This window comes from Gelidibacter gilvus, from assembly GCF_004115975.1.
Lineage (GTDB): Bacteria > Bacteroidota > Bacteroidia > Flavobacteriales > Flavobacteriaceae > Gelidibacter > Gelidibacter gilvus.
The window spans coordinates 807,401-865,071 of sequence record NZ_SDDZ01000001.1 but is presented as its reverse complement, the minus strand read 5'-3'; the positions used below and the strand labels follow the sequence as shown (position 1 = coordinate 865,071).

At 38.4% G+C, this 57,671-nt stretch carries 38 protein-coding genes and 1 tRNA gene (1 of these 39 cut by a window edge); 18 read left to right on the top strand and 21 right to left on the bottom strand.

Features of this window, described 5'->3' with window-relative positions; genetic code table 11:
* Nucleotides 1–1,958, bottom strand: partial view of an NADP-dependent malic enzyme gene (locus tag ESZ48_RS03620; RefSeq protein ID WP_129015923.1) — the 5' portion only. Its footprint begins 358 nt before the window's first position; only the first 1,958 of its 2,316 coding nucleotides appear in the window; it begins with the start codon at nt 1,956–1,958; its stop codon lies off the left edge, out of view.
* Between the two features lie 460 nt (nt 1,959–2,418).
* Here ESZ48_RS03620 and ESZ48_RS03615 point away from each other — a divergent pair, with 460 nt between their 5' ends.
* Nucleotides 2,419–4,197, top strand: a complete 1,779-nt coding sequence (locus tag ESZ48_RS03615; protein WP_223266348.1) for a BamA/TamA family outer membrane protein — start codon at nt 2,419–2,421, stop codon at nt 4,195–4,197.
* A gap of 116 nt (nt 4,198–4,313) precedes the next feature.
* Here ESZ48_RS03615 and queG read toward each other — a convergent pair whose 3' ends face one another.
* The 11 genes from queG to ESZ48_RS03560 all read right to left on the bottom strand — a co-directional run bounded on the left by queG (nt 4,314) and on the right by ESZ48_RS03560 (nt 19,849).
* Nucleotides 4,314–5,240 (bottom strand): tRNA epoxyqueuosine(34) reductase QueG, encoded by a 927-nt coding sequence (queG, locus tag ESZ48_RS03610; RefSeq protein ID WP_394345718.1) that lies wholly within the window; start codon nt 5,238–5,240, stop codon nt 4,314–4,316.
* The gene (locus ESZ48_RS03605) at nt 5,237–6,574 is read right to left on the bottom strand and encodes a cytochrome P450 (protein WP_129015922.1); all 1,338 of its coding nucleotides are present in this window, start codon (nt 6,572–6,574) and stop codon (nt 5,237–5,239) included. Before ESZ48_RS03605 ends, queG begins: the two co-directional genes overlap by 4 nt.
* 94 nt (nt 6,575–6,668) lie before the next feature.
* A complete protein-coding gene (gene ruvB, locus ESZ48_RS03600; RefSeq protein WP_129015921.1) occupies nt 6,669–7,694 on the bottom strand; it encodes a Holliday junction branch migration DNA helicase RuvB in 1,026 nt (341 codons plus the stop codon).
* 333 nt (nt 7,695–8,027) lie between these two features.
* Nucleotides 8,028–9,824 (bottom strand): cytochrome c oxidase subunit I, encoded by a 1,797-nt coding sequence (locus ESZ48_RS03595; RefSeq protein WP_129015920.1) that lies wholly within the window; start codon nt 9,822–9,824, stop codon nt 8,028–8,030.
* 34 nt (nt 9,825–9,858) lie between these two features.
* Nucleotides 9,859–10,929, bottom strand: a complete 1,071-nt coding sequence (locus ESZ48_RS03590) for a cytochrome c oxidase subunit II (protein WP_129015919.1) — start codon at nt 10,927–10,929, stop codon at nt 9,859–9,861.
* 25 nt (nt 10,930–10,954) lie between these two features.
* Nucleotides 10,955–12,298 (bottom strand): quinol:cytochrome C oxidoreductase, encoded by a 1,344-nt coding sequence (locus ESZ48_RS03585; RefSeq protein ID WP_129015918.1) that lies wholly within the window; start codon nt 12,296–12,298, stop codon nt 10,955–10,957.
* Between the two features lie 2 nt (nt 12,299–12,300).
* The gene (locus ESZ48_RS03580; RefSeq protein ID WP_129015917.1) at nt 12,301–12,882 is read right to left on the bottom strand and encodes a c-type cytochrome; all 582 of its coding nucleotides are present in this window, start codon (nt 12,880–12,882) and stop codon (nt 12,301–12,303) included.
* Between the two features lie 5 nt (nt 12,883–12,887).
* The gene (locus ESZ48_RS03575; RefSeq protein WP_129015916.1) at nt 12,888–13,421 is read right to left on the bottom strand and encodes a DUF3341 domain-containing protein; all 534 of its coding nucleotides are present in this window, start codon (nt 13,419–13,421) and stop codon (nt 12,888–12,890) included.
* A gap of 1 nt (nt 13,422) precedes the next feature.
* Nucleotides 13,423–15,174, bottom strand: coding sequence for an NrfD/PsrC family molybdoenzyme membrane anchor subunit (gene nrfD, locus ESZ48_RS03570; protein ID WP_129015915.1), 1,752 nt, complete (start codon nt 15,172–15,174; stop codon nt 13,423–13,425).
* 31 nt (nt 15,175–15,205) lie between these two features.
* Nucleotides 15,206–18,484 (bottom strand): TAT-variant-translocated molybdopterin oxidoreductase, encoded by a 3,279-nt coding sequence (locus ESZ48_RS03565; RefSeq protein ID WP_129015914.1) that lies wholly within the window; start codon nt 18,482–18,484, stop codon nt 15,206–15,208.
* 69 nt (nt 18,485–18,553) lie between these two features.
* A complete protein-coding gene (locus tag ESZ48_RS03560; RefSeq protein ID WP_129016065.1) occupies nt 18,554–19,849 on the bottom strand; it encodes a c-type cytochrome in 1,296 nt (431 codons plus the stop codon).
* Between the two features lie 294 nt (nt 19,850–20,143).
* On the opposite strand from ESZ48_RS03560, the gene ESZ48_RS03555 reads away from it, so the two are divergent.
* On the top strand, nt 20,144–20,527 hold the full coding sequence (locus ESZ48_RS03555; RefSeq protein WP_129015913.1) for an SPOR domain-containing protein: 384 nt from the start codon (nt 20,144–20,146) through the stop codon (nt 20,525–20,527).
* Nucleotides 20,528–20,619: 92 nt separating this feature from the next.
* On the opposite strand, the gene infB is transcribed toward ESZ48_RS03555, so the two are convergent.
* The 3 genes from infB to rimP are packed head-to-tail and all read right to left on the bottom strand — an operon-like array spanning nt 20,620 to nt 25,229.
* Nucleotides 20,620–23,457, bottom strand: coding sequence for a translation initiation factor IF-2 (infB, locus tag ESZ48_RS03550; protein ID WP_129015912.1), 2,838 nt, complete (start codon nt 23,455–23,457; stop codon nt 20,620–20,622).
* A 29-nt stretch (nt 23,458–23,486) separates the two neighbouring features.
* Entirely contained in the window at nt 23,487–24,719 is a 1,233-nt protein-coding gene (nusA, locus tag ESZ48_RS03545; RefSeq protein WP_129015911.1) for a transcription termination factor NusA, read from the bottom strand.
* Nucleotides 24,720–24,731: 12 nt separating this feature from the next.
* The gene (gene rimP / locus ESZ48_RS03540) at nt 24,732–25,229 is read right to left on the bottom strand and encodes a ribosome assembly cofactor RimP (protein WP_223266347.1); all 498 of its coding nucleotides are present in this window, start codon (nt 25,227–25,229) and stop codon (nt 24,732–24,734) included.
* 124 nt (nt 25,230–25,353) lie between these two features.
* Here rimP and ESZ48_RS03535 point away from each other — a divergent pair, with 124 nt between their 5' ends.
* Nucleotides 25,354–26,178 carry a universal stress protein gene (locus ESZ48_RS03535; protein ID WP_129015910.1) on the top strand — a complete coding sequence of 275 codons (825 nt, stop codon included), beginning with the start codon at nt 25,354–25,356 and terminating at the stop codon, nt 26,176–26,178.
* A 328-nt stretch (nt 26,179–26,506) separates the two neighbouring features.
* On the opposite strand, the gene ESZ48_RS03530 is transcribed toward ESZ48_RS03535, so the two are convergent.
* Nucleotides 26,507–26,579 (bottom strand) — tRNA-Gln (locus tag ESZ48_RS03530).
* Between the two features lie 473 nt (nt 26,580–27,052).
* On the opposite strand from ESZ48_RS03530, the gene ESZ48_RS03525 reads away from it, so the two are divergent.
* Together ESZ48_RS03525 and ESZ48_RS03520 are read left to right on the top strand one after the other, a co-directional pair.
* Complete coding sequence (locus tag ESZ48_RS03525) at nt 27,053–30,367, top strand: glycosyltransferase family 117 protein (RefSeq protein ID WP_129015909.1); 3,315 nt, start codon at nt 27,053–27,055, stop codon at nt 30,365–30,367.
* Nucleotides 30,368–30,373: 6 nt separating this feature from the next.
* Nucleotides 30,374–31,096, top strand: coding sequence for a polysaccharide deacetylase family protein (locus tag ESZ48_RS03520; protein ID WP_129015908.1), 723 nt, complete (start codon nt 30,374–30,376; stop codon nt 31,094–31,096).
* Between the two features lie 381 nt (nt 31,097–31,477).
* On the opposite strand, the gene ESZ48_RS03515 is transcribed toward ESZ48_RS03520, so the two are convergent.
* A complete protein-coding gene (locus ESZ48_RS03515) occupies nt 31,478–31,774 on the bottom strand; it encodes a thioredoxin family protein (RefSeq protein WP_129015907.1) in 297 nt (98 codons plus the stop codon).
* Nucleotides 31,775–31,876: 102 nt separating this feature from the next.
* The gene (locus ESZ48_RS03510) at nt 31,877–33,112 is read right to left on the bottom strand and encodes a metallophosphoesterase (RefSeq protein WP_129015906.1); all 1,236 of its coding nucleotides are present in this window, start codon (nt 33,110–33,112) and stop codon (nt 31,877–31,879) included.
* Nucleotides 33,113–33,227: 115 nt separating this feature from the next.
* Here ESZ48_RS03510 and ESZ48_RS03505 point away from each other — a divergent pair, with 115 nt between their 5' ends.
* Both ESZ48_RS03505 and ESZ48_RS03500 read left to right on the top strand, forming a co-directional pair.
* Complete coding sequence (locus ESZ48_RS03505) at nt 33,228–36,176, top strand: GH92 family glycosyl hydrolase (RefSeq protein WP_129015905.1); 2,949 nt, start codon at nt 33,228–33,230, stop codon at nt 36,174–36,176.
* Nucleotides 36,177–36,303: 127 nt separating this feature from the next.
* On the top strand, nt 36,304–37,614 hold the full coding sequence (locus tag ESZ48_RS03500; protein ID WP_129015904.1) for a sugar MFS transporter: 1,311 nt from the start codon (nt 36,304–36,306) through the stop codon (nt 37,612–37,614).
* A 123-nt stretch (nt 37,615–37,737) separates the two neighbouring features.
* On the opposite strand, the gene ESZ48_RS03495 is transcribed toward ESZ48_RS03500, so the two are convergent.
* Nucleotides 37,738–39,150 carry an aldehyde dehydrogenase family protein gene (locus tag ESZ48_RS03495; protein WP_129015903.1) on the bottom strand — a complete coding sequence of 471 codons (1,413 nt, stop codon included), beginning with the start codon at nt 39,148–39,150 and terminating at the stop codon, nt 37,738–37,740.
* Nucleotides 39,151–39,324: 174 nt separating this feature from the next.
* Between ESZ48_RS03495 and ESZ48_RS03490 the strand changes: the two genes are divergently transcribed.
* Nucleotides 39,325–39,594, top strand: coding sequence for a hypothetical protein (locus tag ESZ48_RS03490; protein ID WP_129015902.1), 270 nt, complete (start codon nt 39,325–39,327; stop codon nt 39,592–39,594).
* 72 nt (nt 39,595–39,666) lie between these two features.
* Here ESZ48_RS03490 and cphA read toward each other — a convergent pair whose 3' ends face one another.
* Nucleotides 39,667–42,324 carry a cyanophycin synthetase gene (gene cphA / locus ESZ48_RS03485; protein WP_129015901.1) on the bottom strand — a complete coding sequence of 886 codons (2,658 nt, stop codon included), beginning with the start codon at nt 42,322–42,324 and terminating at the stop codon, nt 39,667–39,669.
* 185 nt (nt 42,325–42,509) lie between these two features.
* On the opposite strand from cphA, the gene ESZ48_RS03480 reads away from it, so the two are divergent.
* Entirely contained in the window at nt 42,510–43,367 is an 858-nt protein-coding gene (locus tag ESZ48_RS03480) for a cyanophycinase (RefSeq protein ID WP_129015900.1), read from the top strand.
* 312 nt (nt 43,368–43,679) lie between these two features.
* Here ESZ48_RS03480 and ESZ48_RS03475 read toward each other — a convergent pair whose 3' ends face one another.
* Complete coding sequence (locus ESZ48_RS03475; protein WP_129015899.1) at nt 43,680–44,618, bottom strand: isoaspartyl peptidase/L-asparaginase family protein; 939 nt, start codon at nt 44,616–44,618, stop codon at nt 43,680–43,682.
* 273 nt (nt 44,619–44,891) lie between these two features.
* Between ESZ48_RS03475 and polA the strand changes: the two genes are divergently transcribed.
* The 9 genes from polA to tsf all read left to right on the top strand — a co-directional run bounded on the left by polA (nt 44,892) and on the right by tsf (nt 57,257).
* Nucleotides 44,892–47,771, top strand: coding sequence for a DNA polymerase I (polA, locus tag ESZ48_RS03470; protein WP_129015898.1), 2,880 nt, complete (start codon nt 44,892–44,894; stop codon nt 47,769–47,771).
* A 91-nt stretch (nt 47,772–47,862) separates the two neighbouring features.
* A complete protein-coding gene (locus tag ESZ48_RS03465) occupies nt 47,863–48,249 on the top strand; it encodes a (deoxy)nucleoside triphosphate pyrophosphohydrolase (protein WP_223266346.1) in 387 nt (128 codons plus the stop codon).
* Between the two features lie 84 nt (nt 48,250–48,333).
* Nucleotides 48,334–50,085, top strand: coding sequence for an McrB family protein (locus ESZ48_RS03460; RefSeq protein WP_223266345.1), 1,752 nt, complete (start codon nt 48,334–48,336; stop codon nt 50,083–50,085).
* A 3-nt stretch (nt 50,086–50,088) separates the two neighbouring features.
* Nucleotides 50,089–52,407, top strand: a complete 2,319-nt coding sequence (locus tag ESZ48_RS03455; protein WP_129015896.1) for a DUF2357 domain-containing protein — start codon at nt 50,089–50,091, stop codon at nt 52,405–52,407.
* A gap of 175 nt (nt 52,408–52,582) precedes the next feature.
* Nucleotides 52,583–53,791, top strand: a complete 1,209-nt coding sequence (locus ESZ48_RS03450) for a Bcr/CflA family multidrug efflux MFS transporter (protein WP_129015895.1) — start codon at nt 52,583–52,585, stop codon at nt 53,789–53,791.
* A 530-nt stretch (nt 53,792–54,321) separates the two neighbouring features.
* Entirely contained in the window at nt 54,322–54,777 is a 456-nt protein-coding gene (gene rplM, locus ESZ48_RS03445) for a 50S ribosomal protein L13 (protein ID WP_129015894.1), read from the top strand.
* Nucleotides 54,777–55,163, top strand: a complete 387-nt coding sequence (gene rpsI, locus ESZ48_RS03440) for a 30S ribosomal protein S9 (RefSeq protein ID WP_129015893.1) — start codon at nt 54,777–54,779, stop codon at nt 55,161–55,163. Before rplM ends, rpsI begins: the two co-directional genes overlap by 1 nt.
* Before the next feature lie 228 nt (nt 55,164–55,391).
* Nucleotides 55,392–56,201, top strand: coding sequence for a 30S ribosomal protein S2 (gene rpsB, locus ESZ48_RS03435; RefSeq protein ID WP_129015892.1), 810 nt, complete (start codon nt 55,392–55,394; stop codon nt 56,199–56,201).
* A 90-nt stretch (nt 56,202–56,291) separates the two neighbouring features.
* The gene (tsf, locus tag ESZ48_RS03430) at nt 56,292–57,257 is read left to right on the top strand and encodes a translation elongation factor Ts (protein ID WP_129015891.1); all 966 of its coding nucleotides are present in this window, start codon (nt 56,292–56,294) and stop codon (nt 57,255–57,257) included.
* Nucleotides 57,258–57,671: the final 414 nt, after the last annotated feature.

Here is a 57,671-nt window from a genome sequence, read left to right as displayed (position 1 = left end):
TGCAAAATTTTCACGGCGTCCCTAACTTTTGTTGCTTTCGGACTTGGAGAAGATCCGAAGTTAGCAAATGAGATCATAGCCATAACCGGCTCCATTCCAAACATTCTTACCGTTCTGGCGGTCATTTGTGCAATGGTAGCCAAATCTTCCGCCGGTGGATCAATATTGATTGAGGTATCACTCAAGAACATAGGCCCACGACGGGTCATCATAAGGTTTGTTGTAGCAATACGAGTGGCGCCTTTTGCCAAACCAATGAGTTCCAACATAGGTTTGACCACGGTTGGATAACTTCTTGAAAATCCAGAAATCAAAGCATCTGCATCGCCTTCATTAACCATCATTGCGGCAAAATAATTACGTTCTCTCAACAGCTTTTGAGCCGAATAAAGTGTGACCCCTTTGCGCTTGCGTTGTGACCAATATACTTCTGCATATCTATTGCGACGTATTTCTTCTTCATCGCTTTTAGGGTCGATGATTTCAACCTTGGCGTCAAATTCAATTTCAGCCATTAAACTCAGAATGGTTTCTCTTCTTCCCAACAAAATCGGAATGGCAATTCCTTCATCGTATGCGATCTGTGCGGCCTTTAAGACATCCAAATGATCTGCTTCTGCATAAACCACGCGTTTAGGGTCCATTTTTGCTCTATTGGTCAACAACCTGACAATTTTATTATCAGAGCCCAAACGTTCCCTTAAATGATCTCGGTATTTATTCCAATCCGTTATCGGCTCCTTGGCAACGCCACTATCCATTGCCGCTTGCGCTACAGCCGGAGGTACTTCTATAATTAAACGCGGATCAAAAGGTTTTGGAATTATATAATCCCTACCAAAGGTCAAACGGGTTTCGCCATAGGCAATATTCACTTGTTCGGGCACATTCTGTTTTGCCAAACTAGCAAGGGCTTCAACCGCAGCCATTTTCATGGCCTCGTTAATTTTAGTGGCCCTTACATCTAAAGCACCCCTAAAAATATATGGAAATCCAAGAACGTTATTCACTTGGTTAGGATGGTCAGAACGTCCTGTTGCCATAATGATATCCTTTCGTGTATCTATGGCCAATTGATATTCAATTTCAGGATCTGGATTGGCCATGGCAAAGACGATAGGATTGTCTGCCATCGACAATAACATTTCAGGAGATACAACATTTGATGTGGATAAACCAATGAACACATCGGCATCCTTCATGGCATCATCAAGGGTTTCGATCTCACGATGGGTTGCGAATTCTGCTTTTTCTGAAGTTAAATTTGTTCTGTTTTGTCTGATGACCCCTTTGCTGTCACACATTACAATATTTTCACGTTTCGCACCAAAAGCTTGGTACAAACGGGTACATGAAATAGCCGCTGCACCAGCACCACTGATGACAATTTGAGCCTCATCAATTTTTTTATCGGCAAGCTCCAAGGCATTCAATAATGCTGCCGCTGAAATGATTGCCGTACCATGTTGATCATCGTGCATTACGGGAATATCCAATTCTTCCTTCAAACGCCGCTCAATTTCAAAAGCTTCAGGTGCTTTGATATCTTCCAGATTAATCCCACCAAAAGTTGGTGAAATCATCTTAACTGTCTGGATAAATTCCTCGACATTTTCAGTACCAATCTCAATATCAAAAACATCAATGTCAGCAAAAATCTTAAAAAGTAGACCTTTACCCTCCATTACCGGTTTTGATGCTTCAGGACCAATATTTCCAAGGCCTAGAACGGCGGTACCATTGGTAATTACGGCCACTAAATTGCCTTTGGCTGTATATTTATAGACATTATTGACATCTCTGGCAATTTCTAAACAGGGTTCTGCAACACCTGGAGAATAGGCCAAAGACAAATCGCGTTGTGTTGCGTATTTTTTTGTAGGAACCACCTCTATTTTTCCTGGAGTTGGTTTTGCATGATATACTAATGCTTCTCTACGTTTGCTCTGTTTACTCATAAAAATTAAAATTTTTAGCTAAAGAACAAAGGTAACTGTTTTATGAGAAAAGAAATATGACATTAATTGGATTTGGTATAATTTTCTTTAGGTAACACGATTTTGGCTGAAGAACTAATTTTCAATGCGTGCCACTTAGACGATAGTTTGATTAATATATTTGAAAAACGAATGTATCCGTTCAAGAACTAAAGACAGCCACACGGGCGACTTTAGAAACAGCGAGATTAATTCCAGAATCATTTTAAACCTATGGCGATATCCAAAAAACATCCAATTTCAAAAACAGAATTTCACTAATAATTTATATTTTTAACCTCTTGAATTGGATTATATTTGTGATGTATTTTTTTGAACCCCACTTTTACTGATGCGCTTGAAAGTTTTATTTTTCATCCTTTTATTTCTCTTTTTCCATACTATGGTTGAGGCACAAGTACCCGTAACCAAGAAGGACTCTATGTACAAAAAGATAGAAGACTATTCAGAAAAAAGAAAGTTCACCAAAACGCTTCATAAATTAATTTTTAGATCTACTACAAAAAGACCGGTAAAATCTCCGCAAAACCGCCCGAAGCAAAATTTAGCACCCTTTGAAGGAAAAATCATCCGAAATATCACTGTTGAAAGTCATGATCCTTTTGGATTTTCATTTACAGACAGTACCCAAACCGCAAACAGTTGGATAGAAAAAACGGGGAATTTTGTTCATATAAAAACGAAAGCCTTCGCCATAAGAAACACCTTGCTCATTGAGGAAAACACTCCGTTAGACACGCTGTTATTAAACGAATCCGAACGTTTGATTAGGTCACAGAGTTATATAAGACGGGTTGAAGTCACGGCTAAAAATGTTGAAACCTCAAAAGATTCCATTGATCTTCATATCGAAGTCTTGGACTCTTGGAGTTTAATCCCATCGGCCAGCATTTCTACTTCAAAAACTAAGGTGAGGCTGAAAAACCGGAATTTCCTTGGGTTTGGACATGAGTTCAACAATAGTGTTACCAAAAGTTTGGAAGACGGCAACTATGGTTATGATATGAATTATAGAGTGCCCAACATTAATAACACATTTATTGAAACCAATTTGGCTTATAAAATTAATCTAGATGGCTATTATAGCAAAGTCTTAGATGTTGAACGTCCTTTCTATTCCCCATTTGCACGCTGGGCTGGAGGGGTTTATCTTGATGAACAATTTAGGGAGGAATATTTAGAAGATGCCCAAGGCGAATCTGATTTACAGAAATTTAAATATATGACCCAAGATTTTTGGGGTGGCCATGCTTTTAAAATATTTGATGGCCCTTCAGAAAAGGAACGAACCACTAATCTCATTAGCAGTTTGAGATATTTGCATGTAGGGTATAAAGAACGGCCAACTGCGGCCTATGACAGTATTGGATATTTTGCGAACGAATCGTTTTATTTAGGAAGCTTGGGTATTGCATCACGACAGTTCGTAAAGGACGATTATATTTTTAGGGATGGCACTATCGAAGATGTTCCAATTGGTACTGTATATGCTGTAACTGGAGGTTACCAAAGAAAAAACCAGCACAACCGCATGTATCTTGGAGCCAAAGCATCCCATGGAAATTATTTCAAATGGGGTTATTTGAGCACCAGTTTTGAAATCGGAACTTTTGTGGATCATAGCCATCTGGAACAAACAACACTTTCTTTACAGGCCAATTACTTTACAAAATTGATTTCTTTGGGCAACGATTGGAAAATGCGTCAGTTTGTAAAACCTCAGATTCTTATTGGCACAAACAGATTACCATCGGAAGGCGATCAGATTACTATAGACAAAGAGAATAAATTCAGAGGTGTTTATAACAACAAATTCGACCTAAAAAAAGGTGCTGGTATTCCGGGATTTGATAGTGATCTTATGGGGACTAAGAAATATGTGCTTTCCTTACAAACGCAGTTTTACTCCCCTTGGGAAGTGTTGGGATTTCGATTGAACCCCTATATTAACATTAATGCTGCTGCTTTGGGCAACGAAGATGAGTCCATTTTTAAGAGCAAGTTATACAGTTCTTTTGGCGCCGGTTTTATTATCAGAAATGATTATTTAGTGTTCAGTTCTTTTCAAGTGTCATTTTCTTTTTATCCACAGATTCCAGGGAAAGGGAATAATATTTTCAAAACGAATGCATATGAAACTAAAGATTTTGGATTTCAGGATTTTGATTTGGGGAAGCCGACGCCGGTTTGGTATAATTGAGGCAGTGGGATTAGGGATTAGGGATTAGGGATTAGGGGAAAAATCATCAGGTTTACTCAAAGAATTTAATGTTTTTTGTCTCAATTCTAAATTTCGACCACAAAAAATTAAGATTCCTACTTTCTCAGGAATTGGATATTCCGCGTCAAACCCTCGAACTTAGTCCGTTTCACCGGTGATTTTTTAAAGAGGTCCTTAAATACATCTTCAGTAATTTCTTCCCAATCTTTTTTGGTCATGGACAATAATTCTGGGTGCGGATTGAACAAGGGTTCGCTATGTGCTTTTGAAAAGCGATTCCACGGACACACATCCTGGCAGATATCGCAGCCAAACATCCAATCGTCAAATTGGCCTTTAAAATCGTTGGGGATTTTATCTTTTAATTCTATGGTAAAATACGAGATGCATTTGCTGCCATCAACCACGTAAGGTTCCGTAATGGCTTGGGTAGGACAGGCATCGATGCATTTTGTACAGGTGCCACAATGATCGGTTGTTGGTGAATCGTAGTCCAACTCCAAATCAATGATCAATTCCCCTACGAAATAAAATGAGCCCGTTTGTTGGGTCAATAACAAGGTGTGTTTGCCAACCCATCCCAATCCTGATTTAGCCGCCCACGCCTTATCCAAAACAGGTGCAGAATCGGTAAAGGCACGACCACTGACTTCGCCGATTTCTTCAGTGATAAAATTTAAAAGTTCTTTTAGCTTATCCTTGATTACAAAATGATAATCTGTACCGTAAGCGTACTTTGAGAGCTTATAGGTGTTTTCAATTTGAGTTTCCTCCGGATAATAATTCAGTAATAGGGAAATGACGGATTTTGAGCCTTCCACAAGTTTTGTTGGATCAAGACGCTTATCAAAATGATTTTCCATGTACTGCATTTCGCCATGCATGTTATTCTTTAACCACTTTTCGAGTCGCGGTGCTTCTTCTTCCAAAAACTGAGCTTTACTGATACCACAAGACATGAAACCGAGACGTTTGGCTTCAGTTTTTATGAGTTGGCTGTATTTGGATTTGTTGTTTATCACTTATTTCTGCTTTCAAATCTTAAAAAAGCGTTCTTAGGCTTTAACGCAATTAAAGGCGTGATCTCTATAGTGTCAAATTCGGCCGCTATGTTATAGTTTTTAACCAGTTCAGTGACGGCAATAATCATCTCAAACATAGCAAAATTATTCCCGATACATTTTCTTGGACCGGCGCCAAATGGGAAATATTGGGATGAGAATTTTCGTCCACCGTCTTCAAAACGATCAGGTAAAAATTCGTTTGCCCTTTCCCACAATTCTGGGTGACGGTGAATCTCATAAATAGAAAATAATAGGTTTGAACCTTTTTTAAAGATCAAATTATTAAACTCATCTTCTTCAATATTTACCCGATCAATAAAATATACAGGAGGATATAAACGCATCGCTTCTTCAATGACTTGCTGACAGATTTTCGATGAAGTCACCAAATGCATCAAGTCTTCAGATTCTTTGGTGATTTGGATATTTTCTTGGTAAATTTTCTCTTGCCATTCAGGATGCTTCGCCAAGAGTTGAAAAATAAAAGTTAAGGCATTGGAAGTCGTTTCATGTCCTGCGATAAACAGTATTAAGATTTCATCTATCAGCTGTTCTTCTTCCATAAAACTCCCGTCGTCATAGTGCGCTTCCAAAAGCATATCCAACAAATCGCCATGCTTTTCATCAGAATCGCGTCGCGTCTTTACAATGTTTTTAAGGATTTGTCGTGCTTCCCGAGTCAGTTCCAAATGTTTTTCTATGGTGCCACTTGCTTTAAACCACCAGCCTAAATAAGGTTGCCTAAGTTCTCTGACCAACATTTTCTGTGCAGCTTCCGTTATATATTGTAATCGGCTGATATCTTCAGCATCTGCCGCGCTACTGAACAAAGATTTAACGACGGTTTGAAAAGCGAGATCGTTAAAAACGGGGAACACATCGATAGTTTTATCAATTTCAATATGTTCATATTCCAAGAGAATGGCTCCTTGAATTTTATCCAACAGATGAGCCAATTGTTTTTTATGAAATGCCGGTTGGATGAGTTGCCGTTGCTTTTTCCATAATTCACCTTCAGAAGTCAGCAGTCCTTTCCCGACATATTTGACCAAGTCTTCCGTTTGGATTTTAGACTTGGTATAGTTGCGTTGATTTTTTTGAAGGACATATTCGGCAAAGGCTGCATCACGCGAAAAAACAATCTCTGTGGAGAAACCAATTTTCAGTTTAAACGTATCGCCCTTTGCAGTAAAATTGGCATGGTGAAAATTCAAGGGGTTCTTTAGGATTTCCAAAGAATGCTTTAGAAAACTAATTAACGGAACTGAAGGAATTTCTTTATTTGACGCCATTGTTTTGGGTAAAATTTTAGGCAGATTCCCATCTATCGGGATCACGAATATTCACAAAAAAATTATGGAAGTACTAAAGTTAACTTTTAATAAGTTATGGGAACAATCCTCCCTGCGTACTACCCTTTATTTTTCCGAGATGTCTGTACGCCAATTCAGTCACTTCCCTGCCACGCGGGGTACGCATGATAAACCCTTGCTGGATTAAAAAAGGTTCGTAGACCTCTTCGATAGTTTCAGCACTTTCACTTACTGCGGTCGCCAGAGTGGTAATCCCTACCGGTCCGCCCTTAAATTTTTCTATAATGGTCAACAAAATTTTATTATCCATTTCATCAAGACCGTGCGCATCCACATTCAAGGCTTTAAGTGCAAATCTGGCTATGGCAATATCAATATTGCCATTCCCTTTTATTTGTGCAAAATCCCGAACACGACGCAATAAGGCGTTGGAAATTCTTGGTGTACCTCTACTTCTACCAGCAATTTCAACAGCAGCTTCCATAGAAATGGGAACATTCAAAATAGAAGCACTACGCTGGGTGATGGTGGTCAATAATTCGGTGTTGTAGTATTGCAATCTGCTTTGGATCCCGAAACGGGCCCGCATTGGGGACGTCAATAATCCGGAACGGGTAGTGGCACCAATTAATGTAAACGGGTTCAGGTTAATTTGAACTGTTCTGGCATTTGGTCCGGACTCAATCATGATATCGATCTTGTAGTCTTCCATAGCGGAATACAGATATTCTTCAACAATTGGACTCAGTCGATGAATTTCATCAATAAACAAAACATCACGTTCATCGAGATTGGTCAAAAGCCCCGCAAGATCGCCTGGTTTGTCCAATACTGGCCCAGAAGTAACTTTGATGCCCACACCCAATTCGCTCGCTAAAATGTGAGCTAACGTGGTTTTTCCGAGACCTGGAGGGCCATGAAACAAAGTATGGTCCAAAGCTTCGTCTCTTTGGTTGGCGGCTTCTACAAAAATCTTTAAGTTATCCAACACTTGTTCTTGACCTGTAAAATCATCAAAGGATAGTGGTCTCAGTTTTTTTTCAACATCAAATTCTTCTGGTGAAAAGTTATCGTTGGAGGGGTTTAGGTTATCGTTCATGTTTAGTTCTCGCGAAAGCGGGAATCTCTTTAGTCATTAAATAAAATGTTTGTAAAGCTAAGCCCATAGATGTCATAAGAGCTTGTCCCAAAACAAAGATAAACAAAAAGCCCTTCTTATTCAGAAAGGCTTATGATATAATAATGTTTATGATATTCCTCCAGTCTCGAATTTATTCCCGCGAAGTCGGCAATCTCGTTTTACAGAAAGCCAAGATTAATCAATCGCAATTATATAAAACAACACTAATAAAAAAGACCTTCAGAATGATAACTCAATCCAAAGGTCCTTGATTATTTATTATAACATTACTGCCTGCGCAGGAATTGTTGGTTAATGCTGCATTTCCTCTTCACCTTCCTTTAAAGGAACGTTTTGCGGTACGAAGTCATCATCATGTCCTGGCTTACTATAATCATAAGACCAACGATATACATGAGGGATTTCTCCTGGCCAGTTGCCATGAATGTGTTCTACAGGGGTTGTCCACTCCAATGTTGTCGATCTCCACGGATTCTGAGTTGCTTTCTTACCATAGAAAATACTAACGAAGAAGTTATATAGATAAACAAGTTGTATCGCTCCTCCAATTAATGCAAATACGGTAATTACAATATTCACATCGGTTAGATCATCAAACAAGGGGAATGCCGAGTTGGTATAATAACGTCTAGGTAATCCTGCCATTCCGATAAAGTGCATCGGGAAGAATACACCATAAGCAGAGATCGCAGTAATCCAGAAGTGAATATATCCTAAGTTTTTATTCATCATTCTTCCAAACATCTTTGGATACCAATGGTAAATTCCTGCAAACATACCGTAGATGGCTGAGATTCCCATAACCAAGTGGAAGTGGGCAATAACGAAATACGTATCATGCACGTTAATGTCCAAAGCACTGTCTCCAACAATAATTCCTGTCAATCCTCCTGTGATAAATGTAGATACAAAACCAATGGCGAACAACATAGCGGGATTCATCTGAATATTTCCTTTCCAAATGGTGGTTATCCAGTTAAAGGCCTTGACGGCAGAAGGTATCGCAATCAATAGCGTTGTAAATGTGAACACCGATCCCAAGAACGGATTCATTCCTGAAACGAACATATGGTGACCCCAAACAATTGTAGATAAAAATGCGATTGCCAAAATGGAAGCCACCATCGCACGATAACCAAAAATCGGTTTTCGGGAGTTGGTCGCCAAAATTTCTGATACTAATCCCATCGCAGGTAGAATTACAATATAAACCTCAGGGTGGCCCAAGAACCAGAATAAATGCTCAAAAAGTACGGGTGAACCACCTTGGTAATGCAAGACTTCACCTTGTATAAAAATATCTGATAAGAAGAAGGACGTTCCAAAACTTCTATCCATAATCAATAATAAGGCGGCTGATAATAATACTGGGAAGGATACCACACCGATGATTGCAGTTACAAAAAACGCCCAAACAGTTAAAGGTAATCTTGTCATTGACATGCCTTTAGTACGCATGTTTATAACAGTCACAATATAGTTCAATGATCCCAATAAAGATTGCGCAATAAATAACGCCATGGATATCAACCAAAGTGTCATCCCCCATCCTGAACCTGGCTGAGCCATTGGTAAGGCACTCAAAGGAGGATAAATTGTCCATCCTGCAGCAGCGGGACCAGCTTCAAGAAACAACGACCCCATCATAATGATACAAGACACGAAGAATATCCAATAGGACAACATATTTATAAATCCTGATGCCATATCTCGGGCTCCAATTTGATAAGGAATCAATAGGTTACTAAAAGTTCCACTCAAACCGGCCGTTAACACGAAGAACACCATGATTGTCCCATGGATGGTTACTAAGGCCAAATACATATCTGCATCCATGACTCCGCCTGGCGCCCATTTGCCTAATAAAGCTTCAAAAAGAATATTTGGTTCTTCAGGCCATGCAATCTGGATACGGAACATTAGAGACATCATTACACCAATGATTCCCATAAGTGTTCCCGTAATCAAATATTGCTTAGCGATCATTTTATGATCTTGACTAAAGATATATTTGGTTATAAAGGTTTCCTTTTGATGATGTCCGTGACCGTCGTCATGTGCGTGAATATCTACTGCGTGTGTTGACATAATCTATATATACTTGTTTAAAACGATGTTATTATTATTTCAATGATTCTTTGAAGGTCTTTTGTTCAGCAATCCAAGCATCGTACTCTTCTTGGGTTTCTACAATAATATTCATTTGCATATTATAGTGAGACTTCCCACAAATCTTGTTACAGAGTAAAAGAAAATGGAATTCATAAGGGTCAAGCTCCTCTTCACCTTTGGCCATAAGCTCTTTGCTCTTATCAGCGCGTATATTGTTGATGTTTTGAACTTTATCAATCATTTCGGGAGTTTCACGCATTTCCTTTGTGGTAATGGTTGGTGTAAATCCAAATTTCGTGATCATTCCAGGCACGCAATTCATTTGTGCTCTAAAATGTGGCATGTAAGCCGAGTGCAATACATCTTGGGAGCGTATTTCAAAAAGTACAGGCTTGCCAACTGGCAAATGCAATTCCTTTACAATAATATCATCTTCAGCATTAGGATCTGCTTCATCAATACCTAAGACATTCGCTCTATCAATATCAATCAATCTTACGTTAGCCAATCCTAAAACATTATCCTGACCTGCATAACGTGCGGTCCATCCAAATTGCTGCGCATAAAGCTCTACAACCATTGGATCAGCATCTTCATCAATATTCATAATCGAATTCCAAGTGAAGAGCCCATAAATAATCAGTCCTGCCAAAACAATAACAGGAATAATGGTCCAGACGGCTTCTAAGGTATTATGATCAGCAAAGTATAAGGCTTTCTTACCTTTTTCTCCTCGGTATTTAAAAGCAAAATAGTGGAGTAAAAACTGGGTGATGATTTGCACGGTAAAAATTACAATCATGGAGATCATCATCAAATTATCAACTTCAGAACCATGCTCTGAAGCTGCGTTTGACATGAGTGGTAAGTCACCCCAATACACAAAAGAAATAATTGTTATGATATAAATAAAGGCTAAAAATGCCAACATCAAATAACCATTGATCTTATTATCGTAATCAGTTGCTATTCCATTATTTGAGGTGTCAGTACTTACCTGGGCTAGATCAAATATTTTGACCATTTGCCAAATGGCTACCGCCGCAAAAAGTACTATGATAATTATGAATAAAGCAGTCATTGTCGTTTCTCTTCTTTATAGGTTATTAATATTCGAAATTTTCACTTTCTTTAATGAATGGATTGTTTTTTGGAGTCAAAGGAGCTTTTGACAAGGACGTAAATACGACCAATAAGAACAGACCTCCAAATAATAAAACCGATCCAATTTCCGGGATTCCGATAAACCATCTATCTACAACAGTGGCAGGCATAATCATTACAAAGACATCAATGTAATGTCCTATTAAGACTACAACGCCAGCCATCATCACAAACCATGGAACACGCTTGTTATCACTGTTCATCAAGATCAAGAATGGGAACACAAAGTTAAGCGCCACCATGCCAAAGAAAAGTAATTTATAATCTTCAATTCGCGAAACGAAGTATACTACTTCTTCTGGAATGTTTGCATACCAAATTAACATGAATTGAGAGAACCATAAATAGGCCCAGAAAATACTAAATCCGAATATATACTTCGCCAAGTCATGAATGTGGCTATCATTAGCCATTGGTAAGAGACCTTTCCCTTTTAAATATATCGTTAGCATTACAATTACGGTAATACCACAAACAACCATGCTTGACAACACGTACCATCCAAATAAGGTACTAAACCAGTGTGGATCTACACTCATGATCCAATCCCATGACATTACGGATTCACTGTACAAGTAAAACACTAAGAATCCTGCGGCTATTCTAAAACCCTTCTTGAAGTTTCTGTTATCACCAGGTTCAGCATTATCCTGAGCGATTGAAAATTTTCGTGCAAAATATCTATAGGTACACCAACCTCCAATAAAAATAATAGCTCTTATAAGGAATGCAGTAATATTTAAATAACCCGATTTGTTTTGGATCAATTTATCCTCAGCAACCACATCTGGGTTCATCCATACAAATATTTCGTTGTTCTGACCGATATAGTGTGAACCTACGGCAAGAAGAATCACAATAATAGCTCCTGGCAAAAGATAGGCTGAAATAGCTTCCATGACTCTAAATAATACCGGAGACCAACCTGATTGTGAAGCAATTTGAAGTGCATAAAATACCAGCGCTCCAAGAGCGATGAACATAAAAAACAAGGCTGACACATACATGGCAGACCAAGGTCTTTTAGCTAACTGTGCTTGAACGTGCACTGCATGTTCATCATCATGCGAAACGTCTGCAGTACCTGAAACAGCACTATCGGGACTTTCAGTGTGTACTTGTGCAGAGGCGTCCTGTCCGCCATCATGTGCATGCTCCTCAACAAGCATTGTCTTAACCTCTTCTAAAGATTTATGAGATGTCATAAAACCATAAGCCACCCCTAATGCACCCAAAACAATAAGGATGATGGAAAATGTCTTTAATCTATTTGAAATTGTGTACATATCTATATTGAATCTTTAACAGTCTGACTTCCTCCTAATTCTGATTTTAATTGCATCACGTAATCCACAACTTGCCAACGTTCTTCTTCATTTAATTGGTTAGCATAAGAACCCATAACGTTTTTACCATAATGAATGGTGTGGTAAACGCTTCCTTGAGTTACTGCTCTTCCTTGGTCATCAAAAGAAGGTACTCCTAAAATCTTTTCACGTTGCACCAAGATGCCTTGGCCGTCTCCTTTTTTACCGTGACAAACACCACAGTATATATCATATAACTGGCCGCCTCTAGGACCATCAATTTGAGTAGAATCCAAAGGTGTTACTAAACTTGCTTTTGCCAAGTTATAACCCTCAATGCTTTCATCAATATCAAAAGGTATGTGACCTCTTGCTACAGATCCTTCGGCAGGCAATTTTGAAGCCATCCCATCAGGTAAAAACTCAACTTCTCCGTAAGCTTCATAACCTATTGGCTCATACATATCAGGAAAAAACTGATAATTAGGTCTCGATTTATTTTGACATGATGCAAAAGAAACCAAAACGACCATCAATATTATTAATCTAAATAAGCTTTTCATGTGTATTAGTGTGCTTTATCAATTAAGGTAACTTCTACCGCTCCTGTATTTCTTAATATATCAAACTGTTCGTCAATATTGTCTCCGGCACTTATTTCCATTAAGAAATGATCGTCCGTTGTTCTTATATCAGGATTTTCTGCTTTTTTAAACGGCCACAATTTACTGCGTAAGTAAAATGTAATCACTAATAAATGTGCTGCAAAAAATACCGTTAACTCAAACATAATTGGAATAAATGCAGGCATGTTCTCAAGATAACTGAAACTTGGTTTCCCTCCAATATTTTGAGGCCAGTCTTCAATCATCATATAGTCTATCATGACGATAGAAACTACTAAACCTACACAACCGTATAGAAAAGACGTAATTGCCAATCTTGTTGGCGCCAATCCCATAGCTTTATCCAATCCGTGTACCGGAAAAGGCGTATATATTTCTTCAATGTGATATCTCTCAGCCCTTACTTTCTTAACGGCGGCCATCAAGACATCATCATCTGTATACATAGCGTGAATAACTTTTGAAGATGTTTCCATACTATTCTTTGTTGTTTATTAATATTTTAGCTTGACCAGCCCAATCATCACGTTCTGCCCTTCCTGGGAACGAAGCGGTGATTTCATCTAACAAGTCATATTCTCTTTTGGTCATCTTACTTACTTGTAAAAAAGAATAGATTCCAATACCATTAAGGACTTCCTCCATTTTTGGACCAACCCCATTAATTTGCTGTAAATCGTCTTTGGTTTGTGTTAAAGGATCAAAGACACCTACACTATCCATCAATTGATTTATTGCTTCAGGATCATGTGCTTTAACTGTCGATTGTTCATCAACTATAGGTGAGCCCGCATGAATATTAATATTGTGTGTGCGTGGATCAGTACCTGTACCAACTAAACTCTCTCCAGATTCTCTGATACGTTTGTATCGCTGACCAGAAGATTTCAAAATCGCTTTAACCTCTGCTTGTGATACAACCGGGAAGGTACGAGCATACAACAAGAATAATACAAAGAAGAATCCAATCGTTCCGATGAAAATTCCAATATCTACAAATGTTGGCTGGAACATTGTCCATGCTGATGGCATATAATCTCTATGAAGAGAGGTCACAATAATTACGAATCGCTCAAACCACATCCCAACGTTTACTACGATGGAAATAAAGAAAGAGAACATGATACTGGTTCGTAATTTCTTGAACCACATAAATTGTGGTGAAAATACGTTACAGGTCATCATTAAAAGGTATGCCCACCAATAAGGTCCGGTAGCTCTATTTAAAAACGCATATTGTTCATATTCTACACCAGAATACCAAGCAATGAAAAGCTCAGAAATATAAGCGACTCCAACAATAGAACCAGTGATCATGATAACAATGTTCATCAATTCAATATGCTGTACCGTAATGTAATCTTCAAGGCTCACTACTTTTCTCATGATGATCAAAAGCGTGTTTACCATGGCGAAACCAGAGAAAACTGCTCCTGCTACGAAATAAGGAGGGAAAATGGTAGTATGCCATCCTGGAACTATCGAGGTTGCGAAGTCAAAGGATACAATAGTATGAACTGAAAGTACAAGTGGCGTTGCCAAACCAGCAAGAACCAAAGACACTTCTTCAAAACGTTGCCAATCTTTTGCTCTACCAGACCATCCAAAAGCCAATAATGAATAGATTTTCTTTTGGAAAGGCTTTACGGCTCTGTCACGAATCATCGCAAAGTCAGGAAGTAATCCAGTCCACCAGAACACCAAGGATACGGATAGATACGTTGAAATCGCAAACACGTCCCAAAGTAATGGTGAGTTAAAGTTGACCCAAAGCGAACCGAATTGGTTTGGAATAGGTAAAACCCAGTACCCTAACCATGGACGACCCATGTGGATCAATGGGAACAATCCTGCTTGAATAACCGCGAAAATAGTCATCGCTTCCGCAGAACGGTTAATTGCCATACGCCATTTTTGACGGAACAACAACAATACTGCTGAAATCAGTGTACCTGCGTGACCAATACCAACCCACCAAACGAAGTTGGTAATGTCCCAGGCCCAACCGATGGTTTTATTTAGGCCCCAAACTCCAATCCCTGTGGAAATGGTATAAATAATACAGCCAATTCCCCAAAGAAATGCCGCAAGTGAGATAGAAAAAACTATCCACCATGATTTGTTGGCTTTTCCTTCTACAGGTTTAGCGATATCCACAGAAACATCGTGGTATGATTTTTCACCTAAAACTAAAGGTCTTCTAATAGGTGCTTCGTAATGAGACGCCATAATGCTTTTAGAATTATTTCTTAATTAATAATTATGATTCCGTTGTATTTCTCACAATGGTGTGGTACTGAACGTTGGGTTGTGTTCCAATATATTCAAGTACGTGATACATCCGTTTATCCTCTTTAAGTTTCGCAACTTTACTCTCTTTATCGTTGATGTCTCCAAATACCATAGCTCCTGTGCCACAAGCTGCAGAACATGCCGTTTGGAATTCACCGTCTTTAATTTCACGTCCCTCACGTTTGGCATCAAGGATTGTTTTTTGTGTTTTTTGAATACACAATGAACATTTTTCCATAACACCACGAGAACGTACAACAACATCAGGATTCAATACCATACGACCTAAATCATCGTTCATATTGTAATCAAATTCATCATTTTTATTGTAACGGAACCAGTTGAAACGACGTACCTTATAAGGACAGTTGTTGGCACAGTAACGCGTTCCTACACAGCGGTTATAAGCCATATGATTTTGACCTTGACGTCCATGAGATGTTGCCGCAACAGGACAAACAGTTTCACAAGGCGCATGGTTACAATGCTGACACATCATTGGCAAAAATGCCACTTGAGGATTATCAGCTGCAATTTCCATGGCATGCAAAGTGCTCTTGATACCTGTATCACCTAACAGACCATCTGCCGCCTCTTTTTTCTCGATATCTCCAGTAAAGGTATCTTCAGAAGAATAGTATCTATCAATACGCAACCAGTGCATATCTCTACTTTTTCTCATTTCAGACTTCCCTACTACCGGAACGTTATTTTCGGCATGACAAGCAATAACGCAAGCGCCACATCCAGTACATGAATTTAAATCAATGGATAAATTGAAATGATGTCCAATAGATCTGTCAAATTCATCCCATAAACCAACTTCAGTTGAAGGTGTTTCGATATGATTTAATGATACCTTCGGAAGTGGATTCCAATGTTCTTTATCTTTAGTGTTAAAGATTTCAAGCGTAGTTTCTTTTATGATATCACCACGTCCCATTAATGTATTGTGAAGCTGCACACAAGAGAACTCGTGGTCACCACCTACAACTTTAATAGAAACGTCAGTTTGGGTACTGTTGAAATCTTTGTAAAACTGGTAAGCATTTTTACCGGTTTGCATTTCTTCCTTAAGTCCTTTTGTACGTCCGTAACCAAACGATAAACCTAAAGAACCAACAGCTTGACCTGGTTGGATAAGTGCAGGAATGGTCATTGCTAGACCGTTCACTGTCAATTCTACTAAACTACCATTAAGACCACCATCGGCAACGTGCCAGTTTTTGATGTCTAATCTTTTAGCATCGGTACTTGAAACAGTTACGTAGTTATCCCATGAAGTCCTTGTAATAGGGTCTGGAAATTCTTGTAACCATGGGTTGTTGACTTGTTTACCATCTCCCATACCGGTTTTAGTATAGAGTTGCAATTCCATACCATTAGCTGATCCTGCAGAAGCTAAAGCTCTTGCAGCATCACCTCCAGAAACAGAAGCTATTGCAGCAACGCCTGAAGTTGATGTTGAACCTGAAGCTGTAGTGGACGTCGTAGATGAAGTGACAAATTCGTCTTTATCTTTATCTTTAACACCAACACCTACGGCAACATCATGAATAATTCCACCAACAAAAGTTCTGTCTTTTTTGTTTTGTAATTCTGAAGTGGTCACTGTAGTCGTTTTTGAAGAAGGTCCTGATGCCAGAATACCATTCAAACCAGTTGAGTCATATACACCATCATGTAATGCTTGACTAAATGAAGCACCTCCAAGTACACCTGAACTCCAGTTTTCCTTAATGTAATCGTAATACGTTAAATCACTTCCTGTCCATTTCAACAAAGCTTGTTGAAACTGACGTGTATCAAATAACGGACGGATAGTTGGTTGCATTAAACCAAAATGTCCTTTTTTAAGTTCCACATCACCCCAAGATTCTAAATAATGAGGCACAGCAGCAATATATTGAGTTTCAGAAGCAGTCTCATCGGCTTTTAATGAAAACGCGATAGACAATTCTGTTTGTTTTAATCCTTCGGCAAATTCATTTGCGTTTGGTAAGGTATATAGTGGATTGACGCCATTCATAATGATAGCACCAACTTTACCAGCGTTCATATCTGCTACTAAAGTCATCACTTCTTTATCGCTACCTTGTCTTTTTCTAATCGGAGTTCTAGCATCAAAAGCTTTACTTCCTAAAGCAGCGTTGATTTCTAATGCCACTGTTTGAGCATTGACATCATTGATCCCTGTAAGCAACACAGCATTACTTCCTGCTCTTTTTAATTCAGAAGCTACTTTTTGGATCGCTTCATCTATATGTGCCGGTAAGTCTGTTGAAACAGATTGACCAGTTACATAACTGTATAATTTAGCTAAGATTTGCTTTTGTTGAGAAGGTGTTGCTGGAATACGTTTATCGGCATTAGCACCGGTAAGTGACATATTCGCTTCAATTTGAATATGCCTTGACATCTTTCCATCTGTAGGAACTCGGCCTTTTGCATATCCTGATTCAAATCCACCCCCTTGCCAATCTCCGAGGAAATCAGCACCAACAGAAACAATCGTTGAAGCTTTAGACAAATCATAATTTGCTAATGCACGTTCTCCATATTTAGCTTGAAAAGCGTCCAATGCGCAAGATTCAGAAACAGCATCATATACCACGTGGCGTACATTGCCATATTTTTCTTTAAAAGCAGAAATCAACTTACTGGTAGATGGACTGGCAAAAGTTTGCGTCAATAACACAATGTCTTTGCCTGAACTCATAACATCAGTTAGTTTCTGAGTCGTTTCAGAATCAAATGTTTCCCATGAAATATCAGAACCATCTTTTTGAGGTCCTTTAACTCTTAAACTATCGTATAATCCTAAAATTGACGCATGTACTCTGGCATTTACACCACCTTGCGATGTAGCCAAATCGTTGTTTTCAATTTTAATGGGACGTCCTTCACGAGTTTTCACTAAGACACTTGCGAAATCAAAACCATCAGCAATTGTTGTAGCGTAATAATTAGACACACCAGGAATGATTTCTTCTGGCTGTACAACGTAAGGAATCGATTTAATAACCGGTCCTTCACAAGCTGCTAAAGATGCCGCGGCCGTACTGAAACCAACATATTTTAAGAAATCACGACGTGTTGTTGAAGACGTTTCCAAATTGGATTTGTTGCCTAAAAATTCGTCTGTAGGAATTTCTTCAACAAATTCTCTTTGTTTAAGCGCCTCAACAATAGAGCTGTCTGCGTTTAGCTCTTCAACACTTTTCCAGTATTTCTTGTTTGATGACATATTCTTTAATAGTTATTAGTTGATAGTTAGTGGTTTTTGGTTAAAACCAATTACTGTATCTTTAATTTATTAATAATGACATTTACCACATTCTAAACCTCCCATTTGTGCAACGGTAAGTCTCTCAACACCATACTTCTTGGATAATTGCTCATGAATTTTGGTATAGTATTCATTGTTCTCAATTTTCACATCGGTTGTTCTATGACAATCAAGACACCATCCCATAGTCAATGGGGCGAATTGCGACATGATTTCCATTGATTCTACCGGACCATGACAAGTTTGACATTCAATACCTCCAACGGTAACGTGTTGTGCGTGATTGAAATATGCAAAATCAGGAAGATTATGAATACGAATCCACTTTACAGGCTGTGGCTCTCCTGTGTATTTTTGTTCATCAGGATTCCAACCTGTTGCGGTGTAAAGTTTTTGAATTTCTTCGTTATAATCAACACCATATGCTTTACCTTCTGCAAAGGTATCTTCTGAAACTTCACCAATAGATTTATGACAGTTCATACACACGTTCAATGAAGGTATGCCAGAAGTTTTACTCACTCGAGCAGAAGAGTGACAGTATTTACAATCAATACCGTTATCCCCAGCGTGAATTCTATGTGAATAATGGATTGGCTGCACCGGCTCATAACCTTGATCAACTCCTATTTGCATGAAATACCCGTAAACAAAGTAGGCACTGGTTAACAACAATAAAATAACGGTAACCAAAACCAAGAATTGATTTTGAACAAAGGCCTTCCAAATAGACGCTTTTTTATCATCTTCAATAACAACCCCTTTAGCCTCAGCAAAACGATTTAAAGTACGTCTTACAAGAACCAAAGCCATAGCCAATAAACCAAACAAGAGAGCTAATGCTCCAAGAATTAATTGGTTTGATGTTCCAGATCCTCCGCTTTGAGCACCAGTTGCATCTGCACCAGCAGCTACAGGAGTGGGTGCCTTTTTCTCTTCAGCGGTATAGGCCAAAATATCACTGATATCCTGATCCGACAATTGCGGAAAGGGCATCATTGGCAATTGGTTATAATCGTTATAGATTTTATTGGCGTAGGCATCGCCAGATTTAATAAGACCAGCACTATTGTGGATCCAAGCAGTTAACCATGCTCTGTCAAGACCCTGTTCATCTGCTAATTTTTTCTCAATGTTACGGAGTGGAGGCCCAGTCATTGGACCATCTAATTTGTGACAAGCCGCACAATTAGCATTATATAATGTTTTCCCTTTGGCAGGATCACCTTCTTGGGCTTGAAGCGATGCTGAAAACGCAAGTAAAATAAAAAGCCCTAAACGAAGAAATTTAGTGGCCAATTTACAGTGTATCACCTGTTTCATATTATTAGTTGAATTATCTTCCAAACTTTGGTACGATTTTTTCATTAAAAAGAAAAAAATACGGTTATAAAATCACTCGCAAAAGTAATACTTAAAGTCGATTTCCGAAATGTTACAGAAGTGTTAATTGATAATTTATAAACATTCTAAATAATAAAAACAGCGGTTATTTCGTTTATTGTTTTCATATTAGGACATTACAAATTAATTTTAATATTTTTGCCGGATGCGAATGGCTTAAATTAATTCGTTTAATACATAAATGAGCTCATTCTCTTAAAGAATACACACACTATGACAAAACCCGTTTTAAGATTATCCTTTATTGCCCTCGCTTTTTTTACGGCAACACTTGCAGTTAATGCGCAAGAAGGCATTGTTACAATTGATCAAAATAAAGATATTGACAGGCTTCTGGAGTTCAAAAAAGATTCACGCAATACTATTGATGCTTTTGTCATCCAAGTGTATAACGGCTCACGTGGCGGCGCTCAATCTGCCAAAAGTGACGTGGGAACTTTATTTCCTGATTGGACCAATTCCATCGAATATGAATCACCAAATTACAAAATTTGGCTAGGCAACTTTAGAACGCGTTTAGAGGCGGATCGTGCCTTGATGAAGGTCAAGAAAAGCTATCCGGACGCTTTGGTATTAAAACCTAAGAAAAACAGATAAAACACCCCGTAAATCTTAACCGTTTTACTTGACGATATAAAAAAAGCGACTCATTTTACAATGGTCGCTTTTTTTATATAAATCAATTTAAATTATTTCAATTTCTTCTTCACTTCAACTTCGTGGAAGGCCTCAACAACATCATTTTCATAGATGTCATTGTAATTCTTAATCTGCATCCCACAGTCGTAACCTTTAGAAACCTCTCTAACGTCATCTTTAAATCGTTTTAAGGATGAGAGTTCGCCTGTGTAAACCACAACACCTTCTCTGATCAAACGGATGCTTGAGTTTCTGAATATTTTACCTGAAGTTACCATACATCCGGCGATAGTTCCAATTTTAGAAACTTTGAAGATTTCTCTAATCTCAGCAGTACCTGTGATTTCCTCTTTAAGCTCAGGAGACAACATGCCTTCCATTGCATCTTTAAGGTCGTTGATGGCATCATAGATAATAGAGTACATTCTGATATCGATTTCTTCCTGATCAGCAATTTGACGGGCATTACCCATTGGTCGCACGTTAAATCCGATAATAATGGCATCAGAAGCAGTTGCTAATAGCACATCACTTTCTGTAATGGCACCTACACCTTTATGGATAATGTTCACCTGAATTTCTTCTGTAGAAAGTTTCTGGAATGAATCCGTCAACGCTTCCACTGATCCATCCACGTCACCTTTAAGGATGATATTCAACTCTTGGAAATCTCCAAGTGCTATACGGCGTCCAATTTCATCTAAAGTGATATGACGTTGCGTTCTAACAGATTGCTCACGTTGCAATTGCGTACGTTTTGCAGCAATTTGTCGCGCTTCACGTTCATCTGCAAACACAGCAAACTTATCTCCAGCTTGTGGCGCACCATCCAATCCTAAAATTGAAACAGGTATTGAAGGACCAGCAGCTTGAACGATCTTACCACGTTCATCATGCATAGCTCTTACTTTACCACTATTTTTACCGGCAAGAACATAGTCTCCTGGTCTTAAGGTTCCAGCTTGTACCAAAATAGTAGATACATACCCTCTACCTTTATCTAAAAATGCTTCTACTACTGTTCCAACAGCAGGCTTATTTGGATTTGCTTTAAGCTCCAATAATTCAGCTTCAAGAAGAACTTTTTCTAATAACTCTTTAATGCCTTGACCTGTTTTGGCAGAAATATCTTGAGATTGAATTTTTCCACCCCAATCTTCTACCAATAAGTTCATTTGCGCTAAACCTTCTTTTACTTTTTCTGGATTAGCACTTGGCTTATCTATTTTATTAATCGCAAAAATAATTGGCACTCCCGCCGCCTGAGCATGCGCAATTGCCTCTTTTGTTTGGGGCATAATGGCATCATCAGCAGCAATTACAATAATTGCTAAATCCGTTACCTGCGCACCACGGGCACGCATCGCCGTAAAGGCCTCGTGACCTGGGGTATCAAGGAACGCCATTTTTTGACCGTTCTCTAACTGTACGCCATAGGCACCAATATGCTGTGTAATACCACCTGACTCTCCTGCGATTACGTTTTCTTGACGAATGTAATCCAACAAAGAGGTTTTACCGTGATCTACGTGACCCATTACCGTAACAATCGGTGCACGTGGTTCTAAATCTTCAGGAAGGTCTTCAACAACTTGAATACTATCTTCAAGATCTGATGTTACAAACTCTACCTCAAAACCAAATTCATCTGCAACAACCGATAAAGTTTCGGCATCCAAACGTTGGTTCATGGTTACCATCATTCCTAAAGACATACATGCAGAAATAATTTGCGTCACAGGAACATCCATCATGGTTGCTACTTCACTTGCAGTAACAAACTCAGTTACCTTCAACACTTTGCTTTCCGCTTCTTGCTGCTCGATATCCTTTTCCGTTTGCTGACGGTGCTGGTCTCTCTTGTCTCTTCTATACTTAGCTCCTTTTCCTCTATTGGTCTTACCTTGAAGTTTTTCTAGAGTTTCACGAACTTGTTTTTGCACATCTGCTTCACTTGGCTCTTCTTTTACAGTGCTTGTACGGCCAGCTGGTCTTCCTTTATATGGTGTACCTGTGCCTCTACCGGCACCAAAAGCTGGTTTAGCTCCAGGAGCTCCAGGAGCTGCAGGTCCTTTGCTGATGCGACGTCTTTTTTTCTTGTTGGCGTCACCTGCAACAGGTTTCTTTTCTTCTTTTTTCTTTTTAGGCTTATTGAACTGGGAAAGATCAATCTTTTCTCCAGCAATTTTAGGACCGGTTAACTTTTGGTATTGGGTAACCATTAACTCATCCTCCGCCTCAGGAGCTTCAGCCTTCTCAGCTTCCACAACCTTTTCAGTCTTTTCTACCTTTTCAGTTTTTTCGACTTTTTCAATCTTCTCAACTTTTTCAGTCTTTTCAGTCTTTTCAGCTTTCGCAGTTGCCTTGGCTTCAACTTTAGCTTTCTCTACTTTTTTAGGTGCTTCCTTGACTTCTGCCTTAGGAACTTCCGTTTCTGAAGGGGTCACTTTTTCTGAAACTTCAGGCTGTTTTGTTGTTTCAGCTGGCTTTTCTTCCTTCGGCTCTTCCGCCTTAATCTTTTCGGTGATTTCAGGTTTCTTAGGATCCAAATCAATCATACCAACCTGCTTTGGCCCTCTAAAAGGCGCTCTCGCTCTTACAACTTTGTTGGCTTCCTCCTTCTTCAATCTCTCTTCAATCTCACGCTCACGTTGCTCACGCAATTCTTCCTTTTCTTTCAACTTAGCCTCACTAACCTCCAAAGAGGCCATTTTCTTATTGGCATCGGTTTGAAATTCATTTGAAAGAATCATATGAACATCATCTGATATTTTCGTATTGGGACTCTTTTCCACGTCAATGCCCTTCGATTCCAAGAAATCGACTGCACGGTCAATAGAAATATTGAGCTCTCTTAATACTTTATTTAATCTAATTGTATCAGCCATAAATTGCTTCTAATATAACTTAATATGTGTTATTCTTCAAATTCTTCCTTAAGAATTCTGATAACATCTAAAATGGTTTCTTCTTCTAAATCGGTTCTTTTAACCAAATCTTGAACATCTTGTTCCAAAATACTCTTTGCAGTATCTAATCCTGCTTTGCTAAACTCTGCAATGATCCAGCCTTCAATCTCATCAGTAAATTCTGACAACTCAACATCTTCTTCTGCACCTTCTCTAAACACATCAATCTCGTAGCCAGTCAATTGCCCAGCCAAACGAATGTTGTGTCCACCTCTACCAATAGCCTTACTGACTTCTTCTGGTTTAAGCAATACCTCAGCACGTTTAGTCTCCTCATTAAGCTTTACAGAGGTTACCCTTGCTGGACTCAATGCTCTCGTGATGAATAACTGAATATTACTGGTATAATTGATCACATCAATATTCTCATTACCCAATTCTCTTACAATACCATGTATTCTTGAGCCTTTCATACCCACACAAGCACCTACAGGATCGATTCTATCATCATAGGAATCAACCGCTACTTTTGCTTTTTCACCTGGCATTCTAACCACTTTTTTAATGGTGATCAATCCGTCAAAAACCTCTGGAATTTCCTGTTCGAATAGCTTTTCCAAAAATACTGGAGCTGTTCTTGACATAATGATTGTTGGCTTGTTACCTTTAAGCTCAACACTTTCTATAATCCCTCTTACATTTTCTCCTTTACGGAAGAAATCTGAAGGGATTTGTTTTTCTTTAGGAAGGATGATTTCGTTCCCATCGTCATCCAAAAGAATGATTGCTCTGTGACGAATATGATGAACTTCTGCAGTATAAATCTCACCTACTAAATCCTTAAATTGCTTATAAAGATTGGTATTGTCGTGCTCATGTATTTTAGAAATTAGGTTTTGACGTAACGCCAAAATTGAGCGTCTTCCCAAATCAATGAGTTTTACAGCTTCTGCAACATCTTCACCAACTTCAAAATCCGGCTCTATTTTACGTGCTTCAGATAATTCAATTTCTTGATTTGGCTCTTCCACTTCACCATCAGAAACAACAACTCTATTTCGCCATATTTCCAAATCGCCTTTGTCAGGATTTATAATGATATCAAAGTTATCGTCATCACCATACTTCTTCTTAAGCGCATTCCTCAACACATCCTCTAGAATCGCCATCAACGTTACACGATCGATTAATTTATCGTCCTTAAATTCTGAAAAAGAATCAATTAACGCAATATTCTCCATAACTACCTCGAATTAAAATTTTATTATCACTTTAGCCTCTAAAATATCATCATACTTAATTTTAGCCTGCTTGTTTACCAATATTTTACCCTTCCCTACTGGCTTAGGCTCCTTTGTTTTCCATTCCAAAGTCACCTCATCGTCACTAACGTCTGTCAACACACCTTCCAACATTACATCAGGTTTAGCTTTAACGTCCAAAATTCTGCCAATATTCTTTTTATACTGTCTTTTATTTACCAATAATGATGTCGCTCCCGCAGAGGCAACATCCAGAGAGAAATCGTCTTCTTCCCTGTCCAAGTGATGCTCTATGGCACGACTCATAAACATGCAATCTTCAACAGTGACTCCATTGTCGCCATCAATAACCACACTTATTTTATTGTCTGCACCAATCTTAAGATCGATTAAAAAAAGATCTGATCTTTCTTCCAATCCGTTTTCTATCAAAGTCTTAACAGTGTTCTCGCTCAGCATTATATTAGTATAAAAAGAGGGGACTTTCATGTCCCCTCGTGTTCTCTTTTATCATTCAGCGGTGCAAATATACGATTTTTTTATTGACTTATCCAAAGGATATAAAGTCGATTTTTATTATTAAATTTATGATTCACAAATCAACTTCCTCTCCATGAAAAAAATTCTTGTACCCACAGACTTCTCAGAACAAGCAGAAAACGCTCTAAAAGTCGCAGCGCAATTGGCCAAAAAACACGGTTCTGAAATCTACTTGTTGCACATGTTGGAAATACCATTACAAGAAATTGATGCAATGAACACACCAAGCGCATTACCCGAGGCCATGTTTTTTATGAAACTTGCAGAACAAAAATTTGAGGCCCTTCTATCTAAAAGTTATCTAAAAGACATTAAGGTTCATGATATTGTGAAAAACTTCCCTTCCTTCAGCAGTGTTATTGATACCTGTCATGAGCACAACGTCAACCTGATTGTCATGGGATCTCACGGCGCCAGCGGCTTGAAGGAAATGTTTATAGGATCTAATGCAGAAAAAGTGGTTCGTACTTCTGATATTCCCGTCTTGGTGATTAAAGGAAAACATGACGATTTTAAGGTTGAACGCTTTGTTTTTGCTTCAGACTTCAAAAACGACAACAAGGACACCTATAGACAGGCTACAGAATTTGCCCAGTCATTTGGAGCAAAAATGCATTTATTAATGGTCAATACCGCCAATGATTTCCTTTCAACCTCCGACGCAAAAAACCGCATTGACAACTTCATCAAAGATTATGATTTTAAGGACTATACCATCCATATATATAATGATGAAAGCATCGAAAGTGGTGTTTTGAATTTCTCAAAAGAAATTAACGCCGACTTAATAGGCATAAGCACCCACGGCCGACAAGGTATTTCACATTTCTTTAGTGGCAGCATTGGTGAAGACGTGGTCAATCATGCGGATCTGCCTGTGATTACGTTTAAGATATAAAAATTTCCTATTTCCATATGCTGTCACGCCGAATGAATTGGAATCACCTAATTCCAAAAACAAAAAATCCTGATTAAATAAATAATCAGGATTTTTAAAAACTGTTGGCCTACTAGGGCTTACTTCGACTACGCTCAGCATAAACTTCTCGCCCTAGTAGGTATATCCATTATACAAAAATCCCGACTTATTGCTAAATCGGGATTTCAATTCTTGTTGGCCTACTAGGGCTTACTTCGACTACGCTCAGCATAAACTTCTCGCCCTAGTAGGTATATCCATTATACAAAAATCCCGACTTATTGCTAAATCGGGATTTCAATTCTTGTTGGCCTACTAGGGCTCGAACCTAGACTCTTCTGGACCAAAACCAGACGTGTTGCCAGTTACACCATAGGCCAATCTCCAATTGAGGATGCAAATTTACTACAATGTTTTATTCTTGCAAATATTTTACATAGAAAAAGCGTTATTTTAAATATTCAAGACGTATAAAAAAAAACATCACTCAACATACCTTTGTCAATCAACGGTTTAATCGCATATCTCAGAATGTAAAATTGGAGTTAATTAATGAGATTTTATGTTAAAACACCTAATCGAGCCATGAAAACAACTTAATAATCACCTCACCTGTCCCGTCGCCACAATAAACCCCTTGCATTCTTAACTAATACCGTCATATAAAACAAAGAAACCGAAAAAGTCATCATCCTTCTGAAACAGCGTTTAAAATGTCAATTGAAAACAAAATTCAATACCGAGTTTCAAAATGATAATTCGTTCATTCTATAAATCCTTAACGTTTACTTAAAAACTTTCCCCTCTTCTATATTTATTCTTAAATTCGCCACTCTAATTCAACAAAAAATCTATGAATCATTTCAACTTCAAAAAATGGAATACCATTTTAGGTTGGTTTGTCTTTGCCATTGCATTTACTGTTTATGCACTTACCATTGAACCGACCGTTAGTTTCTGGGATGCAGGAGAATATATATTGACTTCTGCAAAACTCCAGGTTGGTCACCCTCCAGGAGCTCCATTGTTCCAAATGCTTGGTGCCTTCTTTTCGATGTTCGCCCTGGAACCTTCCCAAATTGGAGCTATGTTGAATATGATGAGTGGCGCCGCAAGTGCCTTCACAATTTTATTCATGTTTTGGACCATTACCCTATTACTTAAAAAACTGGTTAAAACAGATGAAGAGTTCACTGATACTAAAAAGATAGCCATTCTTGGTAGTGGACTAGTTGGAAGTTTGGCCTTCACTTTTACAGATTCGTTTTGGTTCAATGCTGTAGAGACTGAAGTTTATGCCATGGCAACTTTAATTATGGCCGTCATGTTTTGGTTGGCATTACGCTGGGAACAGGATATGGATAAACCACGTGGCAACCGTTGGCTCATATTAATTGCCTTTGTTATTGGTCTGTCTTTTGGTGTGCATTTTATGGGTCTTTTGACCATTCCTGCGATAGGACTGATTTATTATTTTAAGAACTATAAAACTATAACTGTTACAAATTTCATAGTGGCCAACGCGGTTTCTGCAGCTATTCTATTGTTCATTTTCAAACTTTTGCTTCCTAATGCACTGAAAATATTTAGTGCTTCAGAAATTTTCTTTGTGAACAGCCTTGGCATGCCCTTTAACTCAGGAACCATTATTGCCTTTATTATCGTGGTTGCTGCGTTTTATTTTGGATTGAAATATACAAGAGATCATCAAAAACATATCGCCAACACCTTAGTATTATGTTTGATGTTTATTTTTATAGGGTTTTCGTGTTGGTTAATGCTTCCAATACGAGCAAATGCCAATGTGGTTGTCAATGAGAATGATCCTTCAGATGCACGTGAATTGTTAGCTTACTATAACTTAGAGCAGTATCCAGAAACCCACCTGTTTTACGGACCTCTATTCACTGAGCAGTACACAGGACTTGACGAAAACCAACCTTATATAGATGACAAACCCAACTATGAAAAGGATAAAGAAGCAGGAAAATATGTGATTGTCAACGATTATAAGAATGCCAAACAAAATTATAATTCCATCCAAGCCTCAATCTTACCACGCATGTGGAGTAGCGAGAACGCCGAGAACTATATGATGTTTACAGGATTGTTGGATTTCAACATCAAGGCGGAATATCTGATGGAATCCCAGATTAGGGACATCGTATCCGATTTTAAGAAAAATGTCCGAGAAGGACAGGTCGATTATAGTGATTATCACAAATTCCTAAAACAATTTGGACAATATTTAGATATTGAAAAACCATCACTGGTGCAAAACATTGGGTATATGTTTGAGTACCAATTTGGATACATGTACTGGCGCTATTTTATGTGGAATTTCACCGGTCGTCAGAATGATATTCAAGGAAAATATGACGATTTGAATGGCAACTGGATCAGCGGGATCAAACCTTTTGACGCGTGGCATCTCAATATGTCTCAAGACAACTTGCCAAGTGATGTTAAAAACAATAAAGCCCGTAACACCTATTATTTCCTACCTCTTATTTTAGGTCTGATTGGTTTCTTGTTTTTAATTGGAAGGGATAAAAAGTTGTTTTGGACCCTATTGGTGTTTTTCCTGATGACAGGGCTTGCCATTCAATTTTACACCAACGTCAGACCATTTGAACCACGAGAGCGTGACTATTCTGTGGTTGGATCATTTTATGTCTTTGCCATTTGGATAGGCTTTGGAGTGTATGCCATTTTTGATACCATAAGAAAATATTGGGCTTCAAAATATCTACCACATGTTATTACATTGGCATGTTTGGTCTTGGTTCCAGGAATATTGGCAGCAAACAATTGGGATGATCATGACCGATCAGGTAAAAAAACAGCTCATGCTATGGCGGTTAAATACCTGGAATCTTGCGCACCTAACGCCATTCTATTCACCATTGGAGATAATGACACCTTCCCATTGTGGTATGCCCAAGAAATAGAAGGCATCCGAAGAGATGTCAGAGTGATCAACACGAGCCTTTTTCAAACAGATTGGTATATTGACCAAATGAAACGGAAAGCCTATACAAGTGACCCCATTCCGTCGCAATTGACACATGAGCAATACCGTTACGGAACACGCGATTATATTGTCGAAAAGGAAATCACCAAAGACACCTTAAGCATTAAGGAGTTTATGGACTTTGTCAGTAGCGATAACCCACGTACAAAACTTAAATACGCCTTACAACAAGAGGGAAGGGACATTAGTAGCTATCCCCCAAATATGTTGAACACCAATTATTATCCTACCAAATCTATCAGAATTCCTGTAGATAAAGCTTCGGTTTTAGAGCATGGCATTGTCAAGGAGAAAGACGCTGATAAAATTGTGGATGAGATTGTCATACAAATTACTGGAGGTGCACTTTATAAAAACAGATTGCTGATGTTGGATATTGTTGCCAACAATAATTGGGAACGTCCTATCTATTTTACCGGTGGAAGTTTTGGTGACGATGATTATATCTGGATGAAAGATTACTTACAATTGGATGGTCTGACCTATAAACTGGTGCCAATTAGAACGCCAGTGGACAGAGCTAATCCGTTTGACATGGGGCGTGTGGACACAGAGTTGATGTATGACAAAGTGATGTCTTGGAACTGGGGCAACAGTGGCAGTCCTGATATTTATCACGATGTGGAAACGCGTAAAAACGGGATTACCTACAGAGGGAACCTCGCGCGATTAATGGAGCAGCTAATCAATGAAGATCAACCTGAAAAAGCTGAGAAAATAGCCGATTTGGCAATGGAAAAAATGCCGGTTGATTATTTTGGGTATTACACCTTATTGGAGCCTTATATCAGTGGTTATTATGAAGTAGGAAAAATAGAAAAAGCCAGAAAACTTTATATGGACGTCACCAAGAAATACCAAGAAAGCCTAACGTATTATAGTGGACTTTCTCTCGAAAACCAAACCCGTTATTTGGATCAAATCGTTACTGATATAGAACGTTACAGAAGTTTAGTGGACATTACTGTGGTTTATAACGATAAGGACTTCGCATTGAAAGAAACTGAGAAATTCAATAATTACTTGCAATTGTTCAAGCACTTTATGAGCGACGATGAACCACGACGAGAAGTACCCAGAGAAGAACGCGATATCATAACAGACACCATCGATGATCTAATAAAATTTGACTGATTTTTTGTGAACCTCATTCCTGTAAGAACCCCAAAATTGCTCAAAGGCATATTTCCGAAATACGTTTGGAATATGCCTCAAGATCAAAAGATCATCTACTTAACTTTTGATGATGGTCCAACGCCAGAAATAACGCATTGGACCTTAACTATTTTAAAGGAATATAACGCCAAGGCCACGTTTTTTTGTATTGGCAATAATATAGAAGAACACCCTCAAATATTTAATGATATTCTGAAAGAAGGCCATGCCGTGGGCAATCACACATTTTCTCACCCTAAGGGATGGACGACCACTAGTGATGTTTATGTGGATCAAGTCAAAAAAACACAGGATATCATCGATTACCAAGTTTCAAATTCCAAACTCCAGATTCCAAATTCCAAATTTCAAACCCCGAACGCCAACCAATCTAAGGGGTCACCAATCGTAAATCGTAAATCAACAATCGTCAATCTATTCCGCCCTCCCTACGGACAGATTACTCCCAAACAAGGTAGGCGCTTACTAGCTTTAGGCTACGAAATTATTATGTGGGATATTTTAGCATTTGACTGGAAAGATTCCATATCAGAAGAACAATGTGCGAAAAATGTCATTTCCAAAGCCCGACCGGGAAGCATTATCGTTTTTCATGATAGTTTGAAAGCATCAAGAAACATGATGTATGCCCTTCCGAAGGTATTACACCATTTTAATGAGGCAGGTTATAAGTTTGAACGTCTGTAATTTATTTAATAGTTCAAGTCTACTTCTACAATTTAAAAAATAACACGCCCATTAAATTTGTGAAAAAGTAATACTTATACATAGAGCGGTAATTTATAGGATTTTTATATAAGTTATGGCTTTATTTTAATTTCCTGCTTTGACTGATGAGAAAAGCCATATTTAGCAATAAAATGAAAAATGATTTGGAAAGGTAGATCAGGAAAGTTTGGTAATTAAGCCTAGCAAATCGGACAAGAATAGAAAATCGTCAAAAATCATGATGCCCCATTTGACTGAAAAATTGGAGAATTTTAGTCAAAGGCTATCAATTAAAACGTGTTGAGTAAACTTTTATGGGTGTTGCGTATAAAAAAAGATTCCTGCATGCGCAGGAATTTGTCAAATATATTCTTGGAGGATATTAATAAGCGTATCCGCATCTTGTTCTCCGCTGTGACGCCATTTCATCTCTCCACTTTTATAGATAAAAAGCGTAGGCAGACCTTTTACGCGAAGCGCTTCAGCCAGTTCCTTATTCTTATCAATATCAATTTTGATCACTTTTGCCTTGTCTCCAAGAGCAGCAGCTACATCTCTTAACACAGGATGCATTGCAATAGATTGTTCATTCCATTCTGTAAAAAAATCTAACAAAACAGGAATATCGACATCTATGATTTCCCCAAATTTTGACATACATTTTAATGTTTAGATCAAATGTGCTATTACAAACCTACTTATTTTTTTTTTATTAACCTAAAACATATGTAAATAGCTTGTGCATGCTCAATGAGGACTTTATGCCAATCGGTCTTTGGATCCTTTTTTAAGTTCAATCACCGTTATCTCTGGCCAAATTCCCACCCGACCTGGATAGCCCAAATAGCCAAAACCTCTGTTGACATTTATGTATTGTCCTTTTTCTCTATATACCCCTGCCCAATGTTTATAACGGTATTTGATTGGGCTCCATTTGATCCATCCCGGAATTTCGATGCCAAACTGCATGCCATGGGTATGTCCACTTAAAGTCAAATGGTAATGGTAATCATCATTGATGACCACCTCATCCCAGTGGCTTGGGTCATGGGTCATCAATATTTTAAAATCGTCAGCGTGAACGCCTTCCGCAGCTTTACTTAAATCACCTGCTTTTTTAAAGCCACCTTTCCCCCAGTTTTCACATCCTAAAAGAGCAATACGATGTCCATCCCTTTCAATAAAGCGGTTTTCATTGAGTAAAATATCGTAGCCCAAGTCTTTTTGAAGCTGTATTAATTCTTCAAGGTTTTGCTCCTTCTCAGAGGAGGAATCCCAATCAATATAATCGCCGTAGTCATGGTTTCCCAATACGGAAAACACGCCATCATCAGCCTTTAGTTCGGAAAACAAGTCCATCCATGGCAATAATTCTGAACTTTTATTATTGACCAAATCTCCAGTAAAAAGAATGACATCAGAGTTTTGCTGTTTGACCATATTCACAGCACGCTCCACTTCGGGCCGGTTGTCAAAACTTCCAGAATGGATATCGCTGATATGTGTAATCTTATACCCATCAAAAGCCTCGGGCAAATCGTCAAAATGTAAGGTATGCCTAATAACTTTGTAATTATACTTACCCTTATACATTCCATACAGCATAGCAGCAAAAGGAATCGCCGCAATCCCCACAGCCACACCGCTTATAAACTTGCGTCTTGAAGGCATGTAAAACGATTCTTTAGAAGTAAAAAACTTAGAGTATATCCCTATAAAAGAACGCACAATATCCTCTCCAAAGAGAAAAAGGATCAAAACGACATTAAAAAATAGGAAGGTTAAGATATACCCGAAGGCGTAACTTTTTGAAGGCGAAAGTACGCGCCCTCCAGCCCCAAAGGCAAATTGAATGATTAAATTACCTGCTATGATCACGCCTATTGCAATAAAGATATAGTGGATCCAGACGTTTTTGGTAAGTGTCCTAATCGCTTGAAATCCATATAGTGTAATGAGAATATAGAAAATGGTAAATACAAGCCATCGTAACATAAGAGCAATTTTCATCAAAGATAAATGAATTAAGCCGTTATTAAAATGTTGAGATAAAATTTAACCGTCCCTTAAGATTTAGTATATTTCCGCTGCAATATCAATCCCTTAACTGATGAAGTCATTTTTTTTAGCTTTTACAGCTTTATTTCTATTTATAGGCTGTTCTGACCATCCCAAAACAACTCCAGCTAAAAAAGACAAATCTTTAGTGTCATTGGTCAATCCTTTTATTGGCACAGGTGGTCATGGACACACGTATCCAGGTGCAACCATGCCGTTTGGAATGATGCAATTAAGCCCAGACACCCGTCTCGACGGATGGGACGGTGCTTCTGGCTATCATTACAGTGATGAATATATTTACGGCTTTTCTCACACCCATCTCAGTGGTACGGGTGTCAACGATTATTGCGATATTTTACTCATGCCCACTAATGAAGTCGTTTTCAATAATGGGAGTGACGGTAAAAAAGGCTATCGCTCAAAATTTTCACACGACAAGGAAAAAGCCGAACCTGGCTACTACCAAGTATATTTACAAGACACGGATATTAACGTAGAATTAACGGTTTCTGAGCGCAGTGGCATCCATAAATACGAATTCCCAACGGCTAAAAATCAAATTATCGTTTTAGACCTAGAACATCGCGATCAGCTCTTGGCTTCAAAAATCAAGCAAACTTCACGGACTGAAATTACCGGATATCGCCATTCCAAAGCTTGGGCGACCAATCAGAAATTATTCTATTATATTAAATTCTCACACCCCATGTCGGTCGATTTAATTGCTAGAAAACAGAACTTGACCAATAAAAAAGCTGTTTTCCAATTTGACAATCCCAAAAACGAACCTGTCTACGTAAAAATTGGCATCAGCGCAGTTGATGAGGATGGTGCCAAGAAAAATTATGAAGCTGAAATTGGTGATAAAACCTTTGACGAGGTCAAGGAAAAAGCGCAAACCGTATGGGAAAATCAATTAGAAAAAATCATAATTGAAACCGACAACCAAGACCATAAAACAAATTTTTATACGGCTTTGTACCATACCATGATCGTACCCAACATCTATCAGGATGTCGATGGTCGATATAGAGGGATGGACATGAAAATCCATAATGCCAAAGGGTTCAAGTACTATACCGTGTTTTCACTTTGGGATACGTATCGGGCAGCACATCCTCTATACACACTAATTGAACGTAAGCGCACCAGTGATTTTGTCAACACGCTGATCGCAAAATACGATGAGGGCGGCATCTTACCCATGTGGGATTTAAGTGCCAATTACACCGGCACGATGATTGGCTACCATGCCGTTCCCGTAATTGCTGATGCCTACTTAACCGGGATAAAAGGTTTTGATGCCGAAAAAGCTTTTAAAGCGATGAAAAATTCGGCCAACCAAGATCATCTGGGCTTAAAATCATATAAACAATTTGGGTTTATTCCTGTTGAGGAAGAAAGTGAATCCGTCTCAAAAACCTTGGAATATGCCTATGACGATTGGACCATTGCCAAAATGGCCCACGCTTTGGAAAAAGTTGATGACTATGAAATCTTTATGAAGCGTGCCCAAAGCTATAAGAACGTTTTTGATCCCGATACAAAATTTATGCGAGGTCGTTTCAAAAACACATGGTTTGAACCTTTTGATCCCTATGAAGTCAATTTTAACTATACCGAAGCCAATGCGTGGCAATACAGTTTTTATGTCCCGCAGGATCTTTCTGGATTCATGGAATTGTTAGGCGGAAAAGAAGTATTGGAAGCACAATTGGACAGTTTATTCACTGCTGAAAGTGGCACTGCAGGACGTCACATGCAAGATATCACCGGACTCATTGGCCAATATGCCCATGGTAATGAACCAAGCCATCACATGGCATATCTTTATAATTTTGTTAATAAACCCTATAAAACCCAAGAGAAAGTCCATCAAATTCTGACTGAACTTTATAAAAATGAGCCTGACGGTATTGCCGGAAATGAAGACTGCGGCCAAATGAGTGCATGGTATATATTCTCGTCCATGGGTTTTTATCCGGTGACGCCAGGTTCCAATCAGTATATAATTGGAACGCCGTTATTTGATAAAGCCACGATCAATCTTGAAAACGGAAAAAACTTTACCATCAAAGCATTTGATCTTTCTGACACAAACAAATACATTGATTATGTCAGACTTAACGGCAGCCGATTGCATAAAAGTTATATTACTTCAAAGGATATTCTCTCTGGAGGGATTTTGGAATTTTATATGACCGATTCACCTTCTGACTGGGGAACTGACGATGACGATGCGCCGACCACATCCATCGATTATTTTAAAATAGTTCCCGTTCCATTTATCGCTAAAGGTGAAACAGAAATTGTATTGGATAATGCTCAAAAAGAAACGGATATTTTTTACACCTTAAACGATTCCATTTTTATCAAATATGACAAGCCGTTTATCATTTCAGAATCGTCGACTTTAAAAGTATATTCTGAAAAAGATGACGAAAGAAGCGCTACCCTTGCCACCGATTTTTATAAAATTGATCCTAACCGGACCATCGAACTCAAAACGACATATGCCAACCAATACAATGCTGGTGGACCCAACGCTTTAATTGACGGAATTAAAGGTTCCAAGGATTTCCGATCAGGGACCTGGCAAGGCTATGAGGATAAAGATGTGGTAGCCATTGTTGATTTGGGAGAACAAATATTTGTCCAGTCCATTAATGTCAACTTTTTACAGGACCAACGTTCCTTTATTTTCTATCCTACCGAGGTTTTATGTTATATTTCAGCCGATAATCAAAATTTTCAATTAGTAGGAAAGCAAAGCATTAACGCGATTAATCGTTCAGAAGAGGTCAAAATAAAGACGATGACTTTCGATTTGAAAGATAGAAACGCGAAATACGTTAAGCTTGTCGCCAAAAAATTGGGCAGACTTCCTAAACGGCATGCTGGATATGGAGATAAGGGCAAAAGCTGGATATTTGTTGATGAGATTAGTATTCAGTCGGCAGTGGGCAGTGAGCAGTCTGAAGTAGGCAGTGTGCAGTAGACAGTCTCAGTCTCAGACATAATCGCATAAAAAGAAATAGAAAAAGCCACAAATTGAACCTAAAACATGATTTGATCCAGAAATATTGAAACTGGAACTTTGAACTAAAAACCTTGAATTAAACATTATGAATCAACTAAAATCCTATCGTTCTTCCTTTATATTATTGACCATATTATTTTTCCTTTGGGGATTCATTACTGTTCTGGTAGATTCTCTTATTCCAAGACTTAGGGAATTATTTACGCTTACTTATTTTCAGGCAGGCATGGTCCAATTTGCTTTTTTTGGTGCGTTTTTTTTACTGTCTATTCCAGCCAGTTATATTCTAACCAAAATCGGCTATAAAAAAGGGATTATTTTAGGATTATGCACTATGGGAGTAGGCTGTTTGCTTTTCTACCCAGCAGCGTCTTACAGAATGTTTGGAATTTTCATGGTGGCTTATTTTATCTTGGCGGGAGGCATCACTATTTTACAAGTGGCAGCTAATCCGTATGTGGCCGTTTTAGGAAGTGAAGATGGGGCTTCAAGCCGTTTGAACCTGTCTCAAGCCTTTAACTCCTTAGGAACTGCCATTGCCCCAGTTATAGGAGCTTTATTTATTTTAAGTGATAAAATTAAAACCACTGACGAAATTGCAATTCTAACAGAATCTGAAAAAGGTGTCTATTTAGCTAGTGAAGCATCGGCGGTTCAAATGCCGTTTTTGGGATTGGCGATTTTCATTTTTATCATTGCGGGAGGGTTCTTCTTCGCAAAGCTTCCAAAACTGATCAATGAAACTGCCGTTGGATCGTACAGAGATGCCTTAAAACATAAAAATTTAGTGATGGGAATTATTGGCATCTTCTTTTATGTAGGTGCTGAAGTAGCTATTGGAAGCTATTTGGTCAATTACTTTTTAGATATGAATATGGTGGAGGTCATTAAACAAAACGGTTTCATGAAATCTATTGTAGAAGGAATTCTTAGTACTGGGATTACCGAAAGCGATAATAAGGCTATTGTTGGGGTATTTGTCACGTTTTATTGGTCTGGTGCCATGATCGGTCGATTTGCAGGCGCTTATCTGACCAGAATTATCAAGCCAGGAAAGGTATTGGGTGTTTTTGCCACGATTGCCATCTCGTTAATTATAATTTCCATTAGTACCACTGGTTTGGTGAGCATGTGGAGTATTTTAGCGGTAGGATTGTTCAACTCTATTATGTTCCCAACAATTTTCACACTGGCCATTGATGGGATTGGATCGTTGAAACCAAAAGCCTCAGGGATGTTATGTACTGCTATTGTTGGAGGGGCTATCATTCCGCCAACCTTTGGGTATTTAACCGATCAGATAGGATTTAAATCGGCATTGTTTTTTGTTATTTTATGTTACGCTTATATTCTCTACTACGGATTTGCTAACAGCAGAAAACAGGTGACGATATAAAAGCAATGCAAACATAGTGACTGCCAACTGCTGAATAAAAAAGCTATTCCTCAAAGTTGCACAAAGAAGCACGAAGTTTCACAAAGAAATCATTAAATTAATTTATTGAAGCATAAGGCCCTTTCAAAACCATTTCAAAGTCAGATCAATCAACTTCTGCTTAAAATTGGTATAAGGCGGCATCAATAAATCGGTGGCGCCTATGGTGTGCTGTTTCATCATGGCACGCCGGTTGGAAAAAGCTTCAAACCCATAGAATCCATGTGATTTTCCAATGCCACTGTTATTACTGCCTCCAAACGGAAGATTATGATTTAAAAACTGAAGGAGGTTATGGTTCACACAACCACTGCCAGCTCTGGTATTATTCATGATAAAGTCGATGTTCTTCTTAGACTTACTATAGATATATAATGCCAACGGTTTTTCTTTAGAGTTAATATAATCCACCGCTTCCTCAATATTTGAATAGGTTTTAACCGGGAGGATGGGTCCGAAAATTTCATCGGTCATCACCTTGGACTCTTCTGGCATATCAAAAATTAAGGTTGGTTCTATATAATTATCGCTGGAATTATAAGTTCCTCCTGAAGCGATTTCACTCTTATTTAGTTTTGCTTCTTCAATATAAGATACCAGACGTTCAAAATGTTTGGCGTTGACAATTCTGGAATAGGATTCTGAGCTCTGAGCGTCTTCTGAGTAAAATTCTGCAATTTTAGATTTAAAAAGTTTTGTAAATTGTTCCTTCAGATCCGATTTCAAAAGCACATAATCTGGCGCAATACAGGTTTGTCCAGCATTGGTGAATTTTCCATAAATTATTCTTTTAACCGCCGTTTCAAGATTGGCAGAGTTATCAATAATCGTGGGCGACTTCCCTCCAAGTTCTAAAGTCACGGAAGTTAAATGTTCAGAGGCCGCTTTCATCACAATTTTACCAACTTGTGGCGAGCCCGTAAAAAATATATGGTTAAAAGGAAGCTTCAATAATTCTGTTGATACCTCAACTTCACCTTCAACAAGCGCAATCTCATCTTCATTAAACAGCTCCTTTACAATATCTGCCATCACCCTGGAGGCATTGGGAGTCATTTCAGAAGGTTTAATAACAACTGTGTTACCCGCTGCAATTGCCGAAACCAATGGGCCAAAAGTGAGGTTGATGGGGAAATTCCAAGGTGAGATTAATAAACAAACCCCTTTAGGTTCGTATTTGATATAAGACGAAGCGCCAAGTAATGCTATAGGTGTATCCACGTGTTGATCTTTCATCCAAGACTTCAAATTGCTTTTAGCAAATTTTATTTCGGTGAGTACCGGATAAATTTCCGTGAGATCGGTCTCCAAAAAAGGTTTTTTGAAATCGGCGTACATCGCGTCCCTGATCTTTTGCTTAGAGGTAAACTCCAAAACATTCTTAAGCGCATCTAGTTTTTTGATACGTTCTTTATAAGTGGTATTTCCAATCTTAAACTGATTTACCTTTTGTCGATTGAACAGGTCACTGAACTTATTATCTATATATCGTGTCATTGGTCGCTTACGTGTTTATTGGGCTATTCGCCACATTTGCGTATTTCATCGATGATTTTTGAGTGGTTTTTCAACTTAACCGTTTATCGATGTTCTATATCTAATATATTCTATTTAACTCACTTTGTGTTGTTTCTTTGTACTAACGATTAATCAAAACCCTTCGTTGACATCATGAAAAAACTTTTATTTCTTATTGTACTGATCACTTTACCAGTATTAACTTTTGGTCAAAATGCTTCTAACGATACCGTAAAACAGAATGACATCATCACCATTGAAGCCATTACCGTTCAAGAAATTGCAGAAAACCAAATAGCATTTGGTACGTTTTCAAGAAATGACGTCGTCAATTTAAGCTATAAGAAAAGTAATGACCTTATTAGCATTAAAGCTTACAGAAAAAGTCTACAAATCAGAACTCGTGAAGTTAAGGCTTGCTAATCACAAAACTTTAAAATAATCTTCATCTATATAAATCGAGGCATTTCAAATTAAGAAATGCCTCGATTTTTTTTATTGATTAGGGATATCCTTCGTAGAAAACTCATAGAGTCGATTGGCTTCTTCCTCTTTCAATTTTTGCACAAGTTCTAAGGCATCTGGAATGACATCACTACAAATCACAATCAGGGCATCTTTTTTAGCATTCGTAATAGCGAAGGTCGCAGCTTCTTTTTCATTGGGGATTATGGTCGTTTTCTTGTTTGGATCTCTTCTTTTTATGCCAGCATCCAACATATTGATAAGTTCAGTTTCTGATCGCCCTCTTAAGTTTTTGTCCTGACGGATAATGATTTCGTCAAACATCTCAGCGGCAATACTCCCTATTTCAAGGGTATCCTCTTCTCGTCGGTCACCAACACCAGCAATGATTCCAACCTTGACACTCGCATCAATATTTTCGATAAACTTTTGCAGTGCTCGCATTCCTGCCGGATTGTGGGCATAGTCCAGCAACACCTGAAAATCTTTAAACTGGAATAAATTAAGTCGACCAGGAGTTTGTGCCGGAGAAGGAATAAAAGTCTCTAAGGCAACTTTCATTTCATCAATTGTAAATTTTTGGATATAGGCTGTAAGGACAGCGGGTAGAACATTTTGGATCATAAAGGTGGCACGCCCTCCATAAGTTAACGGAACATTCACCGATTTAATTATACGCATTTTCCATTCGCCACGGCACACCGTAATAAATCCATTTTCATAAACCGCGGTAAGTCCACCTAACTTTTGCATGGCCTTAATCCTCGGATTGTTTTCATCCATAGAAAACAGTGCCACATTACAGTTGACCGTACGTCGCATTTCATAAACTAAATCGTCGTCCGCATTTAAAATGGCATAACCATCTGGTGAAACCGTCTCCGGAATGACGCCTTTTACTCTAGCCAGTTGCTCTATGGTATGAATGCCTTTTAATCCTAAATGGTCGGCGGCTACATTGGTGACAATGCCAATATCACAATTATGAAATCCTAATCCTGCTCTCAATAGGCCGCCTCTGGCACTTTCTAAAACCGCAAAATTAACCGTGGGATCTTTCAGCACAAACTCAGCACTTGCAGGACCAGTACAGTCGCCCTTCATCAGCAATCTGTTCTGAATATATATCCCATCACTCGTGGTATAGCCCACTTTGAGACCTTTCATCTTTGCCATATGCGCAATAAGTCGCGTGGTTGTGGTTTTGCCATTTGTTCCAGTAACTGCCACTATAGGAATCCTGCCGTTAACCCCATGCGGGAACAATTTATCAATCACATGAGCGGCCACGTTGCGCGGCAATCCTGAAGTAGGCGCCAAATGCATCCTAAATCCAGGACCTGCATTGACTTCCAACACGGCACCTCCAGTTTCTTCTAAAGGTTTGCTGATATCTGTGGTCATGACATCAATGCCACAAATGTCCAGATCAATTATTTTAGAAATACGCTCTACCATAAACACGTTGGCGGGATGCACGATATCTGTTACATCTTCCGCAGTACCTCCCGTACTTAAATTGGCAGTATCCTTCAATATCAGACGTTCATCTTTCTTAAGAACGCTCTCCAAAGTGTATCCGCTTGCCTTAATAAGACCCATGGTCAAATCGTTGACGGTAATTTGCGTCAATACATTTTCATGGCCATAACCACGACGCGGATCTCTATTCACCTCATCTATCAGTTCTTGTATGGTAGAACTGCCATTACCTATTACATTTGCCGGCGTTCTCTTGGCTGCTGCAACCAAAACATTATTGATGACCAACAAACGGTAATCCTCACCTATGATATATTTTTCAAGGATAACGGCACCATTTTTAGAACTTTCCTTGGCAATTCTAAAAGCAACCAAAGCATCTTCAACATTTTGAATATTCACGGTAATGCCGCGGCCATGATTCCCATCTACAGGTTTCACCACCAATGGAAATCCCACATAGTTGCAAGCCTCTTCAACACTACTTTCTCTTCTAATAATATCGCCGCGAGGCGTTTGTACTTCGGCTTGTTCCAATAGATATTTGGTATCCTCTTTGTCACAAGCCAATTCCACACCAATACTACTGGTTTCACTGGTTACGGTAGCTTGAATGCGTTTTTGATTGGAACCATAGCCCAACTGACATAAGGAGTATTTATTTAAACGAATCCACGGAATACCTCTTGAGGCAGCCTCCTCCACAATAGACCCCGTACTTGGACCCAAGCGTTCTGCTTCTCGCAATTCGCGCATGCGTTGGATGTCATCGGTCATATCATAAGGTTCTCCTGCAATAAGTGCTTCACAAATAGCGACAGATACTTTTGCGGCATATCTTCCAACAGACTCTTCCATATATGCAAAGACCACATTATAAACGCCTTTTTCACCATAACCCCTTGTGCGCCCAAAGCCAACGTCCATGCCAGCCAACGTTTGTACTTCTAAGGCAATATGTTCAATAACATGCCCCATCCAAGTCCCTTCTTCCACTCGCTGAAAAAACCCTCCTGCGGTTCCAACAGAACAACGATGCTCATACATCGTCGGGAACATGGCTTCTAAACGGTCCTTGAAACCTTCTATTTTATTAGAAGGACGCTCTTCCATTTCTTCTAGATCCAACACCATCACTATTAATTTATGGCGTCTTACGGACCAATAATTGGGTCCTCTCATGGCATTAATTTCGCGTATTTTCATTAAATTTTAGGGTTTTGGAGGTTAAATGTAATCACTGTAACAAAGGGTCAATTAATTTTTGAACGTCAAATGAAATGCGCAACTAATTCCTTTTGAGTTTTTCTTTTTTGTACATTTCCTAAATATAGAATTATTTTTTATTAATTAAGTTTAATTTAGCGAATTGCTAATCACAAGTATTTAAAATGACAGTAAAAGGAACATTGATTCCCATTGGTGGAAATGAAGATAAAGGAAAAAACGAAAGCGAAAAACACACCCTGGAATTTATTGATGAAGGTATTTTATACCACGTCAAACAACAAGCTGGTGGAAAATACGCCAATATTGTTGTCATTACTACGGCATCAAGCATTCCAGAGGAAGTAGGCGAAAATTACCTTTCTGCCTTCACCGCATTAGGCTGTGAGAATGTGATTGTTTTAGACATACGAAGCAAGGAAGATTCCGAAAAGCAAAGTTCTATAGATTTAATAAAAGCCGCCAACTGCATCATGTTTTCTGGAGGCGACCAATCAAAAATCACCAATAAAATTGGCGGAACTACGATCCATAAAATCATGTTAGAGCGGTTTCAAAACGAAGTAGGTTTTGTTATTGCTGGCACCAGTGCAGGCGCTATGGCTATGGGCAAAGAAATGATAGCTGGCGGAAAAGCTGCGGAAGCTTTTGTAAAAGGCGCTGTTACCATGTATAAGGGATTGGGCTTTATTAAAGAGCTTATTATTGATACCCATTTTATTCAACGTGGTCGGTTTGGGCGTGTCTCTGGTGCGGTAGCTAAATTTCCAAAACTTTTGGGTGTCGGATTGGCTGAGGATACGGGCTTGATCATTAAAAATGGGAAATGTTTGGTCATCGGGTCCGGAATGGTGATTATTTTTGATGGAAGCAGAATCTCCCATAACAAAGAGAAGGTATTGGACGACGGCACACCTATGACCATTGCGAATTTAACTGTTCATGTACTTTCTAATGGCGACATGTATTATATTGATGAGCGCATGGTAAGCGTCTTACCGATTGAGGCTGATTTTATTTAGGGAGTTATTATGGTTTAATGGAACGCGAACATGCCCGTCCGCTCAGGCGGGTGACATTGATTTAGGGATTTGCATGGTTTTTTTAGACACAGATTTCACGGATTGTCACGGATTTGCTTTTGTGATTTTACGGAAAGTAATGATCTGTTGCAACCCATTAAAACATAGTTTTCCGACTTCGGCGCGAGAAATTAATGACACAGAAGCTTTAATTCGACAACTCGTCTCATCTCTCACCTCTCACCTCTCACATCTCATCCCTCCTTCCTAATCCCTAATGCCTAATGCCTCATCCCTCTACCTCCCTAATGCCTAAACCCTATAAATAGAAACCTCCCCCTTCCCATCCGAAGTTCTAAACCCACGATACATCCCTTCCGTATTGAACGGCATGGCAATATTTCCATTAGCATCAACAGCTATCAATCCACCGTCACCACCTATTTTAAGAATACGGTGATTGATGACTTCATCTGCAGCTTCTTGCAATGACCATCCTTTGTATTCCATCAAGCATGACACATCATAAGCCACTACACCTCTGATAAAATATTCACCACTGCCGGTGCAACTCACTGCACAGGTGTTATTATTGGCATAAGTCCCAGCACCAATCATCGGACTATCGCCCACGCGGCCCCATTTTTTATTGGTCATCCCTCCTGTCGATGTTGCCGCAGCTGTATTCCCATTTTGATCGCATGCCACCGCACCAACGGTTCCAAATTTTCCGTCTTTTTTGACACTGTGGTCCAATTGAAAACTATCGCTGTCTTTGATGCCTTGCCACTGCTGATAACGCACTTCATCATAAAAATACTCTGGATCTAAAATCTCATAGCCATTACTTTTGGCAAATGCCATGGCGCCTTCACCTGCCAGAAACACATGATAGCTTTTGTCCATAACATCACGTGCCAATGCCACAGGGTTTCTAATACCGGTAATTAGAGAAACCGCTCCAGCTCTGAGGTTTTGCCCGTCCATAATGGCAGCATCCATTTCGTGAGTGCCCTCAGCGGTAAAAACAGAACCTTTCCCCGCATTGAAAAGTGGGGTGTCCTCCAATAATTTAACAGTAGTTTCAACCGCATCAATTGCCGTTCCGCCAGATTCCAAAACAGCATAACCTGCAGTGAGCGCAGTTTCCAAAGCAGATTTATAAGCAGCTTCTAATTCGGCGGTCATTAATCCTTTCACTAAAGTACCTGCACCACCATGAATGGCGATGCTATATTTTTTATTCTTCATTTCTATTCTCTATTACTGATGGTCGTGCTTCAAAAATACGGTTTGATTTTAAATATCTTTCATTGGTCGGGCATTCTTTTACACGTGTCCCGCCGACCCACCAGCCGGATAGTCAGATTCCGCAAATCTTCATAGAAAAAACAACTGCTCTGTACAACTCCATGTCCCTCCGTGAATCTCTGCGTCCCAGCTCTCCAATTTCACATTAAGCACATCCCAACGCCCAAATCAAATTATCTTTTGTAATTTTATGATCTTCAAAAAAACAAATCAATGTCAGAAAAAAAACGACTGTTTTTAGTCGATGCCTACGCCTTAATTTTTAGAGGTTATTATGCCTTTATCAAGAATCCACAAATCAATTCAAAAGGAGAAGATACCTCAGCCATTATGGGGTTTATGAACTCTTTGTTGGACGTTATCAAGAGGGAACGCCCAGATCATTTAGCGGTGTGTTTTGACAAAGGCGGCAGTGTGGATCGGGTGGAAATGTTTGAAGCTTATAAGGCCAATAGGGACGAAACACCTGAAGGCATCAGAACCGCTATTCCGCATATTTATAATATTCTCAAGGCCATGCACATTCCTATTATGGTCAAGGAAGGCTATGAAGCTGATGACGTCATTGGAACCCTTTCCAGACAAGCAGAAGCCCAAGGCTACACCACCTATATGGTCACGCCAGATAAGGATTTTGCACAATTGGTCACAGAAAACATATTTATGTACAGACCAAAATCCTTTGGCGGCGGTTATGAAACTTGGGGCGTTGAGGAGGTTAAGAAAAAATTTGAGGTTGAAACCCCACTACAAGTCATAGATTTTTTAGGCATGATGGGCGATTCTTCCGACAATATTCCAGGATTACCGGGCGTTGGCGAAAAAACCGCAAAAAAATTCATCAAGCAATTTGGCAGCATGGAAAATCTTTTAGCCAATACCCATGAGCTAAAAGGAAAAATGAAAGAAAATATTGAAGCGAATAAAGAACTGGGAATGCTCTCCAAAACTTTGGCCACCATTATGTTGGATGTGCCGGTAGAATTTTGTGAATCTGACTTTGAAATGTCCGAGCCCGATTTTGAAGCCGTCACAAACATTTTTCAAGAATTGGAGTTCAGACGTCTCACCGATAACTTCCTAAAAACCTTTACTCCAGAAGCGATAGCCAACGGAGGCACTGAACATAATAAAGTTGCAGGTGCTGGAAACCCTCAAAACACCACGAGTAAAACACCAGTAGAAGCTCACGGATCCGCAGGATCTGGACAATTTTCTTTATTCGGCGCCACGCCATCTGAAAACAGCGACCAAGCGGAAACAGTTTCAGAGTTTACCCGCAAAACAGCGGCAACAACCTCCCACTTCTATCAAAGTGTTGCGAGCGGGATGGCAACCAAACTGTTCATCCAAAATCTGATGAAACAATCCAGTGTCTGCTTTGATACCGAAACCACCGGTTTAGATCCGATTACTGCAGAATTGGTTGGGATTGCATTTTCATGGGAAGTTGGCAAAGGATTTTATATGCCGTTTCCAGAGAATAGAGAGGAAGCTCAAACCCTGATTGAAGAACTTCGTCCGTTTTTTGAAGCTGAAACCATTGAAAAAGTAGGGCAGAATCTAAAGTATGACATCAAAGTGCTTCATAAATACAACATTCAGGTCAAAGGCAAATTGTTTGATACCATGTTGGCCCATTACCTCATCAATCCTGATATGCGCCATAATATGGATATTTTAGCCGAAACCTATCTGAATTATACACCCATGCCTATTGAAGCATTGATTGGTAAAAAAGGAAAGAACCAACTGTCCATGCGTACGGTTTCGTTAGAAAAACAAACCGAATATGCTGTTGAAGATGCCGATATTACCTTGCAGCTCAAAGAGCATTTTGAAAAGGAATTGGGCGAAGCCAATACCCAAAAACTTTTTGATGAGATTGAAATTCCCCTATTGCGCGTGCTTGCCGATATGGAATTGGAAGGCATCAATTTAGATGAGAAATTCCTGAATTCATTATCAGAAAAATTAGATAATGACATCAAAACCTTGGAAGCCAATATTTTTAAGGAAGCGGGCGAAGAATTCAACATTGCCTCCCCAAAACAGTTGGGTGATATTTTATTCGACAAGCTTAAATTGGTCGACAAACCTAAAAAGACCAAAACCGGTCAATACGCTACTGGTGAAGAAATTTTATCCTATTTAGCGAAAGACCATGCCATAATTCAGCATATTTTGGACTATCGTGGGCTGGCAAAACTGAAAAGCACCTATGTGGATGCGTTGCCAAATCAGGTAGAACCAACTACCGGCAGAGTCCATACCGATTATATGCAAACCGTGGCGGCTACAGGTCGTTTGAGCAGCAACAACCCGAATCTTCAAAATATTCCCATCCGTACAGAACGTGGACGTCAAGTGCGGAAAGCCTTTGTGCCAAGAGATGAGAATTATGTGTTATTGGCGGCGGATTATTCCCAAATCGAATTGCGCATTATTGCAGCCTTGAGTGAAGAAGACAACATGATCAATGCCTTTAAGAACGGTGAGGATATTCACGCCTCTACCGCTTCAAAAGTATTTGGTGTGCCATTGGAAGAAGTGACCCGTGAGCAACGTAGCAATGCCAAAACAGTCAATTTTGGAATCATCTATGGCGTCTCTGCATTTGGATTGAGCAATCAAACCGATTTATCGCGAACCGAAGCCAAAGATTTGATTGACACCTATTATGCCACCTATCCAAAACTGCGGAATTATATTAGTGATCAAATAGAAATTGCACGAGAAAACGGCTACGTGCAGACCGTTTTAGGCCGTCGTCGCTATTTAAAGGACATCAATTCCAGAAACGCTGTGGTTAGAGGCGCGGCGGAACGTAATGCCGTGAACGCGCCCATCCAAGGAAGTGCAGCGGACATTATCAAAGTGGCAATGATCAACATCCACAAAAAACTGGTCGACAAAAATTTTAAAACCAAGATGCTCCTTCAAGTGCATGATGAGTTGGTGTTTGACGTCTATAAATCAGAATTGGAAGACATCAAAAAAATGGTCAAATCGGAAATGGAAAGTGCTTATGAACTGTCGGTGCCTTTGGTAGTGGATTTGGGCGTTGGTCAGGATTGGTTGGAGGCACATTAAAGTAGAATCAAGACCGCTGCGCTGTTAGAATTAAGAGTCAAAACTTGAATGTTTCTCGCAAACGCTCATTTCACATTAAATTCAAAGTCTATTGAAAATAATACCTGTCACGTGTGCACTAATTCATTTTGGGACTAAAGTATTAGCCGTTCAAAGAAGTGAAACGATGAAACTTCCTTTGAAATGGGAATTTGCCGGCGGCAAGATTGAAGCGGGCGAATCTGACATTGATTGCGTTAAACGTGAAGTCTTTGAAGAATTAAATATTCATATCGAAGTAAAACAAAGGTTGACGCCTGTAATTCATACCTATCCAGATTTCAAAATTAATTTGATACCTTTTGTGGCTGATTATGTGTCTGGGGATTTAAAGTTGAAAGAACATGCTGATTATGTTTTATGTGAGAAAGATGAGTTGCGTAATTTGGATTGGGCGGAGGCTGATATTCCGATTGTTGCGGAGTACATGAAATATTAATTCTTAAATTTATAATTTGCTTAATCAAGTGTGATATATTCGTATTTTGGGTGATTATATAGAATATTATTTAATATGTATTTCATGAAAATTCAATTTACACGAGAAGAGCTAATAAATGCTATTAAACAAATAGATAATAATCCGAAATTAATTACAGGCAGGCACTCCTCTACATATGACCTTGTTTATAACGGTAATACATATCCACCAATTTTAGTTCTTTCAACTGCAAATAAATTAAAAAAAGGAAAAGATTTAAAACTTGAAGATTTTGGAAATAACACTAAAATTCCATTCAAAATTCTACGAGATAATGGATTTGAAATTTCATCTAAAAAATTTTCATCTATGAAAGAACAATTTTCCTCATACTTAAAGAAAAGTAATAAGGATGGAAGTCAAAAGGCTTCCTCATATTTAAGAGCAATAGATTTATTGGACGATATCTTAAACAATAAAGCAAAAAGTAAAATAGAAGGATTTAACAGTATTTATGATATTAATTCGACTGAGAAAATCGAGGAGTTGTATCGATTTGTTTTAAATGAGCAAAATAATCCAAATGGAATATTTCAACATGAAATACCCAGTAGTTATTGGCAAAACAAGTTTTATTCGGCAGCGTTAAAAAGTTACCAGGATTTTCTAAATCGAAATAACTCGAGTTTATTTACAAACGAGAACTCAGGTCATTTTGAAAAAACAATCAATAAAAGTCGATTGAACATCCAAAACTTCCATCAATCCTGCGGAGTTGCAGGCCTTAACTACTCGCTTCCTTTAATTACAAGATATATCGCATCTCTAGCCACAAAACCATTTGTCTTATTAAGTGGTTTATCCGGTTCAGGTAAGACTAAATTAGCTCAAGCATTTTCGCAATGGATTTCAGAAGACAGTTCACAGTATTGTATAGTTCCCGTTGGTGCCGATTGGACAAATAGAGAGCCTTTGCTAGGCTATGTAAATGCATTAGACAATAGCGAATATGTTAAGCCAGAAAATGGCGCTCTGCAACTTATATTGAAAGCAAATAAAAATGAACACAAGCCCTATTTTCTAATTTTAGACGAAATGAATCTAAGTCATGTGGAGCGTTATTTTGCAGACTTTTTAAGTATCATGGAATCTAAAGATATCATAAAACTTCACAGTTCTGAAGACGAAAAAAACGATGTTCCATCAAAAATAGACTGGCCAAGTAATTTGTTTATCGTTGGAACTGTAAACATAGATGAAACCACTTATATGTTTAGCCCAAAGGTCTTAGACAGGGCAAACGTTATTGAGTTTAGAGTAAATAAAGATGATATTCAAAACTTCTTGAAATCTCCTAAAGACATAGATTTTACTGAACTTAACGGAAAAGGAGCTTCAATGGGTGAAGATTTTCTAAAAATTGCTTCAAACAAAGAATTTCCGACGATAGATACGGAGAAGCTAAATCAAAAGTTAATCCAGTTTTTTGAAGAATTAAAGAAAACAGGTGCTGAGTTTGGTTATCGTTCCGCAACGGAAATACATAGATTATATAATCAGTTAAGCACTTTGGATAACGAGATGCTTGAAAATGATAAAATAGATATTGCTATAATGCAAAAACTATTACCAAAACTTCATGGTTCTAGACGTAAGTTACAACCAATTTTGGAGATATTGGCTTCATTTTGTGTCACAGAATCCATAGACGTTTCCAAAGCCTTTTTAAATAATAAAGAATCCATAAATTATAAAGATAATAGCGACATATTATACCCTTTATCCTTAGAGAAAATAACTAGAATGTATAAAGGTGCTATTGATAATGGCTTCGCTAGTTATGCAGAGGCCTAACAAATGGAGAAGGTACAATCCATAGAAATAAATTTATCTCATATAGCTGAGGGTTTATACTTATTAATTGACGCACAGAAAAAAGGCGAAATAGAAGTAGATAGCACCAACTATTATGAACATGAACCTATCTATCAGCTAAAAGAAGGATGCTTCTATGATTTTGAGTTTTACCATAAAAATGATAATCTCGCCAAAAACTACCGGCTTTTTTGTAGTGATCAAAGTAATATTGTAAAAAACAGAAAGAGAAAAGAATATATTGGGGTCCTTGCCCCAAATATTTTTGTCGGCACTCTTACATTACAGATTCTTAGTACGGAAAATCCATCTCAAAAATGGAGTTTACAGTTAGAGGTCCAGTCTACAAAAACAAGCTATCGTCAAGATTATCAATACATGTTGAATGACATTACATCAAAATGTACAGATTTAATTATTCAAGCCAATTCCCCAGTAAGTCATTCCTTTGAAACTGATTTTAGTACAGATAATAAAACTTTATACCAACGCTTTGCGTTTGTTAGTTCTATCATAAATTCAGACGACTTTGAAGATGCTATTCAACGTATCGTAACAACGCCTACCACGAATTGGACAGAGGAGACAGAAATTACTGATGCTAGAAAAATTAAGCGATTTAAAAACTCAGAGTTAAAGTCTTTAATAAATTCTGACAATCGATTAAAACTAAACGGTTCGCATCCTTTATACAAAAAAGGAATTAAATCCGTTGCTACCAAAATTGAATCTAATAGAAAGTTTGAAAGTGTCGACACTTCCGAAAACCGCTTTATAAAACATGCACTCGAAACCTTTTTGAAGTTCTGTATGGATATTGCGAATCATCCAAATGCGGGCGAACGACTTAAGGAAGAAGCTGAAATAGTTTCTGAAAAACTAGAAACACATTTGCAACATGATTTATTCAAAGAAGTTTCAAGGCCAACAACTTTAAAATTAAATAGTCCGATACTCCAAAAAAAAGAAGGCTATCGCGAAGTCTTGAATGTGTGGTTAAAATTTGACTTGGCTGCACAACTCATTTGGAATGGTGGAGACGAAGTTTATAGCGGAGGCAAAAAAGACATTGCTACGCTATATGAATATTGGTTATTTTTCAAACTCTTAGATGTTTTAACGCATATTTTCGAAATTGAACCAAAAGAACTTGATAAGCTAATTGTACCATCAAATGATAAATTAAGCCTACAACTTAAACAAGGGAAAGTAACAGCCTTACAAGGTACTTACACCAAAGCGCATCGTGATTTGAACGTTAGGTTTAACTATAATAGGAGTTTTAGTGGCGGAACAAAGGATATATCAAAAACAGGAAGTTGGACAACAACCTTAAGACCCGATTACACCTTATCTATTTGGCCGATAAAACTAGATGAAAATGAAGCTGAAGCTACTGAGCAGATAGTTCATATTCATTTTGATGCAAAGTATAAAGTTGCAAATATTAATCAAATAATAGGTGAGGAAAAATCTGATCGAACTTTAGATGAAGAGAAAAAACAAAACCTAAAAGGAATTTATAAGAATGCAGATTTATTAAAAATGCATGCTTATAAAGATGCGATCAGAAGAACAAGTGGCGCATATGTATTATATCCCGGAGATACAGAAAAGCCACTTCGAGGTTTTCATGAAATTTTACCAGGATTGGGAGCATTTCCAATTAAACCTTCAGAAAACACAAATGAAACTATCCATCTCGAAAATTTCATTAATGAGGTTTTAAAACATTTCTTAAACACCGCTTCGCAGCGCGATAACTTAGCAAATAAACAATATCAAATTTATAAGAACGACACACCTAACGAAATTTCAGAACGAATCCCTGAGTATTTTAACGAAGAAAAACTAATACCCGATGAAACTTATGTTTTGGTTGGTTTCTCAAAAAACAATGCAAGAACCGATTGGTATAAAAAAAATAAACTTTATAATTTTAGAATGGACGATGAAAAAGGCTCTCTAAGATTTACTAATGAAATTGTAAATGCAAAATTCCTACTACTTCGAGAAAGTGGAAATTCCAAAGCTGCCCAAATATTCAAACTTGAAAAAGGTGTTAGAGTGTTTTCTAAACAAAGATTAGAAGAACTTGGTTTATTAGATTTAACGAAGGACAATTATCTAGTTTATGATATAGAAATAGAATCCAAAGAAGTTTTAGAATTTAAAGGTTCGATTTGGAACTTTAAAGAATTAAAACAATATAAAGAGACAATTAAGGGGAAAAACATCAGAATCGCAGCCGGAATCCCCTTCACAACTACCTTAACAGAATTAATGAAAGTAAAAGATTGAAACGTTTCAGATGTTTTAATATCTTCAATTTACCTTCGGCTTCATATTTAGCTTTGCTTAATGTCAGCGAATAAGAATCCAATTTTTTTTTATACATTGATAAAGCTTAATCATATAGTAATACAGTCCAATAACAAATCCGTCTTTTGTAATTTTGCAAACTGTTATAACCAAAATGCAAAAGAAAAAACGAAATCTTATCATTCTCATTTTAGGACTGCTCTCTGCCCTTGGACCATTTTCGATTGACCTCTACTTACCAGGATTCCCAGAGATAGCGCGCGACCTAAACTCTACTACGGGACGCGTGGCGCTTTCTCTATCCAGTTATTTTGTTGGTGTGAGCCTTGGACAAATGATCTATGGGCCCTTGCTGGATAGGTTTGGGAGACGGACCCCACTCTTGGTTGGGCTGTTTATCTATTTATTTGCATCTGTTTATATTGTCTATGTGACTTCAGTAGATTCGCTGATTCTCGCCCGATTTATACAAGCATTGGGGGGATGTGCCGGGATGGTGGCTGCCCGAGCTTTGGTCCGCGACCTCTTTCCGGTATCTGAAACCGCAAAAATATTCAGTCTGCTGATGTTGGTGATTGCTGTTTCGCCAATTATTGCCCCTACTCTGGGTGGTTTCGCTACAGCCCAATGGGGCTGGCATTCCATTTTTATAATTTTGGCGGTGCTCGTGACACTAAATATTCTTCTCGTTTACTTCTGGCTTCCTTTGGGAGCACCACCTGACACAACGATGTCTTTAAAACCGAAATCAATCATTACCAAGTTTTGGAACGTATTTAAAACACCTCAATTTTATACGTACACGTTAACGGGATCTTTTGCCGCCAGTGGCCTATATGCCTATATCGCTGGTTCGCCTCACGTATTTATGGAACTTTACGGTGTTTCTGAAAAACAATACGGATGGATTTTTGGGATTATTGCCATGGGTTTGGTGACCGCCAGCCAGGTAAATACGTATATGCTAAAAAAATACACAAGCCAACAAATTGTAAAAGTCACCCTGTTATGCCAAGTCGTGGCAGGGGCACTGTTATTTTTAGGCACTATATTTCACCTTATTGAAATGTATTCCATGATCGTTTTGGTGTTTCTATTCTTGAGCACCCAAGGTTTTGCGTTTCCAAACACTTCAGCCTTGTCGCTAGCGCCCTTTGAAAAGAGTGCAGGAACGGCTTCTGCGCTTATGGGCGCACTACAGTTAGGAATCGGTGCCATAATTACTGCGCTGGTCTCTACGCTTAGTAACGAAACGCCGCTTCCCATGACAGGGATTATGTTTTTTTGTGCTAGCGTTTCTGTAATGATACTCTATTGGGGCAACCGAAAGATGAAGACCTTAGAGCAGGTAAGCATTTCCTAATCGGAATTTTGGGTTGATCCATTACAAAGAAGAGGCTTGAGGATTTTTTTTATGAAGTCTTTTGTATGAAGAAGCTAATTGTACCTATTCAGGTTTATTAGGCCTCTATTTAAATTTTAAAAAAAATGAGCAGAAAGGTCTTCGACCAATTCGAATGGCGGTCATCTTATAAGTTTTAGGCTGAAAAAATCACTTTTTGACGGGATTTAGTTGTTAATAAGTCAGATAAAAAAACAATTTTTCTGTGGAGATGACGCCATAAAACGCTGCATTTAATTCTTCTCATTCATATCTTAAGTAACCCAATCATTTATAAAGTATTAGGCACATTTAAATCCCTTCGTTCATATTAAAATAGCTAAAAAACTATCCCCCGAATAAGGCAAACCCAAAGCCGCCAAATTTTATCAACAAATTTCGTATCATACTATTTGGTAATCACATAGATTATCGTAAATTTGCAAACTCTTTTTAAGAGAGGAATGTTTAACTCATCACACCATTGGTGTGATCTATAAAAATTAATTAGTGTGAATACATTAAGCTACAAAACGATTTCAGCTAACAAGGCTACTGTGGATAAGCAGTGGGTTTTGGTTGACGCTGAAGGGCAAACACTAGGTCGTTTGGCTTCTAAAGTTGCAAAACTTTTAAGAGGCAAACACAAACCTAACTTCACACCACATGTTGATTGCGGCGATAACGTAATTGTTATCAACTCTGAAAAAATCAACTTAACAGGAAACAAGTGGAACGATAAAACTTACATTCGTCACACAGGGTATCCAGGTGGTCAAAGAGTTTTAACTGCTATGGAACTATTCGGAAAAGATCCGGCTAGAGTAGTAGAAAGATCAGTAAAAGGGATGCTCCCTAAAAACAAATTAGGTGCAGAATTATTCCGTAACCTAAACGTTGTTGTTGGTGCTGAGCACACTCATGCTGCTCAAAAACCAAAAACAATTAACTTAAACGAATTCAATTAATGGAAGTAATTCACAAAATTGGCCGTAGAAAGACGGCTGTTGCTCGCGCGTATGTTGCCCCAGGAAAAGGGAACATCACAATTAATAAAAAAGACATGCCGGTCTACTTTCCAAGTGCTGCATTACAGTACAAAGTAAACCAACCTTTGGTCATGACTAACAATGAAGGCAACTTTGATATTACAGTAAATGTATATGGAGGTGGTATTACTGGTCAAGCAGAAGCGATCCGTTTGGCATTGTCTCGCGTTATGTGTGAGATTGATGCAGAAAACAGATTGATCCTGAAACCAGAAGGATTGTTAACAAGAGACCCAAGAATGGTTGAACGTAAGAAATTCGGTCAGAAGAAAGCACGTAAGAAATTCCAATTCTCTAAACGTTAACATCCCCAACTTGATTGGGGATCTCATGAAGATCAGCCCAATCAATTGGTGTATTGAAACCTTTAAACCCGTGTTGGAATACTTCCAACACAAAAAAATAACCCAGTTAATGTTGTCTATCACGTTACCGCGTGAAGATTTAGTTTAGCATCTAAATGGTAAAGGCGCTCCGCCACAATGGAAACCACTTTATCATTGCTAATTCAACAGAACGTAAACTATTACAAAATGGAAAGTATAGAAGTAAAAGAATTACTTGAAGCAGGTGTACACTTTGGTCACTTGACAAGAAAATGGGATCCAAACATGGCTCCTTACATTTACATGGAGCGTAATGGCATCCATATCATCAATCTTTACAAAACAGCAGCAAAAATTAAAGAATCGTCTGAGGCGCTTCATAAAATTGCAGCTTCTGGAAAGAAGATTTTATTTGTAGCTACAAAAAAACAAGCTAAAGACATCGTTGCTGAAAAAGCAGGTGCTGTAACTATGCCTTACATCACTGAAAGATGGCCAGGTGGAATGTTGACCAACTTTGTAACTATCAGAAAAGCCGTTAAGAAAATGGCCATGATTGATAGAATGAAAAAAGATGGTACATTCTTGACATTGTCTAAAAAAGAACGTTTACAAGTTGATCGTTTAAGAGCTAAGTTGGAGAAAAACTTAGGTTCTATTTCAGACATGACCCGTTTGCCAGGTGCTTTATTTGTAGTGGATATTAAACGTGAAAGCATTGCTATTAGAGAAGCTCAGAAATTAAACATTCCAATCTTTGCAATGGTGGACACGAATTCTGATCCACGCCAAGTAGATTACGTTATTCCTTCAAATGATGATGCTTCAAAATCTATTGATAAAGTTTTAACGCTTATCACATCTGCTATTGCTGATGGTTTATCTGAACGTAAGTCAGACAAAACCGACAAAGATGGTAGTGAGGAAAAAGCTGAAAAAGCTGTAAAAACAGAGAAAGTAGAGAAAACAGAAAAGAAGGCAGTTACTAAGAAGGTAGCCGCTGACGAAGAAGAATAAACATATTTATATAACATCTTAAAGTCGTTTGTTTCTTTTCTTTTCTGAAAATTAATTGAACGACTTTTTTAATAAAATACACTAGAAATTATGACAAAAATAACAGCTGCAGAAGTTAATAGACTTAGACAAACTACAGGTGCCGGAATGATGGATTGTAAAAAAGCTTTAGTTGAAGCTGAAGGAGATTTTGATAAAGCAATTGATGTATTGCGTAAACAAGGTCAGAAAGTTGCTGAAAAAAGAGCGGATAGAGATTCTACTGAAGGTGCTGCCGTTGCTAAAATAAATGAAGACCATACCGTTGGCGTAGCCATTGTTGTTGGTTGTGAGACAGATTTTGTTGGTAAAAACGAATCTTTTGTGGCATTGGCGAACGATATTGCAGATATTGCTATCAACTGTAATTCTAAAGAGGAAGTACTTGCTGCTGACTTTGGCGGGATGACTGTTGCCGACAAATTGATTGAGCAAACGGGTGTGATTGGTGAAAAAATCGACTTGAATGCTTTTGAAAAATTGGAAGCGCCGTATGTTGGTTCTTACGTTCACATTAACAAAATTGCTGCTCTTGTTGGTTTCTCTTCTAAAGTTGATAAAGCTGACGAATTAGCGAAGGATGTTGCCATGCAAATAGCTTCTATGGGTGCTACAACATTATCTTACAAAGATTTTGATCCTGAATTCATTGCAGCAGAAACTGAGGCTAGAATTGCAGTCATTGAAAAAGATAACGAAGAGCGCGCTCGTATGAACAAAACTCCTAAAAACGTCCCTAGCTACATTTCTATGGCGCAATTGACACCAGAAGTATTGGCAAAAGCTGAAGAAGATGCAAAAGCTGAATTGAAAGCTGAAGGCAAACCAGAACAAATCTGGGATAGAATTCTTCCAGGTAAAATGGAGCGTTTCATTTCTGACAACACCACTTTGGATCAAGAGAAATGTCTATTGGACCAAACGTTCATTAAAGATGAAAAATTGAATGTTGCAAAATATGTCGCTTCTTATGGCGATGTTAAAGTAACAGACTTTAAACGTGTATCTTTAGGATAAAATTATTCCTGCGTTTACATTGAGCCTGTCGAAATGAAGACAGGAAACCTTTTAGGTTCAGCGCAAGCTAATCTTATACTATAAAAGCCACTATTCTTTTCTTAGAGATGTAGTGGCTTTTTTTGTTGGACACCCTAGTATTCTACTAACGGCATCCATGACGAAAGTTCGCTGTTATCAAAGTTAGATTGTTGGTGAAAAACACCAACAATGGCGTAGTCTGAATTGTTGGTGGAATACACCAACAACGGCTCAAGACCAACCTAACAACACACAAATACCTATATCGCTCTTTTTGGGGGTGAGTTGTTGGTGGAAAACACCAACAACGGCTTATCGCTCTTTTAAGCACCCTTTTGTAAGCCGCTACTGTCGAATATGCGCAATCAATTTATAGCGAGCCATACTGTCTTA

Bases quoted from the DNA above. Each gene is read 5' to 3' on its own strand.
- infB (WP_129015912.1), bottom strand. From the start codon at position 23,457: ATGGCTGATACAATTAGATTAAATAAAGTATTAAGAGAGCTCAATATT.
- ESZ48_RS03490 (WP_129015902.1), top strand. From the start codon at position 39,325: ATGAAAAAACTTTTATTTCTTATTGTACTGATCACTTTACCAGTATTA.
- ESZ48_RS03495 (WP_129015903.1), bottom strand. From the start codon at position 39,150: ATGACACGATATATAGATAATAAGTTCAGTGACCTGTTCAATCGACAA.
- ESZ48_RS03560 (WP_129016065.1), bottom strand. From the start codon at position 19,849: ATGAAACAGGTGATACACTGTAAATTGGCCACTAAATTTCTTCGTTTA.
- ESZ48_RS03595 (WP_129015920.1), bottom strand. From the start codon at position 9,824: ATGTCAACACACGCAGTAGATATTCACGCACATGACGACGGTCACGGA.
- ESZ48_RS03555 (WP_129015913.1), top strand. From the start codon at position 20,144: ATGACAAAACCCGTTTTAAGATTATCCTTTATTGCCCTCGCTTTTTTT.
- ESZ48_RS03615 (WP_223266348.1), top strand. From the start codon at position 2,419: ATGTACAAAAAGATAGAAGACTATTCAGAAAAAAGAAAGTTCACCAAA.
- rimP (WP_223266347.1), bottom strand. From the start codon at position 25,229: ATGAAAGTCCCCTCTTTTTATACTAATATAATGCTGAGCGAGAACACT.
- ESZ48_RS03580 (WP_129015917.1), bottom strand. From the start codon at position 12,882: ATGAAAAGCTTATTTAGATTAATAATATTGATGGTCGTTTTGGTTTCT.
- tsf (WP_129015891.1), top strand. From the start codon at position 56,292: ATGACAAAAATAACAGCTGCAGAAGTTAATAGACTTAGACAAACTACA.
- ESZ48_RS03605 (WP_129015922.1), bottom strand. From the start codon at position 6,574: ATGGCGTCAAATAAAGAAATTCCTTCAGTTCCGTTAATTAGTTTTCTA.
- ruvB (WP_129015921.1), bottom strand. From the start codon at position 7,694: ATGAACGATAACCTAAACCCCTCCAACGATAACTTTTCACCAGAAGAA.
- ESZ48_RS03480 (WP_129015900.1), top strand. From the start codon at position 42,510: ATGACAGTAAAAGGAACATTGATTCCCATTGGTGGAAATGAAGATAAA.
- nusA (WP_129015911.1), bottom strand. From the start codon at position 24,719: ATGGAGAATATTGCGTTAATTGATTCTTTTTCAGAATTTAAGGACGAT.
- ESZ48_RS03460 (WP_223266345.1), top strand. From the start codon at position 48,334: ATGAAAATTCAATTTACACGAGAAGAGCTAATAAATGCTATTAAACAA.
- rpsB (WP_129015892.1), top strand. From the start codon at position 55,392: ATGGAAAGTATAGAAGTAAAAGAATTACTTGAAGCAGGTGTACACTTT.
- ESZ48_RS03450 (WP_129015895.1), top strand. From the start codon at position 52,583: ATGCAAAAGAAAAAACGAAATCTTATCATTCTCATTTTAGGACTGCTC.
- ESZ48_RS03585 (WP_129015918.1), bottom strand. From the start codon at position 12,298: ATGTACACAATTTCAAATAGATTAAAGACATTTTCCATCATCCTTATT.
- ESZ48_RS03510 (WP_129015906.1), bottom strand. From the start codon at position 33,112: ATGTTACGATGGCTTGTATTTACCATTTTCTATATTCTCATTACACTA.
- ESZ48_RS03590 (WP_129015919.1), bottom strand. From the start codon at position 10,929: ATGACTGCTTTATTCATAATTATCATAGTACTTTTTGCGGCGGTAGCC.
- ESZ48_RS03475 (WP_129015899.1), bottom strand. From the start codon at position 44,618: ATGAAGAATAAAAAATATAGCATCGCCATTCATGGTGGTGCAGGTACT.
- rpsI (WP_129015893.1), top strand. From the start codon at position 54,777: ATGGAAGTAATTCACAAAATTGGCCGTAGAAAGACGGCTGTTGCTCGC.
- ESZ48_RS03525 (WP_129015909.1), top strand. From the start codon at position 27,053: ATGAATCATTTCAACTTCAAAAAATGGAATACCATTTTAGGTTGGTTT.
- ESZ48_RS03535 (WP_129015910.1), top strand. From the start codon at position 25,354: ATGAAAAAAATTCTTGTACCCACAGACTTCTCAGAACAAGCAGAAAAC.
- ESZ48_RS03575 (WP_129015916.1), bottom strand. From the start codon at position 13,421: ATGGAAACATCTTCAAAAGTTATTCACGCTATGTATACAGATGATGAT.
- ESZ48_RS03515 (WP_129015907.1), bottom strand. From the start codon at position 31,774: ATGTCAAAATTTGGGGAAATCATAGATGTCGATATTCCTGTTTTGTTA.
- ESZ48_RS03565 (WP_129015914.1), bottom strand. From the start codon at position 18,484: ATGTCATCAAACAAGAAATACTGGAAAAGTGTTGAAGAGCTAAACGCA.
- nrfD (WP_129015915.1), bottom strand. From the start codon at position 15,174: ATGGCGTCTCATTACGAAGCACCTATTAGAAGACCTTTAGTTTTAGGT.
- ESZ48_RS03500 (WP_129015904.1), top strand. From the start codon at position 36,304: ATGAATCAACTAAAATCCTATCGTTCTTCCTTTATATTATTGACCATA.
- ESZ48_RS03455 (WP_129015896.1), top strand. From the start codon at position 50,089: ATGGAGAAGGTACAATCCATAGAAATAAATTTATCTCATATAGCTGAG.
- cphA (WP_129015901.1), bottom strand. From the start codon at position 42,324: ATGAAAATACGCGAAATTAATGCCATGAGAGGACCCAATTATTGGTCC.
- ESZ48_RS03505 (WP_129015905.1), top strand. From the start codon at position 33,228: ATGAAGTCATTTTTTTTAGCTTTTACAGCTTTATTTCTATTTATAGGC.
- polA (WP_129015898.1), top strand. From the start codon at position 44,892: ATGTCAGAAAAAAAACGACTGTTTTTAGTCGATGCCTACGCCTTAATT.